Consider the following 45,907-nt stretch of genomic DNA (forward strand, 5'->3'; position numbering starts at 1 on the left):
GGTGGCACAGGGGAATGCCAATCTCTCCCAGCGCACCCAGGAACAGGCCTCGAATCTGGAGGAAGTGGCGTCGAGCATGGAGGAGATGACCGGAACGGTGGATCAGAATGCGGCCAATGCGCAGCAGGCCAATCAACTGGCCTCGGCCTCACGGGAACAGGCGGACAAGGGCGGTTCCGTGGTGGGCCGCGCAGTGACGGCGATGAACGAGATCACCGTTTCCAGCAGCAAGATCGCGGACATCATCGGCGTGATCGACGAAATCGCCTTCCAGACCAACCTGTTGGCCCTGAATGCGGCGGTGGAGGCCGCGCGGGCGGGCGAACAGGGGCGCGGCTTCGCCGTTGTGGCTTCGGAGGTGCGTAATCTGGCCGGACGCAGCGCCACGGCGGCGAAGGAGATCAAGGGTCTGATCCAGGACAGTGTGTCCAAGGTGAAGGATGGCGCGAAACTGGTCAACGACGCCGGCAAGGCACTGGAAGAGATCGTGACGTCGGTGAAAAAGGTGAGCGACATCGTGGCCGAGATCGCGGCGGCAAGCCAGGAGCAATCTTCGGGAATTGCGCAGGTCAACAAGGCGGTGCTGCAGATGGACGAAATGACGCAGCAGAACGCCGCGCTGGTGGAGGAGGCCGCAGGCGCCAGCGAATCCATCAGTGCGCAGGCGGAGGAACTCATGGCCATGGTGGGATTTTTCAAGGTGGAGGAGAAAGCGGTGCAACAGATGCATAAAGTCGAGGCGGCGCAACAGATGGCGTCACCCAAGACTTCTGGCGCGCTGGGCAAGGAATCGCGCACCTCCGCAGAGGAAGGGAGGAAGGCCCCCAAGCCGGCACTCATTCAAAAGGCGCAAAAACAGGATGATAGCGAGTGGCGGGAGTTTTAATCTAAAATCATCCCGCATTACCCCACCATTCCACCCGTTGAGGAGACATCGGCCATGAATACGGCGGCGCAGGCTGTCGACAAGCAGGCGACCGGAGAGGAAGCGGCCAGCCAGTATCTCACCTTCATGCTGGCGGGCGAGGAATATGGGGTGGACATCCACAAGGTGCAGGAAATCCGCTGCTGGGAGCAGCCCACCATGTTGCCGAACGCGATCAACTTCGTGCTTGGCGTCATCAATCTTCGCGGCACGGTGGTGCCCATCATCGATCTCAGACGCCGCTTTGGCCTTGAACACGGTGAGTTTGGGCCCACTACCGTGGTCGTGGTGGCCAAGGTCTCCTGCGCGGACAAGGATCGCGTCGTCGGCGTGGTGGTGGATGCCGTATCGGAGGTATACAACGTCAATGATGAACAGGTTCGCCCCGCCCCGGATCTGGGCGGCGCCATCAGCACGGATTTTGTCAAGGGATTGGTCACATTGGGCGAGAAGATGATCATTTTGCTGGACATCGATAAGCTGATTAATGCGGGTCTTTTCAAGGAGCTGGACAAGCAGGAATAGCAATGTCGGTGCACGCCCGAAGTATCCCGGGCGCGCCAGGCGCGGTATTGAGGATCATAAATTGAGAGCGACAGATATGGAATCAGAGGCCGCTGACAAGAAGAAGATCAAAATACTGCTGGTGGATGATTCCGCCTCCATGCGGGAAATGGTCAGTTTTACGCTGAAGTCCGGGGGATACGAGGTGTCGCAGGCCACCGATGGTTTGGAAGCCCTCGCCCTTGCCCGCGCCCATCAGGTCAACCTGGTCATCACCGACATTAACATGCCCAATATGGATGGCTTTACCCTCATCCGGGAATTGCGCAAGCTGCCCGGCTACAAATTCACTCCCATCCTCACCCTCACCACCGAGGACAGCGCCGACAAAAAACAGCAGGGGCAGCAGGCAGGCGCCACGGGCTGGATCGTGAAACCCTTTGATCCTGAGCACCTCTTGCAAACGGTGAAAAGAGTGCTTTGATCCTTCAATTGCTCTTCGGAGGCATTGTCAGTCACCTCCCGGATATGATGCCATGGCCGTAGACCTCGACCTGTCCCAATTCCACGGCCTGTTCTTCGAGGAAAGCGCCGAGGGGCTCACGGCCATGGAGTCCGGTTTGCTGAACCTGCGCACGGACGCCCCGGATCTCGAAATCATCAACATGGTCTTTCGCGCCGCGCATTCCATCAAGGGCGGCGCCGGCACCTTCGGGTTCAACGAGGTCGCGCACTTCACGCACATTCTTGAAACCTTGCTGGACGAGATGCGCGATCGCAAGCGCGGCGTGACCCAGGAATTGATCGACCTGCTGCTGGAGTCGGTGGATGGCCTGCGCTATATGCTGGATTCCAGCAAGAACGGCAGGGCCACGGACATGCAGCGGATGCGGGCGCTGGAACAGCGGCTCACCACGCTGCCCAGGGAGGCACACAACGAGGGCGAGGCACGCTGGCAGATTAAATTCACCCCCCGACGCCATCTGCTGAAGACCGGCAACGACCCTTATCGCATCTTTCGCGAACTACAATCCACCGGCGGACTGACGGTCAAGGTCAATGCCCAGCGGCTGCCAAATTTGGCTGAACTGGATCCGGAGGAAATTCACCTCGATTGGGAATTGTACAAAAAGGCGGGCGAGACGACGGAGGCAAGCATCCGGGAACTGTTTGCCTGGGTGGAGGGCGATTGTGATCTGCAGGTTGCCCTGCTCGGCGAGCGGCGGCATATGGTGGAGAGGCGCAAAGGCCGCGAGCCGGAGGGGGGAGAGGCGGAGGCGGAGACCGCTGGCAAGGGCCATGAGCAGGCCTCCATTCGCATCAATATCGAAAAGATCGACGGTCTCATCAATCTGGTGGGCGAACTCGTCATTACACAGTCCATATTGAACCGCATCGCGTCAGATCACGCGGTGGACAGCAGGGCGGAGAAACTGAAATGGGTCGTCGGGTTGCTGGAGCGCAATACCAGCGAGTTGCAGGATCATGCCATGCGCATACGCATGCTGCCCATCGATTTCACCTTCAACCGGTTACCCCGGCTGGTGCGCGACCTCAGTCGGTCGCTCGGCAAGCAGGTCGAGTTGAAGATCAGCGGCAACAGCACGGAGGTGGACAAGACCGTGCTTGAAAAGATTTCCGATCCGCTGGTTCACCTGATTCGCAACGCGGTTGATCACGGCATAGAAAAGCCCGAGGACCGGCTGGCGGCGGACAAACCGGCGCAGGGGCTGATTGAAATCAGCGCGCATCAGGAAGGCGGTAACATCATCATAAAAATCAGCGACGACGGCGCCGGCCTGAATCCGGAACGGATACTGGCAAAGGCACGGGAACGCGGGCTGGTGGCGGAGCACGAAGAGTTGACGCCCATGGAGGTCCAAAATCTTATTTTTCAGCCGGGATTTTCCACGGCCTCGGAGGTCAGCGACATCTCCGGGCGCGGGGTGGGGATGGATGTCGTCCGGCGCAATATCACCGATCTGGGCGGCCACATAGAACTGATGTCGGTGCCGGGGAAAGGCTCCATATTCAACATCAAACTGCCGCTGACGCTGGCCATCCTCGATGGCCAGCTTATTCGCATTGGCCGCGAGGTTTTCATCGTCCCCCTCCTGAACATCGTCGAATCCATCCAGCCGCGCAAGGCCCATGCGCTAGAGGTGACCGGACAAAACGAGGTGTATCGTTTCCGTGATCAATACATTCCCGTGATCCGGCTGTACCAGTGTTTCACCATCCCGACGGAAATCCGGGAACTGCCGCAGGGTCTGCTGGTGGTGGTGGAAGCCGGAGAACAGCGGGCGGCCCTGTTCGTGGATGAAGTGCTGGGGCAGCAGCAGGTGGTGATCAAGAGCCTGGAGGCGAACTATCAACAGGTCGCCGGCCTGTCCGGCGCCACCATACTGGGGGATGGGACGGTTGCCATGATCATTGATGTCCCCGGCCTCATTCATATGCTGCGCGCGAAAAAGGCTGTTCGCGCGGTGGTTTGAATCGTCAAGGTTCGATTACCGATCATGCCGTTGGATTTCATTCAGGAGGGGCGCGCATAGTGGCCAGAAAGAAGAAATCTCCCCGCACCACGCGGCCCGTGGAAGAACGGGATGTCAGCGCCGACCCTCGCGAACCCGCACGGAATTCCACCGTCCAGAATCATGCGCCCATCACCCTGGAGCCCGTCATTACGATCTCCGAGGCCGCCGCATTGAAAGATCAACTGCTTCCCCATATCGGCCGTAGCGGCGAAATCATCATCGATGGCTCGCGGGTGGAATCGGTGGATACCGCGGCCCTCCAGGTATTGCTGGCATTTGTGCGTTCCGCCCGCGCCCAAGGCGCCATCATACGCTGGAGCGGGATTTCAAGCGCGTTGCAGAACGCCGCCCAACTGCTGGGCATCGCCAGACTGATCAGCCTGCAGACGTGATCAGAAATCACGACGAGGCGCGGATGTGATGCAAGTGAATGCCAGTTTCAGCCGGCTCGAGTTGACAGACGATGATTTCGATTATCTCTGCACTTTGATCTACGATCAGGCGGCCATCCGGCTGACGTCCGCGAAGCGGGAGTTGGTGTACGCGAGACTCGCCAAGCGCGTGCGGGCGCTGGGGTTGCAATCCTTCAGGCAATACTGCGACTTGCTGCGCGGCGGCGACGAGGGGGAGCTGGTTCTTTGCGTCAACGCAATCACCACCAATGTCACTTCTTTTTTCCGCGAGGCCCATCATTTTGAGTTCTTGGAGCAGACGGTGTTGCCGGAACTGGTGGAGGCAAAAATCCGGACGGGGGTCAGGCGCCTGCGGCTCTGGTCCGCCGGTTGTTCCTCGGGTGAAGAGGCCTATTCCATCGAAATCGTCCTCCGGGAGCAGACGGTATTGCAGAATTGGGATGTCAGAATGCTGGCGACTGACCTCGATACGCATATACTGGAACGGGCGCAACGTGGAATTTATGATCTCAAGCAAATTGAAAGGGTGTCACCGGAGCGGCGCAGCCGCTGGTTCAGACTGGGCATCGGCAGGAATGAAGGGTTGGTGAGCGTGATACCGGGATTGAAGGAACGCATAAGTTTCCGCCAGATCAACCTCAAGGAGCCATGGCCCATGCATGGGCCCTTCGATGTGATCTTCTGCCGAAATGTGGTGATCTATTTCGACAAGGAGATGCAGAAGAAATTGTTCACGCGGTTCGCCGATATATTGTCCCCCGACGGCCATCTCTTTATCGGCCACTCGGAAAGCCTGTTTGGGGTGTCCGATCGCTTCAAGCTGGCGGGCCCCACCGTCTATCGGAAGGTTTCCTGATGCGGCAAAAAAACACACCGGCAATTTATGACTGTCTGCCGCAGGCATTGCCCGGCTTTGAGAACATCAACCGCTACTGGGACAACAAACACAACATCTATGCCGCCAAGATCGTGCAAGGCGAATACTATGTGACCACGCACAATGAAATCATCACCACGGTGCTGGGCTCCTGCGTGTCGGCCTGCATCCGCGATTGGAAGATCGGCATTGGCGGGATGAACCATTTCATGCTGCCGGCGGAGGGCAAATACAAAAGTGGCGCCTGGCGGGACAGTCCGGTGGACACCGCCGCCCGCTACGGGAACGTCGCCATGGAGCGTCTGATCAATGCCATACTCTCGCATGGCGGCAGGCGCGATCACCTCGAAGTGAAGGTGTTCGGCGGAGGAAGATTGCTCAACATCGCCATGGACATCGGTCGGGACAACATCGATTTCATCAAAAAATATCTTGATACGGAAAATCTGGAGATCAAGGCGGAAGATCTCGGCGGCGAATACCCCCGGAAGCTGGAGTATTTCCCCGCCAGCGGACGGGCGCGGGTGAAGAAACTGTTGAAGACGCACAACGACACCATCTTCCAGCGCGAGCAGAACTATATCGAGGCGCTGAAGCACGTCGCTGTTGAAGGCGGTGTCGAACTGTTCGGGAAATGATTTCGATAAATATCGTCCCTCTATGAAGTCGATACGCGTGCTCATCATCGATGATTCCGCATTGGTGCGGAAACTGTTGACCGAAATATTGAGTTCGGATCCGGACATCGAAGTGGTGGGTGCGGTTATGGATCCGCACATCGCCCGGCAGAAGATCAAGGAATTGAACCCCGATGTACTGACCCTCGATGTGGAAATGCCGAGGATGGACGGCCTGAGTTTTTTGCGCCAGTTGATGCGTCTGCGGCCCATGCCGGTGGTGATGATTTCCAGCCTGACCCAGGAAGGCGCGGAGACCACCCTCGACGCGCTGGCGATGGGCGCGGTGGATTTCATCAGCAAACCCAAGGTCGACGTCGCCAACCTGTTGCAAGATTATGCCGAGGAGATCGTCAGAAAGATCAAAAACGCGGCGGCGGTGAAGGTCCGGGCGCGGGTGAACAAACCGACCAGCACGGGGGTGGCAAGGCAGGAGGCGGGACCCGCTGGCGGCGCGCTGGATGTCGATTCGAAATATTCCGCGACGGCAATCCTGCAGCGTCCCGTCAATATCAAGGTCATAAAGACGACGGACAAGATCATCGCCATCGGCGCATCCACCGGCGGCACCGAGGCCATCAAGGAGGTCCTCGAGCAGATGCCAGCGGATACCCCGGCAATCCTGATTGCCCAGCACATTCCGTCCGTGTTCAGCAACGCCTTCGCGCAGCGGATGAACCGGTCTTCGTCCATGACGGTGGTGGAGGCGAGTGACGGGCAGCAGGTCATGCCCGGCCACGTCTACATCGCGCCAGGCGATCAGCATCTGCTGCTGAAGCGCGACGGCGCCCGTTATCGCTGCAGCTTGAGCGACGGCCCCCCCGTCAACAGGCACCGACCCTCCGTGGATGTATTGTTTCGCTCGGTGACGCAGGCGGCGGGAAAAAATGCGATTGGCATCATCCTGACCGGCATGGGCGCCGATGGGGCACGAGGATTGGGGGAAATGCGCGATGCCGGGGCCATCACCATCGCGCAGGATGAAAAGAGCAGCGTGGTCTGGGGTATGCCGGGGGAGGCGGTCAAACTGGGCGCGGCGCAGAAAATCGTGGCGCTGGACCAGATACCGGCCGCTATCATGACGGGATTGAGGGAGTTGCAGGCCTGAATGCCGTTGCCGCGGGACGATGCGAATATCGGCTCAAGGGTTGAGTGACCGCCCACGGGGGCAGAAACCTTGATTATGCCGCGGGTGTTCGTTTATGGTGCCTTATCCACCCTCAAATCATTGGGTCCCTGGGAATGTACAGCGTGTTTGCGCGACGGCCTGTGATGAACAACGAAAAACAACAACCCGCCTTCAATGCCTTTCATGATCTGGTTCTGAAGGTAAACGAATTCATTCTCGAGGAGCAGGGTCTGCTTGACGAGGAACTGGCACGCATGGGCAGGCTGGTGCAGGAGGCGGTCGCCAATCTGCACAAGAGCTTTAATGCCATGAGCGACAAGATTGTCAGGCAGTCCGAGGAACTGCAATCGCAGGGTGCGCGAGACCTGAATACCGAGGCCGGCAAGGAGATGAAATCGCTGCTGCAATCCACTCATCAGATCAGTTCCATCGTGGTCCAAGCCGTCATCTCATTGCAGTTTGAAGACATCGTCCAGCAGCTTATCCTTCACTCGCGCCAGCGCATCACCGAGATACAGAGGTTGATGCAGGCGTTACAGACGCACATGGACGAACTGGTTTCCTCGAACGCCAGCGATGGCCGGGAACTGCTGAGCATGGTGGAGGCATGTCAGGACGAGATCAACAAGACGCGGCAGGCGCTGACCTTGAGCCATCCCGCGAAACAGGAATCCTTGAATAAAGGGGATGTAACGCTATTTTAAATCACCGTTTCGTTTACCGGGCGATGTGCCCGCCATGAATGGAAAATCAAGCAGCCCATCCGCCGGCAGGATGCCGGGTGGGCGGGGGCGTCGTTTTCGCGGATGAGGTTTAATCGATAATGTGAAGCCGGCAATCATGTTGCAGCGAATATTGATCATCGACGACTCCGAGGATGTGGAGGTTCTGGTGCGTTTCTGCGCCCAGGCCTCCTGGCCCGAAGCAGTGCTGGAGATGTACGACCCCAGGTGCGGCCTGCCGGAGGCTTCTTTCAACTGGAGCCGGTATGATCTCCTGTTGCTGGATTTCGATCTCGGCCTTGTGGATCAAAACGGCCTGGATTGGCTGTTGCAGTTGAAAAGCGAACCCCGATTGCCGTGCGTGATCATGATGACGGGCTATGCCAGCGAAAAATTGGCCGCCAAGGCCGGCGCGACGGGCGTCGAGGGATTCATCGACAAAAATAAATTGACCCCAGAAACATTCGCCCACGCCGTCCGTCAGGCCATGGAGGCGAAGCGTGAGGCGATGAAACGCGCCGTTCCGGTGGGCGATAAAACGGAGTACATCAGTCCCGAGGACAGGCAGAAGCTCTGGCCTCCCGCCACTGGCCCGTCCGTCAAGGCGGGGCCCGCCGTTCAAAAGCCGGCGGCCGTGGAAGAGCGGCCCCGGGTACCGCCATCCACCGTGCCCCCCAAGCCGGCTGCGCCGAAAGAGGCGACCGCGACCACTCTGGCCCGAACAACCACCACCACGCAGGAACGCAAGGCCAGGCAGCCAGCCGACATTACCATCATGGTGCCGGGTTATACCGTCACCAAAAAAATAGGCGAGGGGGGGATGGCGTCGATCTACCTGGCCGAGCGCGATGAGGATAATCTCAAGGTGGTGCTGAAAATATTGTCCCTCAAGCAAAAGGAGGATTCAGTGCTGCTGCGCCGCTTCATGCGGGAATACAAGCTAATCGCCCAGATCGAGCATCCGAATATCGTCCAGATCTATGAACGCGCGTTTGCCAGCAGTTTTGCCTACATCGCCATGGAGTATTTCGAGCATGGCGATCTGGCCGAGCGTCTCCGCAACCGCATTGATGGCAAGACGGCGATCAAGTACCTGCACCAGATCGCCGAGGGACTTGGCGCCGCCCACGCCAAGGGTATCGTGCACCGGGATCTGAAGCCCGCGAATATCCTGTTCCGTTCCGAGCATGAGCTGGCCATTTCAGATTTCGGCATCGCCAAGGAGGTGGAATCCGATACGCTGCGCAAGCAACTGACCGTGGACGGCGCCCTGCTGGGCACGTTGTATTACGTCAGTCCGGAACAGATTCTGGGCGGGGATGCGGATCAGCGCAGCGACATCTACAGTCTTGGGGTCATCATGTACAAGATGCTCACCGGCAAGCATCCATACAGCGGCAATTCGCCGGCGCAGATTTTTGAGGGGCACATCAATGCCCCCATCCCCCTGCTGCCGCCGCCATACACTTCCCTGCAACCGCTGCTTGACGGCCTGCTCGCCAAGGATCCCAACGAGCGTTTTCAGAGCACGGAGGATTTGTTGATGGGCATCAATTGGAAGGAATGGAGTTGATCGAGACGAATCCTGAGAAATCCTTGTTGGCTTCGTCCAAAACCGGCCGGGTCAAAGATTGAGCAATTCGCCCACCACGTCCAACACGTGGGCGGGCTGCACCGGCTTGGTGAGCCAGGCGTCCTTGAGTGCGCCCAGTTCCTGCTCCGCCTTGCTTTGTTCAGATTCCGTCGTCAACACGCAGATGGGCGTTTTCATATAGCGCGGCAGTCTCTTCACCTGCTGTAGAAAGGCCAGGCCATCCATGTTCGGCATGTTGACGTCCGTGATGATGAGGTCAATCTGGCCGATGTCTTTCTGGCCCAGTTTTGTCAATGCGTCCCTGCCATCCTCCGCAGTGATGGTGTTATAGCCGCCCATCTTGAGCGTGGTGCCGATCACCGCACGCACGGACTTTGAATCGTCGACGATGAGTATGGTTTTTGGCATCATTACGCTCCCAAATCACGCGGGCGCGCCGGTCTGCGAGCCCGCCAGTTGTTGTTCCAGTTCAACATGAATCTCCTTCAGCCTGCCGCTGATGACGCTGACCAGCCCGGGCAGGCCGGCCAGATGCCTTCTTTCTTTGGCGTTGCGTTCGACGGCCAGCAAATCATCGCTGAGCGAATTGATCCCGAGATAGGACAGTATCGGACGCACCTTGTGCACCGCACGGGCGAGATGATCCCACTGCTGGCTGGCGATGGCGTTGTCGATATCGGTTAGGGCCGTCATGACCGATAACCGCCCCATCTTCAACATCTCTTTCATCATTTCCTGATCGCCGGCGCAGGTATTTTTCAGCGCTTCCAGATTGATCAGTCCCATGACCGGATTCCATGGCCGCCAGCGCGCGGCTTAAAAGGTCTTCCGCCTGCGGAGTGTTTCATGGATTTTTCTGTACAAATCCATGCGGGTAAACGGCTTCATCAGATAGTCATCAATGCCGGCTTCCCGCAGCTTTTCCTGGGGAGCCAGATCCGCGGTCAGCGCCACGATGATGACATCGCGTTTGGGCTTGTCAAAATCCTCGCGTATGTGTTTGGCGAGTTCGTAGCCGTCCATGATCGGCATGTTGATGTCAGTCAAAATAATATCATAGTTATTCCGGCGAAACTCGCCAAGCCCCTTTTTGCCGTTGTCGGCAGTGGTGACATGAATGTTGTCGAAGTCATCGAGGAATTTCAGGATCACGAAAATATTCATGGGCTCATCATCGAGGAGCAGAAGCGATATCGATTCGAATTCGCCCAGCGGCCGCTCATCCACCGCCGGCACGGCGATTTGAACGGGTTCGCGATGGATGTCGTATTCCAGTTTGAAGCTGAAGGTGGTTCCAACTCCTAGGGTGCTGCTCACTGCCACGCTTCCGCCCTGCGATTCCACCAGTTTTTTGAAGATCGCCAGGCCCAATCCGCTGCCCTTCAAGGCATCACGGCGGGCGTCGACTTGCTGATAGGCATCGAAGATATACGCCAGTTTGTCCTCCTGGATGCCGAGACCGGTGTCCTGAACCGTAAAATCCAGCAACGCCCTGGATGGAGTCACCTTCTCAGCCCCGACCCGGACCTCCACGTGTCCGGTCTCCGTGTATTTGATGGCATTGCTGATCAGGTTTTGAAGAATCTGGCTGAGCCGCGCCGCGTCGCCCATCAACGTCAAGGGAACGGATTCATCGAGCCGGCAGATCAATTGTATGCCCTTGGAGTTGGCCTGGTTCGAGAAGATGCTGATCTGCCGATCCAGAACGGCCTTCAGTGAGAATGGGGCGCGGACGAATTCGATCTTGCCGGCCTGTATGCGCTTGATGTCCAGCAGATCGTTGACGATCTGGAGCAGGAGATCGGAGGAATGCCCGAGCTTGTGCAAATACTCCCGCTGTGATTGATCCAGGGCCGTCCTGGACAGGATGTCGATGAATCCCACCACGGCGTTCATGGGCGTGCGGATGTCGTGGCTTACCGACGCGATGAACCGCTCCTCGGCCGACTTGCTTTCCTCGGCCTTTTCCTTGGCCTTCACCAGCGCGTCCTCCATCTGCACACGCTCGGTGATGTCACGAGTCACCGCCTGCCAGCCGCCTGGCTTCCCTCCCTCAAGCACCACCTGCGTATTCTGTTGCATCCAGCGGGTCTCGCCGCTGCGGGTGACGATGGGAAATTGCAGGGAGGTGGTGGCCACGCCTTTCAGCATTTGTTTGAGGTATGAACGCAGGATTTTGTGGCGGTAGGCTGGATGCACCAGATCCAGGGCGTTCATGCCCAGCAACTCCTCCTTGGAATATCCGGTAATCTGGCTGCCCACTGAATTGACGAAAGTGAAATAGCCGCGGGCATCGGTGGTGTAGATGATATCCATCGCGTTGTTGACGATGCTTTGGAATTTTTTCTGTTCGCCGAACAGCGTCGCCTCGGCCTCCTTGCGCTGGGTGATGTCGCGATAGATACCGCGGATCTGGTAGGGCTTGCCGTTGTTGAACAGGCAATTGACCGTGCCGTCCACATAGACATGCCTGCCATCCTTGGCGATCAGGACCGACTCTAGCGTGAGATTGGTGCCCGCCAGCAGTTTGCTCATGTTCTCCAGGCTTGCCTTTATCTCATCCGGGTGCAGCACTTTGCTGTAATTCAGTTTTTTCAGTTCGGTTTCCGTGTAGCCCAGAGTCTCAAGCCATTTGCGGTTCACGTAGGCGAAGGTGCCGTCGATATAGATGATGAAGATCAGGTCATTGGCGTTGTCGAACAGATCACTCAGTCGCCGTTCGCTCTCCTCCAGCTTCATGCTGAAGTGCAGTTCCTGAACCATGTCATCCCGCAGTTTCTTGACCAGTTTCTCGTTATGCAGGCGCAACAACACATTGCGCAGGAAGAAACCATACTGGCGGCTGGCCAGGGCGAACATCAGACCGACGTAGGTCAGCAGCAGTACCGCCAGCATCTGCTGGGTATAGGGACGGGTGGCGAGCAACCAGAAAATGACCGGTCCGGAACTGCTGAAGGCAAACACCGCAAAGCTGGAGGGCTGGGCACTGAGCGTGATCACCGCGCTGCCAATGAGGGCGAGCAGGATCATGACCGAGAAGCCGACCATGGTGAGAGAGTTGCCGGGCGGAAGGGCGAGCAGACCGAAGCTCCAGACCAGGCCGCCGGCCATCACCCACGCGTTAAACAGGCGCATGTCACGAGCAATCCGGTCAAGTTTCATCCCGGACTTGAGGAATTGCCCGGCCTGATGGATACGCACGACAGAGATGACTGCAAGGCCCGTGAGCCAGGAAAGCAACAAATGGTTGGAGACCTCGCCGTAATAAGCAATGACGCAGGTTACCGCCCCCAGCATCGATATGATCTGACCCTGGGCGGCGGACTGGCACAGGGTTTCCAGCAGGCTGATCCGCACCAAGGGGTGATGTTCGGTGAAGTGTTCAACCGAGTTGTCTTCCGACGGCATGGAGGCCGGGATACCCTCTTCCAGGCTCCGATCGCGGTATTCCGCTTTCGTATGCATGTGCGAATTCAACGCGATGCCGCTTTTAACGTTTGTGCAGCGGCGAGCGCATCCATCACTTCGTCCAGGTTCGCATAGCGCTGTTCCGGCGATTTGGCCAGCATCCGCTCGAGCACCGGCTGATAGCAGGTCAGCGCCGTGGGAAGTTTCGGCACGGGCTCGTGGTTGTGCTGATAAACCACGGCAAACAGCGAATTGCCGGGGTAGGGGACCGTGCCTGTCAATAATTCGTACAACATGACGCCCAGGCTGTAAATGTCGGTGCGTTGATCCACCGGTTTGTTGTTGATCTGTTCGGGACTGATGTAATAGGGAGTGCCCAGGATATCTCCCATGATGGTCAGTGTTTCCGGGGCTGATAAGTTTTTGGCGATGCCCAGATCGGCAATCACCAATGTCTCTCGATCCTTGAACAGGATGTTGCTCGGCTTGATGTCCCGGTGAACTATATTCCTCTCGTGCAGGGCCTTGAGGCCGTCGATAATCTGGAAGATGTAATCCAGCGCCTTGGCCGTGGTCACTTCGCCGCGTTCGATGCTTCGCGCCAGGTCGCCCAGGTGTATGTATTCGGTCGCGTAATAATAAATCTGGTTTGGGATGACGCCGTGATCCAGTATTTCGATGACGTGCGGATGATGCAGGTTGGAGAGAATTTCTATCTCTTGTGAGAAGCGTTTGATCGCCGTCCTGTTTCCGGGATTGTCCTGAATTTGGAGGACCTTGAGTATGACCGGTTTGTGATCGGATAAACGTTCCGCGCGCAGAGTGGTGGTGGTGAAGCCTTTGGATACGACGGCGAGGCAGCGGTAACCGGGGATATTCCAGTCACCCAGTTCGCGGCGGACATCTTCCATGTCGCCTTCCGTGTGATCGATGGCCTCGCGGGCACGCACCGCGTCGCTGATCATGTCGAACAGCCGATCGGTGGCCACGTCATTTTTCACCAGATAGTCGTCCGCGCCCTTGCGGATGGCCTTGACCGCAACGTTTTCGTTGCCCATGCCGGTGATCATGATGACGATGGGCGGGCGGGCGCTGTCCTTGATTCTCACGAGCAGGTCAATGCCCGTTTCCGCATCCAGACCGAGATCGTAATCCAGGAGCACGATGTCATGCCGGCTCCATGGATATTGAGGACCGGGCAGTCCGGAGAGGGCGGGATCGTATTCCTCTATTTCGGCGTCGGGCCACTTCTGCAACAGCCGCTTTTTCAGCAGCCAGCGCGTATGGGCACAATCGTCGACGATCAGGTATTTCATCGCGTCTTTATTCCCGGCCGGTGACCGCCACACTGCCATCGAATAAGCGCGCCAGATCCAGAACCGGCACCGGGCCGTGGCTGGGATCGGTAAAGCAGGAGATGGCGATATGTTCCCAGCCGTCGTAATTGGACGGGTAGTCGCAAATCTGATCGTCGGTGACTTTCCGGCTGAAGGGCAATCCCCCGAGCCTGAGCCCGCCAAAACGCACATCACCAGTCGCCGCCGCATAGGCCACGATCATGATGACCTGCCCGCCGGCAACGCTGACAGCGGATTCGTGCCGCACCAGGATGCCGAGATCGAACAATGGCACCACCTGCCTCTGCCAGAGAAATACGTCATGGCACCAGCGCGGGCTGCGCGGCACCGGGTGGAGACTCAGCCATCCGGAAAGGATGTGGGCGATTTCGCCTTCGCCCACGGCCACGTATGCCTCTGGTGCGATCGGCAACAGCCAGGCCCGGCAGTCGGTCGCATTCATCGTTTCAGCCTCGACGTGCTGCAGACTGGGGGTGGACGCGCGGAGGGTGGTTGAGTATCCGGATCAGGTCGGCGGTTTTGCAAACGCTGAAGAGACTGCCGTTATGCACAGCAACAATGGGGATGATCGACCCCTCGGTTCGCATGCACGCCGGCAGGACGTGGAACTGCAAACCACTGCCTCCGATTACACTCGCTTCATCACAGGTAACGCCCAGGGTCGCGCCATCTTCCCGGAGAACCGCGCATAGACGCCGGCGGATTTCATGAGCAGGTACGGGCTGTAAATCCTCATCCAGGGTCACCGCCGGCACGGTAGCGTCCTGTATGGCGATCATGGCCATTGAATTCCCGGCGGTGGGTGGGGGAATCACGCGCGCGATGGGCTCCACGGCCAGCAATTCCGCCGCCGGGAACAGGAGCCGGGTCCTGCCCATGACCACCTTGAGATATTCAGTGGTCATGCGGATTCCCTGGTGGCTGGAAGCGCCTGGAGACGCCGGATTTCCTCCAGGAGTTGATCCTCGGAATAGGGCTTGGTGAGATATAGATTTGCGCCGGCAGCCAGTGCCTCCTGCTGGTGTTTGGCCACGGCGCGGGAGGTGATCATGATGAAGGGAAGGTGCGCGGTGCTTACACTGGCGCGCAGGTGTCCCACCAGTTCCAATCCATTCATTCTCGGCATTTCCAAATCGGACAAAACGATGTCGGGCACATGGGCCGTGATGAGATCCATCGCTTCGATTCCATCCCTGGCCTGGCGCACTTCGAAACCGGCGTCCTGCATGAAATGGACGAGTGACCTTCGCGCGCTCAGCGAATCGTCCACCACCAGTGCGGTGGGAAGTTTCGCGGGATGAAAATCGGAGCGGGTGTGGCGCATTGTGGAGGCAGCGTGGGACAGGGGACGCCGCAGCAGTTCGCCGACATTCACGACCGGGGTGAGAGTCCCGTCGCTGAGCAGGGTGATGCCGGCGATACCGGGTATCTTGGGAATGTAGTCACCCAGACCTTTGACGACAAAATCGCTGCTGGACACGATCCGGTCCACCATCACGGCCTGGCGGCCCGTGTCGGTGTCGAAAAGGATCGCCGTGCGCGGATGCCGGTCCGCCGCGCGTCGTTCGTAACTCGTGTTCAGAAGATTTTCGACGGCTGTGGCCGGGTATTCCTGCTTACCGGTGCGGAACACCCAGCGTTCGTCGATATTGCGCAGTTTTCCGTTTTCATGATGCACGATCTGGGCGATGTCACGATTGGCGATGACCAGCATTCGTGGGCCCATCCTGACTTGGAGGCCGAAGATTGATACGGTGGTTTGCGGCAGCCGGATATGCACAGTGCATCCCTTGTGGTTCTCGCTCTCAATGCTGAGTGTTCCCGACATGTCCATGATGCTCACATAGACCGCATCCATCCCGATGCCGCGGCCCGAGAGCTGAGTCACTTTTTCCTTGGTGGAGAAATTCGGCCGCAGGATGAACTGCTTGAGTTCCCCCTCATCGATCATTTCGCCTTCCTTCAACAGTCCCTGATCGATTGCCTTGCGACGGATCGCGTCCAGATCCAGTCCACCGCCGTCATCCCGGCACTGCACCAGCACATGGTTGCCTTCTCGCGAGAATTTCAGATGGACATGGCCGGCGGGGGGCTTGCCCTGGGCCGCGCGTTCATCCGCGGATTCGATGCCGTGATCCACGGCATTGCGCAGCAGGTGCATGATGGGGTCGAGCAGGGCGTTCAGCGTTTCGCTGTCCATGAGGGTGTCGCCACCCTCAAGATGCAACTCCACCTGTTTGCCGGCGAGTTTCGCGGCCTGCCGCACGCAGCGCTGCAGGCGCTGGACATGGGTGTCCGCGGGCAGCATCTTGACCCGGATGACATTTTCCTCGGTTTCGTTGTTGAAACGCGCCTGCACGGCCAGCAATTCCCGCAGCTTGGCCAGCTTCGTGGAGATGGCCTGGCCGACCTCGATGGCATCCATGGCGATCTCCGTCAACCGCTTGCTGTGGGAGTACAGTTCGCTGTATTGCTCCATCTCCAGCGTGTCGTGGCGGCTGCCGCCGGCGAGGGGCTGGATCTGATTCAAATTCTTGATGTCGGTCAGTTCCTCAACCTTGCCGCCCACCTGCCGGAGCTGGTCAAAATAGTCCTGCATGTCCTTCAACTGGTGCAGGGCCTCCTGGATGGAATTGTGGATCCGGCCGGTCATGATTTTCGATTCGCCGACCTGCCGCAACAGGGCATCCACGAAATCCGACGGCACCCGCAGCACGGGCGCCGTCTCGCGCTCCTCCGGGATTTTTTCCAGTTGGACTTTGTCGTTCGCGGCGGGCACCGTGGTGGTTCCTGTGACAGGCGTGGGCGTGGCCTCCACGGAGGCCAGGGCGGCAATGCCCTCCCGTTCGATGAGGCTCACCATGTCGAAAATGGCCTGCAGGGTCTCTTGCGCATCCGCCGGCGGATCACCGTGGCCCAGCAGGGACTCGCTCATCGCGGACAGACAGTCGGCGGCATTCATCAGTATCCCGGCGATGCGCGGGGATGGCAGGGTCTCGTGCTTGTGGAGGGCGAGGAGAATGTCCTCCAGATGATGGGTCAGGGTGGCGATGCCGCGTATGCCCACGGTGTTGCCCGCGCCCTTGAGCGTGTGGGCGATGCGTTTGGCCGCGAGGATGTCCTCCTGCGTGCCGCCGTTGCTCAGCCGTTGCAGCGCGGCGGACAAGGCTTCGGTTTGCGCAGGAAGCTCCTGCAACATGGCGTCCAGAAGATCATGATCCACATCGCTCTGCAAGGCGATGGACACATCCGCCGCCGTGGCAAGTCGTGGTTGCTGAGATTTCTCTTCCCCGGCAGCACCCGGATTCTGGGCCTGATGGAGCGCGGTGATGGCGCGCGCCCGGACCTCATCCGCCGGCTGTGGCCAGCGCGGATCGCGAATGCATTGGATGAGCCGGTCGAACTGCACCGGATCGGCGGGATTCTGCAAATGTGCAAGGACCGCGTCCGTCCATTCGTACAACAGATTGATCAAGGCGCCGGCTGGCGCGGCATCGTGACTGTCGATGGACTGAAGGTTCGCCCGCGCCAATGCCACTATTTCGCCCAGGCCCTTCATGTCCACGCTGCCGACCGCATCGCCGTACAATTGCAGCGACGCGGCCAGGTCCTGCAGGGACTGGCTTATGGCCCCTGCGTCCACATCCTCGCCGCGCAGCTGGTTCATGACGGTTGCCGTGGAGTCACGGATGTTGAGCATCTCGGAGGCCATGACCTCGTAGAGTTCCCGGATTTGCGGCGGCAGACCGTCGTGGATATGGATTCGGGCTTTTTCTTGCGCAGGCGCGGCTTCCACCACCGGCGTGTCTTCCTGCGTCTGCTCCAGAACGGTGAGATCGAGCTCCGTGCTCGGTTGGTTGCGGCTTGAAGCGGGCTGTACGTCCAGCAATCCCTTCAACATCGCCACATCGTCTGATTTGAGGGAGGCGCCCCAGCCGGGATGGCTGACGATTTGAAGCAGGGCTTCCTTGCGCCCGCCGACGGTCGGCGCTTCGAGGTAATCACGCAAGACCTGCGGCCAACGAGCCATCGCCTCCCAATCCGCTTTCTTCAGCGCGGTGCCGGAGGATTGCCTGGCCTCCAGACAGTCTTTGAAGATCAGGCAGAGGTCGAGCAGACCCGCGAAACCCGCCATGGCCGCTTCGCTGCCCGCCATCTCCAGGCCCGTGCAGAACGATTGCAGGCGCTCGCGCCAGCCGGCTTTGCCCTGGAACACTGCCGCCAGCCGGTCGAGCTGCAGGATCAGTGATTCGGGCAGGTCGGTCATTTTCGTGTTCAATCGCGTGCGGTGACGTTCAGGCAGCCGGGGCAACGGCCATCGTACCGGCGGGTCGCGGCGGATCAGCCCGGAGCCGAATCAGGTAATTTGAACACCCCCACCGCCTTGACCAGATCGGAGGTGTATTGCACCAGTTTGTCGGCGTACAGGGACTGTTCCTGCAATTCTTCATTCGTTTTCTGGGTGCTGGCCTTGATGGCCTTGGCGCGATCGGTGATGAGGCTCGTGGTTTTGGCCTGCTCGTCGGATTGCGCCGCGATTTGCTGCACCATGTTGACCAGTTCATAGGTGCGGCGCAGGGTCTCCTCCATCCGCACGCCCGCCTGCTCGGCCAGTCGGGTGCCGGATACGACCTCGCTGATGACGTTGTTCATGATGGTGACTGTCTCGGAGGTTTCCGTCTGAATGTTGTTGACCAGCGAGGAGATCTGGCCCGTTGCCTCTCTCGCGTTTTCAGCCAGACGCTGAACTTCATCGGCGATCACCACGAAGCCGCGTCCCGCCTCGCCGGTCGAGGCGGCATGGATGCTGGCGTTCAGTGCCAGGATATGGGTGCGCTCGGCGATGCTGTTGATGAGGCTGACGACGCTTGTGATCTCCTGCGAACGTTCGCCCAGTCGTTTGATGCGTTTCTCGGTCTCACGGATGATTTCACGGATGCTGTTGATGCCCTCCACGGTGCTGACCACGGTTTCCTTGGCCTTGACGGTCGTATCCTTGGCAGCATCGGCGGCGGTGCCGCAGCTTTTGGCCAGATCGGCAATCTTGCCCATGACATCGGCCGCCTCGGTCAATTCGGCGTTGGCGCGATCCACCTCGTCCCGTTCCTGGTTGGCGAGGCCGATCACGATGTCCGAATGGGTCTTGACCAGATTGCAAAAATGGGAAATATCGTTGGAAACCTGACTCACCTCCAGCAACACCCTGGAAATCTCCTCGGCGAGCAGATTCAGGGAATCGGCTATGGGCGCCGTGGCGTCTTCGGTGATGTCCATGCGCACGGTGAGGTCCTTCTGGCTCAATTTCGCCACGCCGTGGAGCAGATTGACGACCGCATTGCTCAGGGCGGTGTTTTCCTGTTTGGAACGTTGCTCGGCCTGTGCGTGTTCCAGCATGGATTTGTGAAGTAATCGCAACAAGGGTAGCGACAGCAGGAAGGAGGTCAGGGCGATGAACAGGGCCACCGGCGCAGCCCACGGCGCGGTCGAATCTGACGCGGGAGTTGCCAGTGTCCCCGTTGAGGTCCAGTGAGCGTAAAACAGCAATGTCATGCTGCCAAGGATGGCCAGTTGCAGGATGAACAGTGCGCTCGTCAGTCGCAAGGATTTGTTGTTCGTCGAAAATGCCTTCATGCTTCCCCCTGCCTGTCTGATCCCCAATCCGCTCAGAATTTTGTGCGCAATTGCGCGAAAAAAGCTTCGAACGACACTTCGATCCAATGCGTCTCGCCTTCCCGGTAGGAGTGGGTTGTGCACGCGCGCAACAATTCCGGCACGGCGGGGGGGGGCGTGATCGGCTCCCCGGTGTGTACGGCCGTGGGGAGAGTGTCAATATGGATCCCGGCGGCGGCACTGCCCTGACCGAAAATCATGATCCATCTGGACGGTGTCGTGAGTTCCAAATCAAGCAGTAATTTGAGATCGAACACCGGCAGCAGATTGCCTCGCACATTGATCATTCCCGCAAACCACTGTGGGGTATTGGGAATGGGGCAGGCCGGGATGGCATCGATGACTTCAACTTTTTCTCCCGACTTGAGCAGGAAGGACAGCGTGGCGACCGCGAAACCATAGCGGATTGTTTCACTTTTGATCTCACGCTCGACCAGCCTGCGCCGGTCCAGCGTGAATCGGCTCAGTGCGGCGGTGGGCGGCATCATTTTCTGCGTGCTCTCTTCAAACGTTGCGGATTGGCTCTGCCGGTCAACGCCCGCCATCGATTCCGGTTTTGAACCTTAATCCAGTTCAAGGTATTCATGGATGACTTCCTTGAAGATGTCCTGATTCACCGGTTTGATGAGATAGGTATCGCAGCCGGCCATTTTTCCCTTGATGCGGTCCGCGGGAGAGGAATTGCTCGTCAGCATGATGACCGGGGTTTTGCTTTTTTGCGGGTCCTTTTTAATCATTTTGCAGATGTCGTAGCCGTCGACGCCGGGCAGGATCACATCCAGAAACACGATGTCGTAGGTATTGTCGCGGATCAGCTTTTCCGCCTCCTCGCCGGTTTCGGCGAAGTCCACCCGTCCGGCGATGTTGTGGAGGGCCTTTTTCATCTGTATGCGAACAGGCAGGCTGTCGTCCACCACTAGGGCGGCAATGTGGCTGGCGCCCTCCGCGGCGGGCACGACTGCCGCGCCTCCTGCCGTGGTGATCTCTCCGGCAATGGCGGAAGGCGCGACATAGCCATGTTCGGCGATCACCAGTTCCTCCAACACCGTCAGCAGTCGTGTGGCGGCCAGCGGTTTTTTGATATAACGGGTTTTCTCGGCGGGATTGGCGGGCGGGGGCTCGTTGCACACCATCACGCTGGAGATGATGTTTTTGTTTTCATTCAATTTAATATAGGTGTGCCAGCGTTGTACGGCTTCCGGTTTGTCGGCATTGACGATCAGCACATTCGGCGGCTTCTTGTTTTTGTCCGGGCTGGTATCGAAGAGGATAAATCTGGGTAGCCGGTTTTTGGCCAGCGTCACCAGTGACAGGAGAACATTTTGTTCCTGATCATCGAATCCAATGGAAGCGATGGTAAAAGTATCCTGCGCCATAAAATGTTTGAATGAAGGTAAAGTCTGCAGTTTTCTTGTAATATCATTGAATACTAGCACAAAATCAGACGGTTGCAGGACAAAATTTGAGATCACCTTACTTGATGGAATTTGCTGCAGGACCCACAAGCCACAAGCGCTTCAGGCGCGGTTACTGCGCCGCAACGCCAGATATAAAACAAACTGCTCAATTCTCAGAATGCAATATGAATCATGTAATTAACAGCGCTCCAGGGGTCTTGCAACGGGTGGAACGTGCTATTCTACCCCTTCTGCATTCTTGACGTGATTTGATGACGCAAGTTCACATGGCCGCTTCATACCTGTCCATCCTCAAGACCGCCTGTATCCTGGTATTGTTGCTGGGCTCGGTCATGCATGGATATTGCCTCGTCGTGGTTCGGAGGCTCGCCCAAGGGCTGCCCACGGGCCGGATCAGAAACAAGCTGATTCTGCTCGAGATATTAATCGCCGGCTTCGCCTTGCTGTATTTCGTTTTTGCGCTGTTTGGCACCAGCGTGGCTGATCTCGAATTGATTGTGACGGTCTCCATTCCCCTGGCATTGATGGCGGGCTTCGTGCTGCTGACCTGCGGAATCATTCAGCGCACCGTGGGGGCGTTGCTCCGGGTTGAGTTGGCCGAGTCGCAGAGAATCATTGATAATGAAATGGGGATTTACAATCGATACTACTTCAAGCTCCGCCTGCGGGAGGAATACAATCTGGCGCACAGGCACCGATTGATTTTCTCCGTCCTGCTGCTCGCCGTGGATTACCTGGAACGCGTCAACTATTCCTACGGCCGCGTCTATGGCGGTAAATTACTTTCCAGGCTTGGCGAACTGGTCAAAGAGTCGGTGTGGCAAACGGACATCGTGGCCCGCTACAGCGGAGAGGAAGTGGCCATCCTCCTGCCGCATACCGGCATTGCCGGGGCCAAGGTTGCCGCGGAGAAGCTGAGGAAGCGGGTTGAGGAAAAGACCTTCTATCTTGATGACGATCATAAAATCAACCGGGTCATGATCGCCTGCACCATCAGCATAGGCATCGCGGTATTTACTCAAGACATGAAGCACATGAATCAGATCATGGAGAATGCCGACGTGGCGTTGTTCAAGGCCAGGGACAAGGGTAGAAATCAGGTGGCCATCTATGGCGAGTGATTCATCCGCCCCGGTGGCAATGGACACAAATACGGCCGCCGCGACCGGCCCGGGGTCAGTGCTTGTCATCGATGATGATGAAACCTTTCATCTGTTGCTCAAGGCGTTTTTCATCAAACTTTTCCCGAAAACCCAGATCGATTTCTACAACTCGCTGGAGCATGGCGAGCCGCCGCCTGATTTCGCCTGGGGCAAATACGGTCTTTTGGTCATGGATTACGATTTGGGCAACGGCCAGAACGGACTCGACTGGCTGCGCAAGTATAAAAAGAGCGGCCAATTCCCCGCCACCATCATGCTGACCGCGCATGGCAATGAAGAACTGGCGGTGGACGCCATGCGCTTCGGCGCCCAGGACTACATCAACAAGTCCAAGTTGTCCCTCGAACGGCTGGCACAGGCGGTCAATACCGCGCTCGACAAGCGGGAAAAACAGACTCAATTGTCGAACACAATGAATCTGCAGAGCAAAATATTCAACAGGGTTCATTTCTACAAAAAGATAAAAGATGTCATCGAGCACCAGGCCAAGGACAGGCATGCCTTTTTATTGCAGATCCAGATCAACCAGTACAAGGAGATTTACGAGAAACATGGATTGTTGTTCACCGACGGCTACATCGCCGAGGTCACGGACGTCATCGCCGAATTGCTCACCAACAACAAACTGGCCTTCAATATCGTGCGCATGGGCGACGCCTTGATCGCCTGTCTCATCCACGATGCCGAGGACGATCAGGCGGGGACGAAAATTGCGCAGGGCATCTGCGAGCAATTCAAGCAGCCTTTGCGGGTGGATGAGAAATCCACGATAAAATCTTCGGTCAGCATCGGCATCAAGGCGGTGGATCAGACACAGGACGTCGATACCCTGCTAGTGGAGGTGGATCGGGCCTGTCAGTCCGCCGCGCAAGAGAAAGACGGCGCATTCCGCGTGTACGCAGCCGATCTGCCTGCTGCGCCGGCCGCTGTGGCGGCTCCACCGGCACGCAAAGCGCCCGGGGTGCAGTCCGCCGCGCCGAAAGCGGTTTCCACGCCGGCAACCGTGTCAAAGACACGGCAGGCATCGCCGACGCCGCCCGCCGCGCCTGCGGCCCCGATCAAACCCTCCGTGAATCTGGCGGAGATCATCAAGCTGAACAGCATCCAGCCCTACTATCAGCCATATATTGCCCTGTCTGAAACCGCCGGGACCTTCAAGGCGAGCTATTTCCAGATGCAGCTGAATCTGGTCAACAAGGACGGCCAGATGTTCAAGGCGCAGGCGCTGAAAGATATGGAAATCACCGGCGGCAGTCCGGGCACGCTGGATTTGTGGGTCACGCGCCACGCCCTGGCCCAGCTTCTGGAGATTGACAAGAATAAAAACGACCGAAAGTGCGGTCTGTTCATCCGTCTGTTTGAGGAATCACTCGCCGACGACAAACTCTACAACTGGATGCAGGATTTGATTAAAAAGGCCGGCAATCCAGCCATCGCCTCCACGCTGGTCTTCGAGCTTCATCCGCCGGAGTTCATGCTGCACAAGAAAACCGTGATGCGGTTCATTAATCAGATGCGCGATACCTGGGGAATCAGCTTTGCGCTGTTCGACGTCGTCAACACCACGGTGCTCGATACCTGCGTCAAGCAGGGTGGGTTTGAATTCGTCAAATTCATCATGGACGAAAAGAACACGGAGAACATCGCCAAGATCAGCGCCCACGCGCGCGAGGCCGGCGTACTCACGGTCATCGAAAACATCAGCAACGCCCAGGAGCTGAATACCGCCATACAGATGAATTTTGATTATGGGCAGGGGGATTTCATTCAACCACCGCTGGATCGACTGGCCTTCGCCAACGACGTCATCTCGATGTGACGTACACGCGCGTGGATCTTTACAGATATGTGAAAGTTTGTAACTTTGTGGTGCCGAGGAGAGGACTCGAACCTCCACGGGTCGCCCCGCTAGTACCTGAAACTAGTGCGTCTACCAATTCCGCCACCTCGGCGCGGAGGCGGGCAATTTAGCGACCCGGCTTTTTAATGTCAATGCACCGTTCCAAGCCGCCACGCCATCCCGCCGATCCGCATGCCGCCCGCGAGGCGGCACGCTACGACAAGCCCATTCCCAGCCGTGAGTTCATCCTCGAACTCCTGCGCGAAGCCGGCGTGCCGCGCAGCGCGGAGCAGATTGCGCGCGCGCTGAACGTGACCGACACGGATGGTCTGGAGGCCATGGAACGGCGACTGAACGCGATGGAGCGCGCCGGACAGGTCATGCGCAACCGTCGCGGCGGTTATGGATTGGTGAGCAAAATGGATTTGATCAAGGGCCGTGTCACCGCCCATCCCGATGGCTACGGTTTCCTGATACCGGAGGCGGGCGGAGAGGATCTCTTTCTGGCGGCGCCGCAGATGAAGAGTCTTCTGCATGGTGATCGCGCATTGGTGCGCATCACCGGCCGGGATCGCCGCGGCCGCAGCGAGGCGGCGCTGGTCGAGGTGTTGGAACGCGCCAATCAAAACGTGGTCGGGCGTTATCACAGCCCGCACGGCGGCGTCGGTTATGTGGTGCCCGACAACCGTCGCATCCACCAGGATATTTTGATCCCGGCTGGTCAGGACGGTGGCGCGTGCAACGGCCAGGTGGTGATTGCCGTCCTTACGGCGCAACCGACGTTGCACCATCAACCGATCGGCCGGGTGGCGGAGGTGCTGGGCGAACATGGCGCGCCAGGCATGGAGATCGACATCGCCGTGCGCAGCCACGGCCTGCCGCATGTGTGGCCGGAAGCCGTCGTTGAGGAAGCCGGCGCGCTGCCGACCGGAGTGCGCGCCGACGATCGCAGGGGACGACTGGATTTACGCGGCCTGCCGCTCGTCACCATTGATGGCGAGGACGCGCGCGATTTTGACGACGCGGTCTATTGCGAGCGGCAGGGGCAGGGATTCCGGTTGTTGGTGGCGATTGCCGACGTTGCGCACTACGTGCGGCCCGGTAACGCGCTGGATGATGAGGCGCGGCGGCGCGGCACCTCGGTGTATTTTCCGGATCACGTCATCCCCATGCTGCCCGAGGCGCTGTCCAACGGCCTGTGCTCGCTTAATCCCAAGGTCGATCGGCTGTGCCTGGTATGCGAGCTGCATTTCGACGCGCGCGGCGTGCGCCGCAGTTATCAATTCCACGCCGCCGTGATGCATTCGCACGCGCGGTTTACCTACACCGAGGTTGCGGCCGTGCTGCTGGCTCAGGACCCGGCGCTGCGCCGTCGCCACGCCGCGCTGGTGCCGCATCTGGAGAATCTGCACGCGCTCTACCGCAACCTGCGGCAGCAGCGAACCCGGCGCGGCGCGATCGATTTCGAGACCACGGAGACGAGGATTCTTTTCAACGCCGAGCGCAAGATCGATCGCATTGTGCCGGTGGCACGCAACGAGGCGCACACGTTGATCGAGGAATGCATGATTGCCGCCAACGTGGCGGCGGCGGAATATCTGCTGGAGCGCACGATGCCGGCGCTGTACCGCGTGCACGCGCCGCCGCTGGCGGAGAAGCTGGAGGATCTCAGGGAATTTCTTTCGGGCATGGGTCTCGCCCTGCGTCGGCGCGAACCGCCCGCCGCACACGACTATGCCGAACTGCTGGCCACGGTGCGCGATCGCCCGGATGCCGAGCTAATTCAGACCGTCCTGCTGCGCAGCCTCAAACTCGCCGTCTACAGCCCGGAGAACATCGGCCACTTCGGCCTGGCGCTGCCGGCCTATGCGCATTTCACTTCGCCGATACGCCGCTACCCCGATCTGCTGGTGCATCGTGCGATTCACCACTGCCTCAAGGGCGGCAAGGCCGCGCACTATCGTTATGACAATGCGGCGATGCGGACATTGGGCGAAGAGTGCTCGACGACCGAGCGACGCGCCGACGAGGCCACGCGCGACGCCGTGGCCTGGCTCAAGTGCGATTACATGCGCGACAAGGTCGGCGAGACGTATACCGGCATCATCTCTGGTGTCACCGGCTTCGGCCTGTTCGTCACCCTGCGCGATATTTACGTCGAGGGCCTGGTGCACATCACGGCGCTGCCGAATGATTACTACCATTGCGATACGCTCCATCACCGCCTGCGGGGTGAGCGCACGGGACGCCAGTACCGGCTCGGCGATGCGCTCACCGTGCGCGTGGTGCGGGTGGATATGGACGATCGCAAGATCGATTTCGAGGCGGTGGACACAGGCCCGGCGCCGGCGCACGCCGACAGGTCCGAACCCGGTGCGCGAAAACCATCGCGCCCGCACAAACACCGGAAAAATCATCGCGCCAGCCACAAGACCAGTCGCAAACCGCACCGCGGCCCGCGCGGGAAAAAGCGATGAGACAGGTTTATGGATTGCACGCCGTGCGCATGCTGTTGCGTAAATCGGCGCATGACGTGCACGTCATGCGCGTCCAGCGCGGCGAATTGCACAAGGGTTTGAAAGATCTGGTGGCACGGGCGGAGGAACAACATGTGGCCGTGGAGCAAGTGCCGCGAGCCGCGCTCGATGAACTGACCGGCGGCGCGTGCCATCAGGGCGTTGTGGCCCTGTGCCGCAAGGCGGCCGCGCCCGCGCTGAAGGACTGGCGCACGCTGTATGAGAAGGATGAGCGCAACGCCCTGTTTCTGGTGCTGGACGGCGTGGAAGACCCGCACAATCTCGGCGCCTGCCTGCGGGTGGCGGACGCTGCCGGCGCGCGTGCAGTGATCCGGCCCGTGCACCGCGGCGTCGGTTTGACGCCGGCGGCGGTGAAGGTCGCCAGCGGCGCCGCCGAGTCGGTGCCGCTCATTGAGGTTAACAATCTGGCCCGCACCTTGAGCGAGATGAAAGAAGCGGGAATCTGGCTGGTGGGCGCGGACGCGGCGGCCGCCAAGTCGATCTATGAAATGGACCTGACCGGCCCGCTGGCGCTGGTTTTGGGCGGGGAGGGCGAGGGCATGCGCCGTCTGACCCGTGAATCGTGCGATCACCTGGCGCACCTCCCCATGCGCGGCAGCGTGGAGAGCCTGAACGTCGCCGTCTCTGCCGGGATTTGCCTCTACGAGGCGTTGCGCCAGCGGGGAGTCTCCGGAAAACCGCAGTTCGCCTGAATAAGCCGTTGCGCCATCCCCCCCGCTGGCTTACACTACGCGCCCTTTTTGCAAGATGGTTTTCGTTCCTTGCCTCACCGCCGCGCAAGCGGGAGGCTGCCAAACCGAGAGGATAGACAATGCGCCATTATGAGATCGTGATCCTGGTCCATCCGGATCAGAGCGAGCAGGTGCCCGCCATGCTCGAACGTTACCGCAATATCGTCACCGGCGGCGGCGGCGCCGTTCACCGCCTGGAAGACTGGGGCCGGCGGCTGCTGGCCTATCCCATCGCCAAGGTGCACAAGGCCCATTACGTGCTGATGAACATCGAGTGCACGCAGCAGGCGCTCACCGAGCTGGCCAATGCCTTCCGCTTCAACGATGCCGTGATCCGTAATCTCATCATTGGCCGTGACGAGGCCGTCACCGACCCCTCTCCGCTGGTCAAGCCGAAGGAAGAAGAAGAGGGCGGTTTTACTGCCCGGCGCCAGTCCGAGACGACGGCCGAGGATGAGGAAGAGGCCGGCGATGAAGGGCCGGCGGAAGACGAATAGACTTTCAAACGGAGCGCAAAACCCATGGCACGTTTTTTCCGTCGCAAGCGATTCTGCAAATTCACCGCCGAGGGGGTGAAGGAGATTGATTACAAAGATATCAATACCCTCAAGCAGTACATCGGTGAGAACGGCAAGATCATTCCGGCGCGCCTGTCGGGTACCAAGGCCCGTTACCAGCGCCAACTGGCGACGGCGGTCAAGCGCGCGCGGTTCCTGGCGTTGTTGCCGTACTGCGAATCACATTAGCATCACACCTGCCGGCGAATCATCGAAATGAAGGCGCTGGGCAGATTTGTCCTGCGCAGCCGTGCGCATGCCGCCGGCGGCATGGCAGCGTGCCTGCTCTTTGGTTGGGGGCTGCCGTTTTTGCTTCCGCTGTTCAGTTATTTGAGCGGCGCGATGATGGCGCTTGCCACGTTGCGTGCCGGGACGCGGGAGGGTTTGATAGTTGTCGTCGTGGCGGCGGTGATTACCGCGCTCGGCAGCGAGGTGATTTTCGGTTCCCCGTTGCCGGGGTTGGTGATGGTGCCGTCCTTGTGGCTGCCGGTCTGGCTTTGCGCGGCGGTACTGCGTTACAACCGGCAGCAGGGCGCCATGCTGCTGGCAGCGGCTTTGCTGGCCGCCCTGTTCGCCGCGGCTGTGCACCTCATGACCGGCGATGCCGCCGGTTTCTGGCAGGAGGTCATGCAGCAGGCGCAAACCAGCGCACAGACGCAGGGTGTGCCCCTCCCGATGCCGGTCGAGGAACTCGCGCCGCTGGCACAATGGATGAACAGTGTCATGGCCTTGTCGGTACTGGTAAGTCTGTCGTTGATCGTATCTGCCGGCCGCTGGTGGCAGGCGGCGCTGGTGTATCCCGGCGGCTTTGCGCGGGAGTTCCGCGACTTGCAGTTGCCGCGCGGGCCCGCGCTGGCCTGGGGTACGGCGGCGTTGCTGCTGGCCTGGCAGCAAGGCACGTTGGGCGTGGTGACAGCGGATCATGTGGGCTGGGGCGCTGATTTGCTGGTGTTGTGGCTGGCGCTGCTGGCCCATCAGGGTCTGGCGTTGATGCATCGACAGGCCGCTCGTGTACAGGGCGGCCAGATATTGCTGGTATTGCTGTATCTTGCATTGCTGGCGGCCGCCCTATGGACCGGGCTGGCCCTGGCCGGCGCCGGCCTGGTGGAGGTGTTATCCCGCTGGCGGCGGACGGCTGGTCAAAAACGACTTGGACAGGCGCCATAAAAAGTTTTATTTTGAATTGAATATTATTGAGGAGCGGCTGATGGACGTCATACTGCTGGAGAAGGTCCATAATCTGGGCAAACTGGGCGACCGGGTCAAGGTCAAGGCGGGCTATGGCCGCAATTACCTGATTCCCAACCGCAAGGCGGTGCCGGCCAACGAGGCCAATGTCGCCAAGCTCGAGGCCATGCGCGCAGAATTGGAAAAAACGCAGGCCGATGCCCTGGCGCAGGCGGAGGCCCGCGCCACCGCGCTCAAGGGCAAAGTGATCACCTTGACCGCGCGGGTGGGCGAAGAGGGTAAGCTATTCGGCTCGATCAGTACGGCCGATATCGCCGAGGCGTTGACGCGCGACGGCGTGGAGGTCGCCAAACGCGAAGTGCGGTTGCCAAACGGGCCGCTGCGTGTGACCGGCGATCATCCGGTCGATTTGCACCTGCACGCGGACATCAATGTCACCGTGACCGTGCGCGTGCTGGCGGAGAATGAACCCGCGGCGCCGGCCGCGAGTTAAGGTACGATATAGTCCTCAGACGGGCGGCCGACTGCGGCACCGTCCGGTGGCGTTGCGGTTGCGGCCGGCGCGCCAGTGCAGAGCTTCCATCAGGGGGCACGGGGTAAAGGTAGATGCCATCACCGGCAAGAACTGACGAGTCTGCGGAAGTCATCACCGGCGCGCTCAAGATCCCGCCGCACTCCATCGAGGCGGAACAGGCGGTCCTGGGCGGCCTCATGCTGGATAACGAATCCTGGGCGCCGGTGGCCGAGCGCGTCAGCGAGGCGGACTTCTATCGCCACGATCACCGCCTCATCTTCCGCGCCATCGGCGCGCTGGCCGAGGCCGCCAAGCCCTGCGACGTCGTTACCGTCGCCGAGTGGCTGGAGAACGCCGGTGAACTGGACAAGGCCGGGGGGCTCCCCTTCATTGCCGCCCTGGCCGAGCAGACCCCCACTGCCGCCAATGTCGCCGCCTACGCCGACATCGTCCGCGCCCGCTCGGTGCTGCGCCAGCTCATCCGCGCCGGCGGCAGCATCACCGACATGGCCTTCCGGCCGGAGGGCCGCGCCAACGATGAATTGCTCGATGAGGCCGAGCGGCTGGTGTTCGAGATCGCCGAGCAGCACGCCCGCGGCCGCGCCGGTTATCTCCCCATCAAGCAACTGCTGACCGGCGCACTCGATCGCATCGACGAGCTCTATACCAAGCAGAGTCCGATCACCGGTGTGGCGACGGGTTTCAACCGCTTCGACAGCATGACCTCCGGCCTGCAACGCGCGGACCTGGTCATCATCGCCGGCCGCCCGTCCATGGGCAAGACGGCGCTGGCGCTCAACATCGCCGAGCACGCCGCCATAAAGGACGGACTGCCGGTCGCGATCTTCAGCATGGAGATGCCGGGCGAGCAACTGGCCATGCGCATGATGTCCTCGCTCGGGCGCATCGACCAGTTGCGGGTGCGCACCGGCAAGCTGCACGATGAGGACTGGCCGCGCCTGACCTCGTCGGTGCAGATGCTCTCCGAGACCAGGATGTTCGTGGATGACACGCCGGCGTTGACACCGGGCGAGCTGCGCGCCCGTTGCCGGCGCCTGGCGCGCGAGCACGGGCTGGGGCTGGTGGTGGTGGATTACCTGCAATTGATGCAGGTGCCGGGCACCAAGGAGAACCGGGCCACGGAAATTTCCGAGATTTCTCGCGCCTTGAAGGCGCTGGCCAAGGAACTCAGCGTGCCCATCATCGCGCTGTCGCAGTTGAACCGCAGCCTCGAGAGCCGTACCGACAAGCGTCCCGTGATGTCGGACCTGCGCGAGTCCGGTGCCATCGAGCAGGACGCCGATCTGATCGTCTTCATCTACCGCGATGAAGTCTACAACGAGAACAGCGAGCAGAAGGGCATCGCCGAGATTATCATCGGTAAGCAGCGCAACGGTCCCATCGGCAAGATCGAACTCGCCTTTCTCGGCCAGTTCACGCGCTTCGAGAACCTCGCCCACGATGACTATACGGCATGAGACCCGCACGGGTCGTCATTGATCTCGACGCCGCGCGCTCGAACCTAAGGCGCGTGCGGGTATTGGCGCCAAAATCCAAAGTCATGGCCGTCATGAAGGCCGATGCCTATGGGCATGGCCTGACGCGCATGGCGCGCGCCTGCTCCGCCGCCGATGCCTTCGGCGTCGCCTGTCTGGAGGAGGCGGTGCAATTGCGCGAGGCCGGCATCCACCACCGCATCGTGCTGCTGGAAGGCGTCTTCGATGCCGCCGAACTCGCCGGCGTGCGCACGCACAAGCTGGACATCGTCGTGCATTCGCCCGCGCAACTGGAGATGCTGGAGCGGGCCGCGCCGGGAGCGCCGATCCCCGTCTGGCTCAAGATCGACACGGGTATGCACCGGCTGGGCTTGCCGCTGGAACAGGTGCCAGGCGCATGGCAGCGTTTGCAAACCTGCAAAGCGGTGGCGCAGCCGGTGGTATTAATGACGCATCTGGCCAGCGCCCAGGATCGCGGCGCATCCTCGGTGATGAGGCAACTGCGCAACTTCGAATCGGCCACGGCCGCCATGAGCGGCGAGCGCTGCATCGCCAACTCAGCGGCGGTGCTCTCACTTCCGGCGGCACATGCCGATTGGGTACGGCCCGGTCTGATGCTTTACGGTGTCTCACCGTTTGAAGATGGCGCGGCGGCGGGCGTGGAATTAAAACCGGTGATGACACTGCGCTCGGCGCTCATCGCCGTCAACCACGTGCGCGCGGGCGAGACCATCGGTTACGGCGGCACCTGGACCTGCCCGGAGGACATGCCGGTGGGCGTGGTGGCGATGGGTTACGGCGACGGTTATCCGCGCCACGCCGAGTCCGGCACGCCGATCCTGGTCAACGGCAAACGCGCGTCGCTGATCGGGCGCCCGTCCATGGACATGCTGAGCGTGGACTTGCGGAATGTGCCGGGGGCGAAGATCGGCGATCCGGTGGTGTTGTGGGGGCTCGGCGATGGCGGTGCCTTGCCGGTGGAGGAGGTGGCCCGCCATGCCGATACCATTCCTTATCAATTGCTGTGCAGCGTCAAGATGCGGGCGCGCTTCGAGGTGGAAGGCGCGGCCGACGATGCCCGTGCGGTCGGCACGCTCGCCGTCGAGGAACTCGATCTCGAGGCCACGCCCGTCGATGACGGTATCGCCTGACGCCAGTCGATCAGGTGCCGCTGTATAACGCCGCGTCTGAAAAAGTCTCGTATAAAACCAGAGTTAGCAGCGTCAGTTGAAGTAACACCAGCCCCCACATCCACTTCCGGCGCCTGGCCGAGATGACCAGGCCAAGCAGGGTTGTGGCGCCAATGATGAACATGGCATAGGCCCAGTAGCCTTCATGATTCATGCCCGGGGAAAAAAATGCCAGTGCCAGCAGGGGGATAGCCCCCAGCACGAATGCCGCCATGCTCGAGATCGCCAGGCCGTCCATAATCTCCTCTACCCCGGCAGGAAAACCCGTTCCCAAGCGTAACACCGACCGGGTAATTAGCGGTTGTCACCCCGAGAGGAAGGAGCCATACTTTCACATGAGCGATATGCCGTCGCGTTTGATATCTCCGCCTGATTTCCAGCGGAGGTTAATGAGCGCCGCTGCATACTGCGATGACGCGACTATCCGTACCTATAAACTGAGGGCACATCCATGAAGCGATTTTTCAAACAGCTCGGTCAGGGCATGACCGAATACATCATCATCGTGGCGTTGATCGCCATTGCCGCCATTGCCGCCTATTCATTCTTCGGCAAGACCGTGCGTAATCAGGTCGGCGGCATGGCGGCGGAACTCTCGGGCCAAAGTGCCTCTACTCAAATCGGTAATGCCAAGTCGGCGGCCACATCGGCAGGCACGGAAGCTGACAAGTCGAAGGGACTGGACACCTACCAAAACAAGTAAGACTAAGCAGTATCAAGTAGTATTGGGACCCGGGTGGGCGCGGGATAAAACGCCTGTTTTGGGGGGAGTACGATGGCGTGGCAGCAGGGGAAGAACCGCACGCGCGAAGGGGGTCAGGCGATGGTCTTCGTCGTCCTGACCATGGCAGTCGTGTTGCTTATCACCATCTTTCTGTATCGCGCGGGCAAGCTTACCAGCGAGAAGATGCAGATTGAAAATGCCGCGGATGCCTCCGCCTTCAGCGTCTCGGTGGTGGAGGCCCGCGACCTTAATTTCATGTCCTACACCAACCGGGCGATCTGCGCGAATGAGGTCGCCATCGGCCAGCTGGTGGGCCTGGCCTCCTGGGCCGCGCACATCCGTTCCATCTCCGATTTCCTGAATTTCTTCAACACCACTTTTCTCGCCGCACCGACGCTCGGCATCTCGACCGCCATCATCGAGCCCATCGCGGCGGTGTTTGAGACGGTCGGCGGTGTACTCCAGAGCGCCGTGAAACCCATCGCCAAGTACGGTGTCAAGGTGCTGTATAACATTGACAAGGTCTATGGACTGGCCGAACAGGGATTCCACGGTGTCAGTGTGATATTCATGCTGACGACGCTCGATGACACCATCCGCCAGAACGATCCGGGCGCAAGCATCTCCGATTTCGGGCTGGTATCGCTGATCGGTCATATCCTGACTTATGGCGCCCTGCCGCTGCCCGGGCACCGCTTTACCACGAATTACAGCCCCACCAAGGCCGATGCGGAAAACCAGACCGGTATGGAGCGGCTGGCGGCGACGATCCGCGCCTCACGTGATCCCTTCAGCAGGGAACGCGGCTGGTCGATACCGCTGTTTCCACCCATCCACCAGTGCGCCGAGATCGATATCGTGGTCGCTTCCGCCAAGGGCTGTCTTGACATCGAGATCAATCTGGAAAAACTGGGCGGCAGCGAACTGCGCTACGTGGATGATTCCACGGGCACCCACTTCAGCTGGTCCGGCACCGACGTGGTCGCGCTGGAGGCCTGGTTGGGAGTGTTCTTCCAGCTCAAGGCGCTGGGCGTCGATGTCGGCAGCATCAGCGTGACGCTCAAGGACGGCACCTTCGATGCCGACGTAGAAATCCTGGGGGGACTCATCAGCCTCGACTTCGGTCCGTTCCCGGGTGTGCCGACCGGTATTCCGTTTTCAGCGGGCGCGGCGCAAGCCGCGGCGGGTGCCGCCACGCTCTTGCAACCCCAGATGCTGGCGGACCCCCTCGGCGATGTGCCGCTCGATTCCTACGGCGGGTCGCCGAAGAGCATCATTGCCTGGAACGCAGTGCCACCCATGCCGCCGGGCATCGTGATGCAAATGCCGCTGAATGATGTCGCGCCAGACTACAAGGGCCTGCCGCGCTATACCGACACCCAGCCGGATGCATCCAAATACGGTTTCGGAGCACCCTATCTGCTGATCGGGCTGGTGAAGGAATCCAGTGATATCAACGCCACAGGGCCACAGCAAACCGGGCAGTTGCAACTGGATGACAAGAGCGCCGACGGCGAGGTGGCGGCGATCGCGAAATCGGAGGTTTACTTCAACCGCGCCAAGGACTTGAGTTACTTTGCACGCGCCGACGGGGATACTGAATACGGCAGTGCCTTCAACCCCTACTGGCAGGCGCGACTGGTCGACAGCTCTTATGCGGATCGGCTGATCGCCATGTTGATCCAGCAGAAGACGGTGTTCCTGACCCTCTCCGGTTCATTCCCGTTGTCACTGCCTCACGACCTGTTGTCTTTTCTGCCATGAGTATCGGCCGGCACGTCACCTCTCGGCGGCACCTGCGCGGCCAGGCCATGACCGAGCTGGCGATCACCGCATCATTTGTATTGGTGCCGATCTTTCTCATGATCCCGCTGCTCGGCAAGTACATCGACATACGCCACAGCACCATACAGGCTGCGCGTTACGAGGCCTGGGAATACACGGTCTGGTACGCCAGCAAGAGCGATCTGCCGGACGGCTTCGGCCTGCCACAGCCGGTCAAGGACGTCTACGAAACCCAGCGGGAGGCCCGTCGGCGGTTTTTCTCCGATACGAAAATACCCATCAGTGACAATGATCGCACGGGCTGGAAATCCGCGGATCGCAATCTGACATGGACGGATCACCGCGGCGGCGTGCTCTACAGCGGCACCCCGCCCGGCACCCCGGACGTGCCGGGACCGGATTTGACCCCCGACCCCACGCATATCTTCAGTGGCGTGCTCAAGGTCGTGAGTCTGGCCTTCCAGGCCCTGCAATCAGTGCTGAATTTCTTCGGCGTCAGCGCCGGCTTTACCGCCATCAACGCAGACGGCTACTTCAAGTCCAGCGTCGCCTCGCCGGTGGCCAATGTCGCAGGCCTTGCGCCCTTCGACACCATCAACCTGTCGTTCAACGCCAAGGCCAGCGTGCTGGCCGACGGCTGGAATTCCGGCGGCACCGCGCAAACCGCCTATCAGGCCGCCGGCATCGTGCCCACCAAGCTCCTGGACAACCCGGTCATGAACGGTCTGCAATCGATTGTCGGTATCCTCGCCCCGGAACTGCGCCCCTGCGATCCGTGGGTGCCCTTCCCGCCGTGGAACAGCGATGACAAGGGCAGCCTGTGGTTTGGCTACATCGCCAATGACGCCGTGCACCCGGATCGCCTGGCGAGCGGTGGCTCGCACAGCTGCAACGACGCCGGCATGTGTGATTTCGATCCGGCCCCGCCGATGCCGACGGATTGCCATCCATGACCGGCAGGTTGGGGGGACTGGTCATTGCGGCGTGGCTCGCCACTGTGTCCCCCGTTGTTGGCGCGGCCGAGCCCGAGTTCCCGCCACCGCCGCAGGCCAAGGTGGAGTGGGTGGCCGAGGATATGGTGATGAACGGGATCGCCATGCGCGTGCGCCGTTTCGAAAGCCCGGCCAGCGTTGAACAAGTACTTGGTTTTTACAAGCAGCGCTGGCAAGATGGTGAAAAGGGGGAACTAGGGTACGCCGAGACCGACGCGCTGGAACCTTGGCAGTTGCTGAGCCGGGTCGAGCGGGGGCGTTTGCTGACGGTGCAGGTGCAGCCGACCGCCAGCGGTTCGTGGGGGTATCTGGGATTAAGCGATCTGCCGCAGTTCAAGGGGGCGCCGAGGCTGGGCGAGGGCTTCCCCAAATTGAGCGGCAGCCGCGTCCTGAATGACATCGTCAGCAACGACCCCGGCAAGCGCGGCCGTTCGCTGCTGATTGCCAATTCGCTGTCGATCGGGATCAACGCGGCCTATTACCGCGACCATTACGAAAACGAGGGCTGGCACAAGGTCATGGATGAGATCGGCGGGCGTGGTGCCCTGCGGACGCTGGTCTACGCCAGCGGCAGGGAAAAGGTCAGCATGGTGATTCTGAAATTCGAGGGCGAGACGCACATCATCGCCCACGACGTGACCGAGGGGGGGCTCTGAATCGATTTGGCACGAATCGTCATCCCGGCGCCTACCGGCAGCGCGGTCAGGGGATGGTGGAATACGTCATTGTGCTGGTGTTCGGAGTGCTGGTGCTCACCACCGGCCCCGGCGGCAATGTGATGGAGCAGCTGGCGGACACCATCCGCAGCAATTTCAAGGGGTATTCATACGCCATATCGCTGTCGGATTATCCCGACGCCGATACGCCGGCCGAAGTAGCGGCGCTGTATTTGCAATATGGCTACGATCCTTCACAGGTTGCGCAATGGATCGATGATTCAGGCGCGCTGGGTTATTTCACCCAGTTCATCAGGAATTTTCCGACCCTGGAGAATTTTCCCGACATCAGTCTTTCGGATTTCTTGTAAGCAGGTTCTTAAGGAGTCGCACCGGCACGGGGATTTGTGAGGAAACCGGGAAATTGATAAATGAAAAATAGTGAAAAAACAGTAAAACAACCCAAAAGTTCAATAACCGATGGCTGAACAAAGTGCCCAAAAAACGTGGTTGATACTCGCGGGCGCCGTGTTTTTCGGTCTATTCGCGGCGCTGCTGTCCGTGATTTATCTCAAGAGCCGCGAGGCCGCCATCCGCGAAAGCCTGGCCCACCCGGAAAGCGCACCGGTCGCGGTGGTGGTCGCCAAAACGGATCTCCCCAAGGGCATGGCGATCAGCAAAAACAATGTGGCGGTCCGTGAAATACCGCAGGACTACGTCCACCCAGACGCGGTCGCTCCCGGGGATTTCGGGCAGGTCGCCGGCAAATTGCTCACCCAGCCACTGGCCGCCGGCAAGCCGCTGCTCAAGAGCTTCATTTCCACGGAAATTGCCCGTGATTTTTCCGATACGCTCATCGAGGGCCGGCGCGCGGTCACCATACAGGTCGATGAAGTCAATTCCATCGGCGGGTTGATGCGTCCCGGCAATCACGTCGATATCTTCGCCAAACTGCCGATGCGCTACGCCGGGTTCGAGACCGAAGCCGCCGTGGTGCAGACCACGGCGCTGTCCGCAGTCGATGCGGCCGGAAAGTTGCAGCAGGCGGCGCAGAAATCCGCGTCGGGCCCCACCGACGTCATCGTACCCATCCTGCAGGATGCCCTGGTGCTGGCCACGGGCAAGGAGCCTTACAAGGAATTCGAGGATCAACTCGCGAATGAACGGCCGCGCGACCGCGAACGCAATTTTTCGACGCTCACATTGGATGTCACGCCGCGGCAGGCCGGGCTGTTGAAGAGCGCCGCCGACAAGGGTGATCTCATCGCCGTGCTCCGCCGCCGCGACGATCGCAGCGGCATCGATTTCACAGGCATCCTGCCCACGGACATTTTCCGCAACGCCACGGAACTGGCGCGCAGCGCGGCGGCGCGTTCCACGGCGCGTTCCGCGGACGGTGTCACGGTCGACGCCGACGGCAAGATTGTCACGCGCGACGGCATCGCAGTGAGCGATCCCGATGTCGTCATGAAGGATGGCAAGCTCGTGACCAAGGACGGGGTCGATCTGTCCGGTTTGGGGCTCACCGTCAATGACAAGGGCCAGTTGGTCACCAGGGATGGCCGCGTCGTCAACGCCAAGGACATCATTGTCAGCAAGGATGGCACCATCATGACCAAGGACGGACGTATTCTGAATCCGGGCACCGAGGGCGTCAGGGTCACCGCCGATGGCTTCGTCATCACCAAGGACGGCAAGGTCATGACCAAGGACGGGGTCGTCCTTTCGGGAGTGACCGTGACGGCGGACGGCAAGGTGGTCACCGCCGACGGTCGCGTTCTCAAAGCCGACGAGATTTCGCTACAGGCCGACGGCAGCATCAAGACCAAGGACGGCAAGATACTGGCAGGGGTCACCGGCGCGCTCGATCCGTACCGGGCGGAGTCGCTACGCCAGGCGGTGGTGACCAAGGAGGGCGGCGTCGTGCTTCCCGATGGCACCGTGATCACGGCCGGCGCGCTGGCACAGGCCGGACTCACCGTCAACGACAAGGGCCAGTTGGTGACTGCGGACGGCCGGGTGGTGGACCCCAAGGATCTGGTCGTGACCGAAGACGGCACCGTGAAGACCCGCGAGGGGGCGGTGCTCGCCTCCGCCGGCGGCGCGCGCGTGACCGCCGACGGTTTCATCATCACCAAGGACGGCAAGATCATGACCAAGGACGGCATTGTCATATCGGGCAACGGCGTTCACGTCACCGAGGACGGCCGGGTCGTCACCGCCGATGGCCGCGTACTGAAGGCGGATGAAATCAAGCTGTCGTCCACCGGCGTGGTGATGACCAAGGACGGCAAGGTGATTGCCGGTGTCACCGGCAACCGCGACACAGCGGCGTTGCAGGCGGCGCTGCAATCCGCCACCGCGGCCGGAACCGGCATCGATTTGATCGTGGGCGGCAACAGCCAGGATGGTGTCGCCAAAGTGGGCAGTCTGCCGCTGCTGAAGTAGGGGGAGTATTCATGGTCATGACAACAATGAAGTGGTTGCGGGTGGTGGCGGCATGCCTGACGGCGGGCTGCACGCAATTGCTGCTCGCCCAGGAACCGAACCAGCCACCCGAACAAATGCCGTCATCCACCATTACCGTGGTGGATGGGAACACCGAAGGTCTCAATATGTTCGTCGGCGAGGTCAAGGTATTGCAGGTGGGCGCGGTGGAGCACGTGGCCGTCGGCAACGGCAAGCTGCTTTCAACGTCGGCGCTGAAGAACGGTCAGCTGGTGCTGCTCGGTGAAGGCGAAGGCACGACCACGCTGCACATCTGGCAGAAGAACGGCCAGGAGCGGAATATCACGGTCGTTATCGGCAAAGTGGACACCAAACGGGGTACGGCCGATCTGCAGGCGCTGTTGCGCGACATTCCCGGCGTCACCGCGCGTGATGCCGGCGGCCGGATGGTTCTTTCCGGCAACGTCGACCCCGCCGACCAACCGTTGCTGGATACGGTGTTGAAAATGTTTCCAGACCTGATCGACATGACCCGCAAAAAGCCGCCGATTCTGGCCGGTGACAAGATGGTATACATGGACGTCAAGATTACGGAGTTCAACACCAATGCGCTGGAAACCCTCGGCATCGACTGGGACAACCCAATCAACGGACCGTCGGCGGGTTTCGCCGCGGACGTGGCGAGTAACAACAATTTCCGCATCACGCCCGACTCACCTTCATTCAAAAACGGTCTGCCTCTGAAACTCAGCGGCGCGAGCGGCTATTTCGGACTGGTCACGGAGATCAGTTCGCGGCTAAACTTTCTGGTGAATTCCGGTGACGCGGTGCTTCTGGCCCAGCCGCGGCTGTCGGCCCGCAGCGGCGGCACGGCGGACTTTCTGGCCGGCGGCGAGATCCCGCTGAAAACCACCAGCAGCCTCGGCCAGAGCAACGTGCAGTTCAAGGAGTTCGGCATCAAGCTCGGCATCACCCCGCTGGTGGACGACCTCGGCAACATCGTCGCCAAGGTTTACACCGAGGTCAGCGCCATCGACCCGGCCACCACGGTCGACGGCATTCCCGGCTTTCTCACCCGCAAGACCAGCACCGATATCCGGTTGAAGGACCGTGAAACCCTGGTCATCTCGGGCCTGATGAGCCAGCAGGCGTCCAAGGATCTGCACGAATTGAAATGGCTGGGCGAGCTGCCGGTGCTGGGGGCGCTGTTCCGCTCCACAAATTTCCGCGACAACAAGAGCGAGCTGGTTATTTTTGTCACGCCGACCGTCTATGACGCCACCTCTGATCTGAACAAGGAGCGGGTGGAACGCCGCAAGCAGCTGATCGATAAATTCCGCAAGGCGGTCGATCAAGACGATCTGCAGCTTCTGGAATAAGAAGGCCGCCATGTTCGACGTCATCGTCAAAACCGACAAGGGCGAGAAGGTCAAGGGCATCCGCTGCCCGGTGGAGATCTGCGGCATCGGCAAGGCCCGCGATAATCTCATCCAGTTGAGCGGCTGGCGCATAGCCGGTCATCATGCCGAATTGCAGCAGAGCGGGAAGGGGCTCTACATCGAGGACAAGAGCCGCGGCGGCACCCTTGTCAATGGCCAGCGCATCGAACGTTATGGGCCGCTCAAATCCTCCGACGAGATCCGCATCAGCTCCTACATCATCAGCGTCGGGCTGGACGAAACACGCAAGGAGGAGGAATTCACCGACGATATCGACGACGTCAAGACCATGATCGGGGTGCGGCCGCACGCCGAGATAAAGCCGGATGACTCCGTGTTCAAGCAGGAGCGCTTCATGTGGCGCAACCGCGTTCACAAGGAACTGCTGAACCTGATGGACCTGCGCCGCACCGATGTGGGGGCCATGGACGAGGGGCAACTGCGCAAGAACGTCCAGACGCTTGTCGACGAGATCATCACCAGCATGGCGGGCAAGCTGCCTTCCGAAATCGACAAGGCGCAACTGGCCGCCGACGTGCTGAACGAGGCGGTGGGGCTGGGTCCTCTCGAGGTTCTGCTGGCCGATGAATCGATCACGGAAATCATGGTGAACAAGTATGACGACATCTACATCGAGCAGCGCGGCCGCCTGCAAAAATCGAAGGTCACATTCAGCAGCGACGATGCGGTGATGTCGGCGATCGAACGCATCGTGGCACCGCTCGGCCGGCGCATCGACGAAAGCTCGCCCATGGTGGACGGCCGTCTGAAGGACGGCTCGCGCGTCAACGCCATCATCCCGCCGCTGGCGCTGCGCGGGCCCTGCATCACCATCCGCAAGTTCTCAAAAAAGAAATTGACCGCCGACGACCTTGTGGGCTTCGGCGCGATCAACAAAAACATGGTGAAGTTCCTGCAGGTGGCGGTGGAGCAGAAACGTAACATTGTCATCTCCGGCGGCACCGGCAGCGGCAAGACTACATTGCTCAACATGCTGTCCAATTTCATTCCCAGCAGCGAACGCATCGTTACCGTGGAGGACGCCGCCGAATTGAAGCTCAACCAGCCCCACATCGTGTCACTGGAGGCGCGGCCGCCCAATCTCGAAGGCAAGGGCCAGGTCACCATCCGTGATTTGGTCAAGAACTGCCTGCGCATGCGGCCCGACCGCATCGTGGTCGGCGAGTGCCGCGGCGGGGAGGCGCTTGACATGCTGCAGGCCATGAATACAGGCCACGACGGTTCGCTAACCACCGCCCATGCCAACACGCCGCGCGATCTCATCTCGCGCCTGGAGGTCATGGTGATGATGGCGGGCATGGACCTGCCGATCATGGCCATCCGCGAACAGATCGCCTCGGCCGTCAATATCGTCGTGCAACAGACGCGTTTCTCCGACGGCAGCCGCAAGGTCATCAACATCAGTGAAATCACCGGCGTGGAGAGCGGCACGATCCAGATGCAGGACATCTTTCGCTATCAACAGGAAGGATTCGACGGCGATGGCAAGGTGCGCGGACACTTCCTGGCGACGGGGCGGGTGCCGGAGTTCTACGAGGACCTCAAACGCCGCGGCATCACCGTCGATCTCTCGATCTTCCAGACGGATAAATAATGCTGTTGCTCATCGTCGCCGGGCTGTCTTTTTTGTCGGCAACCCTGGCCGGCGTCGTGTTCCTGCAAAGGGGCGAAGAATTTCTCGGCCGCTACCGGGCGACGTTCACCGAAAGCGCCACTGCGAACATGTCCGATATGTTCATGTTCATCGATGCGCAGCGTCTTTTTTACATCAACATGATCGCCATCGTCGTATTGCCGCTGTTCACCTGGATGTTGACGGGCGATGCGCTTTCCAGCGGCGTGGTGATGCTGGTCCTGGTGATTATTCCCGGTTTCATCTACCGCCGGATGCGCAAACGGCGGCTGAAGCTCTTCGAAAAGCAGCTGCCGGACGGACTGGCGGTGATCTCCGGCGCCATGCGCGCCGGTGCCAGTCTCAATATCGCCATGGAAAATCTGGTCAAGGAAGCACCAGCGCCCATGTCGCAGGAGTTCGAACTGTTCCTGCGCGAGCAGCGCGTTGGCGCCGATTTCGACACCTCGTTGAAACACATGGAGAAACGGCTGCCGTTGCCGGACTTTCTCATGCTGACCGCCGCGTTGCGCATCTCCCGCGAGGTCGGCGGCAATCTCGCCGAAATCCTGGAAAACCTCGCCAACACGCTGCGGCGCAAGGCCACGATGGAAGGGAAGATCGACAGTCTCACCGCGCAGGGCAAGCTCCAGGGCATTGTCATGACCGGCCTGCCCATCCTGCTGGCCGTGCTGCTGATGCAGCTCGAACCGGAGGCGATGGGCAAACTGTTCAGCACTCACATCGGCTGGGCGGTGTGCGCCGTGATCGTGGTGATGGAGTCGATGGGTTACATGATGATCAGCAAGATCACCAGCATCGATGTTTGAACTCGACCCACAACTGCTGCGCGGCGCCGCCCTGTGCACGGGGCTTTCCGTGTTCTTCAGCTACACGCTGGTATACCGTCTGTATGGCATGGTCGCCGAGGAGGATCGCACCTACAAGGACCCCCTGCCGCGGCTGCTGCGTCTGCTATGGCCGTTCATTCAGATCATCGCCTATTTCGTCTGCTCCCATCTGCCCTGGGAACTCATCGAGCGGATCGAACGCCGCTTGCAGACCACCGGCGTCGGTTATCTGCTCAACGCCGAGCAATATTTCGCGCTGCGCCTGATCAGCACGGTGATCTTTTTCGTCATCGTTTACTGCGGGATGTTGGCATTCGACTACTGGGAGCCCACCTGGCTCGCCGTCGCGCCGATCCTGGGCTTCATGTTTCCGGAAATCTGGCTGAACGACACGCGCAAGCGCCGTGAAACCGCGGTGATCCGGGCGCTGCCGGTGTATCTGGACTTCATCACCATGGCCGTGGAGGCCGGTTTGAACCTTCCCGGCGCCCTGGCCCAGGCCATGGAGAAGGCACCGCCGGGTCCCATGCGGAACGAATTCGGCATCGTCCTGCGCGACCTGCGCTCCGGGTTGTCCCGTGCCGAGGCGCTGCGGCGCATGGGTACACGGCTGGATATCAGCGAGATCACGAGTTTCGTCTCGGCGATGATCCAGGCCGAGAAAATGGGTGCGAGCCTCGCCACCGTGCTGCGCGTGCAGGCCGAACAGCGCCGTAACGAGCGTTTCCAGCGCGCGGAAAAAATGGCGATGGAAGCACCCATAAAACTCGTCGGTCCGCTCATCATCTTCATCTTCCCGGTTACCTTCATCGTGCTCGGCTTCCCCATCGTCATGAAATTCCTCTCCGAGGGCATCATGTGATCCCGGGTGCGTTGTGCCGCGAACCCGATAGAATCCGCCTGCTGCCTGCGGTCATGCTGACTTCCAACCCTTGGGAGCGCATGCGCGGCTTGCTGGGCCGCCCTGCGCTGGGCGCCGACGAGGGGTTGTTGATCGACCATTGCCGCTCCGTGCACACGGCGGGGATGCGTTATGCGATCGACCTGGTCTTTCTGGGTCGCGACTGGGTGGTGAAAAAAATCGTGAGCGGTCTGGCGCCCTGGCGCATGGCCCTGTGCCTCGGCGCGGTGATGGTGCTGGAACTGGCCGCGGGCGGCGCCGCGCGGCTGGGTATTGCCGAGGGCATGCGACTTCGCTTCGTTCCACGATGAATGTCCCCACCAAGTCGATGAAGTTCATTTGGGTGCTGGCGGTGTTGCCCTGGCTGGGCGCCTGCGAAATGCAGCAGCTCGTCCATCCCGATACTGACGCCGTCAAGCTGCACGAGGAGGCTGAACGCGCCTATGGGGCGAACGACATGCAACTCGCCGAGAAGGATTTCAAGCTGCTGGCCGAGAGCATGCCCAGGGACGCTGAACCCTGGTTCAGGCTCGGCAACATCTACGCGCGGAGCAACCGCGTCGAGGACGCCATCCACGCCTATCGCGAGGCGGTGACGCGCAACCCCAACCTGACCAAGGCGTGGTACAACATGGCCTTGGTGCAGATGCATCAGGCCAGGAAAGACCTGCTGGAGATGCAGCAATACCTCGGGGCAGATGATCCCATCAATCCGCAGGTGCAGCACATACAGGAAACGTTGGATACCCTGCTGAAGCCGACTGCGCCGGATCAGGAAGTCGGTCAGGACAATGGTCAGAAAAACCCGCCGCATTAAAGTTTACCGGGCCGTTCCGTGAAGCGTCTCCATCTCCAAACCGGCCAGAGCATGACGGAATTCGTCATCGTCGCGCCGGTCATGTTCCTGCTGGTGTTCGGCGCCATGCAATTCGGGCTCATCTACCACGCCAAGACTACGCTCAACTACGCCACCTTCGAGGCGGCGCGCAGCGCTGCGGTCAATCACGCCGTCAAGGCCGCCGCCGAGAGCGGGCTGGCCCGCGGCCTGGCGCCACTCTATACCCACGAAGACTCGGTTTCGGCCGTGCAGGCGGGCCGCAGGCAGGTCCGCGACGACATCGCCGCCGGCTACGCGGAGATCGAGCGGCTGAGCCCGCCCGCTTCAGCATTCGACGACTACGGCCAGGGTTCGGCGGGAGACAGGAACATCCCCAATGACAACCTGATGTACCGGGACCCGGCGCCGGGAAAGAATTCGGGCCTGAGCATACAGGACGCCAACCTGCTCAAACTCCGGGTGACCTACTGTTACCCGCTGTACGTGCCGTTCGCCAACAAGGTCATCGTCACGCTGATGAGCTTTGCGCCCTCATCGAGCTGCGAGGAATGCGTGGGCCCGCCGGCTCCCGGCTCCCTCGCGAAAAAATGCCTCGATGACGACAGGCTGCCGATTGTTTCCCAGGCCATCGTGCGCATGCAGTCGGAAGCCTCGGAAGCATGGTGAAGACGCAGCTGTTCCCGGTGGCGGAATCAGCGCCAGGATTTGGGCACGACGGGATGGAGTTTGTCGATGTCCGCCTGCACCTGCTCGCGGCTGCGTTCATACACGATCTCTCTCCCCAGTGCTTTCCCGGAATAGGCCTGGCCGTTTCGGGTCGGCGTCAAATCGCACTTGACGTTGTGGACGCCTTCACCGAGCACCACCTGTATCCGGCTGGCTTGCTTGTTAAAGACCACAACGTCTATGGTCTGCCCGCTTTCCGTGATGCGCACCTTGATTTTCTCCGCGTCCATCAGATCATCAACTCCGTCTTGGCCTCGAACGACATGTTAGGGGTAATTCCGGCTATTTGCGATTCCGCCGTACTTGAGCCATGCCGATGCCGAGACATATGACCGCCGGCCAGAACGTGAGACCGGCCAGCATGCCGGGAAAGATTGGATTGGGATCCGGGTCGGATGTCAGGCCCAACTTTGCGAACAGGATAATGCCAAAGAGCGGACCTGAGCCGAGTACCAGAAGCGTAAGT

Annotated in this window: 46 protein-coding genes and 1 tRNA gene (1 of these 47 running past the window's edge); 33 read left to right on the forward strand and 14 right to left on the reverse strand. The window is 60.1% G+C overall.

Going from position 1 to position 45,907, the window contains the following annotated elements:
- The 10 genes from VMH34_03825 to VMH34_03870 form a co-directional block, all read left to right on the forward strand.
- Positions 1–886, forward strand: the end of a protein-coding gene (locus VMH34_03825; protein ID HTT07899.1) for a methyl-accepting chemotaxis protein. It extends 1,232 nt beyond the left edge of the window; only the last 886 of its 2,118 coding nucleotides appear in the window; the start codon falls outside the window, past its left edge; its stop codon occupies positions 884–886.
- A 54-nt stretch (positions 887–940) separates the two neighbouring features.
- Positions 941–1,450: a chemotaxis protein CheW gene (locus tag VMH34_03830; protein ID HTT07900.1), complete on the forward strand. Its 510-nt coding sequence runs from the start codon at positions 941–943 to the stop codon at positions 1,448–1,450.
- Between the two features lie 76 nt (positions 1,451–1,526).
- Positions 1,527–1,913: a response regulator gene (locus tag VMH34_03835; GenBank protein ID HTT07901.1), complete on the forward strand. Its 387-nt coding sequence runs from the start codon at positions 1,527–1,529 to the stop codon at positions 1,911–1,913.
- A gap of 52 nt (positions 1,914–1,965) precedes the next feature.
- Entirely contained in the window at positions 1,966–3,924 is a 1,959-nt protein-coding gene (locus tag VMH34_03840; protein HTT07902.1) for a chemotaxis protein CheA, read from the forward strand.
- Between the two features lie 59 nt (positions 3,925–3,983).
- The gene (locus tag VMH34_03845) at positions 3,984–4,358 is read left to right on the forward strand and encodes an STAS domain-containing protein (protein HTT07903.1); all 375 of its coding nucleotides are present in this window, start codon (positions 3,984–3,986) and stop codon (positions 4,356–4,358) included.
- Positions 4,359–4,392: 34 nt separating this feature from the next.
- On the forward strand, positions 4,393–5,235 hold the full coding sequence (locus tag VMH34_03850) for a protein-glutamate O-methyltransferase CheR (GenBank protein HTT07904.1): 843 nt from the start codon (positions 4,393–4,395) through the stop codon (positions 5,233–5,235).
- A complete protein-coding gene (gene cheD, locus VMH34_03855; protein ID HTT07905.1) occupies positions 5,235–5,894 on the forward strand; it encodes a chemoreceptor glutamine deamidase CheD in 660 nt (219 codons plus the stop codon). The genes VMH34_03850 and cheD overlap by 1 nt, the downstream gene beginning before the upstream one ends.
- A 22-nt stretch (positions 5,895–5,916) precedes the next feature.
- Positions 5,917–7,041 carry a chemotaxis response regulator protein-glutamate methylesterase gene (locus VMH34_03860; GenBank protein HTT07906.1) on the forward strand — a complete coding sequence of 375 codons (1,125 nt, stop codon included), beginning with the start codon at positions 5,917–5,919 and terminating at the stop codon, positions 7,039–7,041.
- 164 nt (positions 7,042–7,205) lie between these two features.
- Positions 7,206–7,766 carry a hypothetical protein gene (locus VMH34_03865; protein HTT07907.1) on the forward strand — a complete coding sequence of 187 codons (561 nt, stop codon included), beginning with the start codon at positions 7,206–7,208 and terminating at the stop codon, positions 7,764–7,766.
- A gap of 136 nt (positions 7,767–7,902) precedes the next feature.
- A complete protein-coding gene (locus VMH34_03870; GenBank protein HTT07908.1) occupies positions 7,903–9,357 on the forward strand; it encodes a protein kinase in 1,455 nt (484 codons plus the stop codon).
- Positions 9,358–9,408: 51 nt separating this feature from the next.
- Here VMH34_03870 and VMH34_03875 read toward each other — a convergent pair whose 3' ends face one another.
- The 10 genes from VMH34_03875 to VMH34_03920 form a co-directional block, all read right to left on the reverse strand.
- The gene (locus VMH34_03875; protein ID HTT07909.1) at positions 9,409–9,786 is read right to left on the reverse strand and encodes a response regulator; all 378 of its coding nucleotides are present in this window, start codon (positions 9,784–9,786) and stop codon (positions 9,409–9,411) included.
- Positions 9,787–9,801: 15 nt separating this feature from the next.
- Positions 9,802–10,164, reverse strand: a complete 363-nt coding sequence (locus VMH34_03880) for a hypothetical protein (GenBank protein HTT07910.1) — start codon at positions 10,162–10,164, stop codon at positions 9,802–9,804.
- A gap of 30 nt (positions 10,165–10,194) precedes the next feature.
- Positions 10,195–12,843 (reverse strand): PAS domain S-box protein, encoded by a 2,649-nt coding sequence (locus VMH34_03885; GenBank protein HTT07911.1) that lies wholly within the window; start codon positions 12,841–12,843, stop codon positions 10,195–10,197.
- A gap of 8 nt (positions 12,844–12,851) precedes the next feature.
- Positions 12,852–14,102, reverse strand: a complete 1,251-nt coding sequence (locus VMH34_03890; GenBank protein ID HTT07912.1) for a protein kinase — start codon at positions 14,100–14,102, stop codon at positions 12,852–12,854.
- Positions 14,103–14,109: 7 nt separating this feature from the next.
- A complete protein-coding gene (locus VMH34_03895) occupies positions 14,110–14,586 on the reverse strand; it encodes a chemotaxis protein CheW (protein ID HTT07913.1) in 477 nt (158 codons plus the stop codon).
- A 4-nt stretch (positions 14,587–14,590) separates the two neighbouring features.
- Positions 14,591–15,049 (reverse strand): hypothetical protein, encoded by a 459-nt coding sequence (locus tag VMH34_03900; GenBank protein HTT07914.1) that lies wholly within the window; start codon positions 15,047–15,049, stop codon positions 14,591–14,593.
- Complete coding sequence (locus VMH34_03905; protein HTT07915.1) at positions 15,046–18,411, reverse strand: response regulator; 3,366 nt, start codon at positions 18,409–18,411, stop codon at positions 15,046–15,048. Before VMH34_03905 ends, VMH34_03900 begins: the two co-directional genes overlap by 4 nt.
- 74 nt (positions 18,412–18,485) lie before the next feature.
- Positions 18,486–19,775, reverse strand: a complete 1,290-nt coding sequence (locus tag VMH34_03910; protein HTT07916.1) for a methyl-accepting chemotaxis protein — start codon at positions 19,773–19,775, stop codon at positions 18,486–18,488.
- Positions 19,776–19,807: 32 nt separating this feature from the next.
- Positions 19,808–20,302, reverse strand: a complete 495-nt coding sequence (locus VMH34_03915) for a chemotaxis protein CheW (protein HTT07917.1) — start codon at positions 20,300–20,302, stop codon at positions 19,808–19,810.
- 75 nt (positions 20,303–20,377) lie between these two features.
- Positions 20,378–21,190 (reverse strand): response regulator, encoded by an 813-nt coding sequence (locus VMH34_03920; GenBank protein ID HTT07918.1) that lies wholly within the window; start codon positions 21,188–21,190, stop codon positions 20,378–20,380.
- 308 nt (positions 21,191–21,498) lie between these two features.
- Between VMH34_03920 and VMH34_03925 the strand changes: the two genes are divergently transcribed.
- On the forward strand, positions 21,499–22,353 hold the full coding sequence (locus VMH34_03925; protein HTT07919.1) for a GGDEF domain-containing protein: 855 nt from the start codon (positions 21,499–21,501) through the stop codon (positions 22,351–22,353).
- A 19-nt stretch (positions 22,354–22,372) separates the two neighbouring features.
- Positions 22,373–24,214 carry an EAL domain-containing protein gene (locus VMH34_03930; GenBank protein HTT07920.1) on the forward strand — a complete coding sequence of 614 codons (1,842 nt, stop codon included), beginning with the start codon at positions 22,373–22,375 and terminating at the stop codon, positions 24,212–24,214.
- A 48-nt stretch (positions 24,215–24,262) separates the two neighbouring features.
- Here the strand turns inward: VMH34_03930 and VMH34_03935 are convergent.
- Positions 24,263–24,347, reverse strand: a tRNA-Leu gene (locus VMH34_03935).
- A gap of 40 nt (positions 24,348–24,387) precedes the next feature.
- On the opposite strand from VMH34_03935, the gene rnr reads away from it, so the two are divergent.
- The 8 genes from rnr (at position 24,388) to alr (ending at position 32,409) form a co-directional block, all read left to right on the forward strand.
- Positions 24,388–26,712 (forward strand): ribonuclease R, encoded by a 2,325-nt coding sequence (gene rnr / locus VMH34_03940; GenBank protein ID HTT07921.1) that lies wholly within the window; start codon positions 24,388–24,390, stop codon positions 26,710–26,712.
- Positions 26,709–27,464, forward strand: a complete 756-nt coding sequence (rlmB, locus tag VMH34_03945; protein ID HTT07922.1) for a 23S rRNA (guanosine(2251)-2'-O)-methyltransferase RlmB — start codon at positions 26,709–26,711, stop codon at positions 27,462–27,464. Before rnr ends, rlmB begins: the two co-directional genes overlap by 4 nt.
- 119 nt (positions 27,465–27,583) lie before the next feature.
- Entirely contained in the window at positions 27,584–28,000 is a 417-nt protein-coding gene (gene rpsF, locus VMH34_03950) for a 30S ribosomal protein S6 (GenBank protein HTT07923.1), read from the forward strand.
- A gap of 24 nt (positions 28,001–28,024) precedes the next feature.
- A complete protein-coding gene (rpsR, locus tag VMH34_03955; protein HTT07924.1) occupies positions 28,025–28,249 on the forward strand; it encodes a 30S ribosomal protein S18 in 225 nt (74 codons plus the stop codon).
- 27 nt (positions 28,250–28,276) lie between these two features.
- Positions 28,277–29,227 (forward strand): hypothetical protein, encoded by a 951-nt coding sequence (locus VMH34_03960; GenBank protein HTT07925.1) that lies wholly within the window; start codon positions 28,277–28,279, stop codon positions 29,225–29,227.
- 40 nt (positions 29,228–29,267) lie between these two features.
- Positions 29,268–29,741 carry a 50S ribosomal protein L9 gene (rplI, locus tag VMH34_03965; GenBank protein ID HTT07926.1) on the forward strand — a complete coding sequence of 158 codons (474 nt, stop codon included), beginning with the start codon at positions 29,268–29,270 and terminating at the stop codon, positions 29,739–29,741.
- Between the two features lie 113 nt (positions 29,742–29,854).
- Positions 29,855–31,240: a replicative DNA helicase gene (gene dnaB, locus VMH34_03970; GenBank protein HTT07927.1), complete on the forward strand. Its 1,386-nt coding sequence runs from the start codon at positions 29,855–29,857 to the stop codon at positions 31,238–31,240.
- Complete coding sequence (gene alr, locus VMH34_03975; protein ID HTT07928.1) at positions 31,237–32,409, forward strand: alanine racemase; 1,173 nt, start codon at positions 31,237–31,239, stop codon at positions 32,407–32,409. Before dnaB ends, alr begins: the two co-directional genes overlap by 4 nt.
- Before the next feature lie 10 nt (positions 32,410–32,419).
- On the opposite strand, the gene VMH34_03980 is transcribed toward alr, so the two are convergent.
- Positions 32,420–32,686, reverse strand: coding sequence for a hypothetical protein (locus VMH34_03980; GenBank protein ID HTT07929.1), 267 nt, complete (start codon positions 32,684–32,686; stop codon positions 32,420–32,422).
- A gap of 213 nt (positions 32,687–32,899) precedes the next feature.
- Between VMH34_03980 and VMH34_03985 the strand changes: the two genes are divergently transcribed.
- From VMH34_03985 to VMH34_04045, 13 genes are all read left to right on the forward strand, one after another.
- Entirely contained in the window at positions 32,900–33,151 is a 252-nt protein-coding gene (locus VMH34_03985; GenBank protein HTT07930.1) for a pilus assembly protein, read from the forward strand.
- Between the two features lie 72 nt (positions 33,152–33,223).
- Positions 33,224–34,936, forward strand: a complete 1,713-nt coding sequence (locus tag VMH34_03990; protein ID HTT07931.1) for a hypothetical protein — start codon at positions 33,224–33,226, stop codon at positions 34,934–34,936.
- Complete coding sequence (locus VMH34_03995) at positions 34,933–35,910, forward strand: hypothetical protein (GenBank protein ID HTT07932.1); 978 nt, start codon at positions 34,933–34,935, stop codon at positions 35,908–35,910. The genes VMH34_03990 and VMH34_03995 overlap by 4 nt, the downstream gene beginning before the upstream one ends.
- The gene (locus tag VMH34_04000; GenBank protein ID HTT07933.1) at positions 35,907–36,605 is read left to right on the forward strand and encodes a hypothetical protein; all 699 of its coding nucleotides are present in this window, start codon (positions 35,907–35,909) and stop codon (positions 36,603–36,605) included. The genes VMH34_03995 and VMH34_04000 overlap by 4 nt, the downstream gene beginning before the upstream one ends.
- A 56-nt stretch (positions 36,606–36,661) precedes the next feature.
- Positions 36,662–36,976: a hypothetical protein gene (locus tag VMH34_04005; protein HTT07934.1), complete on the forward strand. Its 315-nt coding sequence runs from the start codon at positions 36,662–36,664 to the stop codon at positions 36,974–36,976.
- Positions 36,977–37,085: 109 nt separating this feature from the next.
- Positions 37,086–39,053: a Flp pilus assembly protein CpaB gene (gene cpaB / locus VMH34_04010; GenBank protein ID HTT07935.1), complete on the forward strand. Its 1,968-nt coding sequence runs from the start codon at positions 37,086–37,088 to the stop codon at positions 39,051–39,053.
- An 11-nt stretch (positions 39,054–39,064) separates the two neighbouring features.
- Positions 39,065–40,432, forward strand: coding sequence for a pilus assembly protein N-terminal domain-containing protein (locus VMH34_04015; protein ID HTT07936.1), 1,368 nt, complete (start codon positions 39,065–39,067; stop codon positions 40,430–40,432).
- A 10-nt stretch (positions 40,433–40,442) separates the two neighbouring features.
- The gene (locus VMH34_04020) at positions 40,443–42,107 is read left to right on the forward strand and encodes an ATPase, T2SS/T4P/T4SS family (protein HTT07937.1); all 1,665 of its coding nucleotides are present in this window, start codon (positions 40,443–40,445) and stop codon (positions 42,105–42,107) included.
- Positions 42,107–42,955, forward strand: coding sequence for a type II secretion system F family protein (locus VMH34_04025; GenBank protein ID HTT07938.1), 849 nt, complete (start codon positions 42,107–42,109; stop codon positions 42,953–42,955). Before VMH34_04020 ends, VMH34_04025 begins: the two co-directional genes overlap by 1 nt.
- Positions 42,948–43,838, forward strand: a complete 891-nt coding sequence (locus VMH34_04030) for a type II secretion system F family protein (protein HTT07939.1) — start codon at positions 42,948–42,950, stop codon at positions 43,836–43,838. The genes VMH34_04025 and VMH34_04030 overlap by 8 nt, the downstream gene beginning before the upstream one ends.
- Positions 43,835–44,188 (forward strand): DUF192 domain-containing protein, encoded by a 354-nt coding sequence (locus tag VMH34_04035; protein HTT07940.1) that lies wholly within the window; start codon positions 43,835–43,837, stop codon positions 44,186–44,188. Before VMH34_04030 ends, VMH34_04035 begins: the two co-directional genes overlap by 4 nt.
- Before the next feature lie 17 nt (positions 44,189–44,205).
- Entirely contained in the window at positions 44,206–44,694 is a 489-nt protein-coding gene (locus tag VMH34_04040) for a tetratricopeptide repeat protein (protein ID HTT07941.1), read from the forward strand.
- Positions 44,695–44,712: 18 nt separating this feature from the next.
- Complete coding sequence (locus VMH34_04045) at positions 44,713–45,381, forward strand: TadE family protein (protein HTT07942.1); 669 nt, start codon at positions 44,713–44,715, stop codon at positions 45,379–45,381.
- Positions 45,382–45,407: 26 nt separating this feature from the next.
- Here VMH34_04045 and VMH34_04050 read toward each other — a convergent pair whose 3' ends face one another.
- Both VMH34_04050 and VMH34_04055 read right to left on the reverse strand, forming a co-directional pair.
- Positions 45,408–45,671, reverse strand: coding sequence for a hypothetical protein (locus VMH34_04050; GenBank protein ID HTT07943.1), 264 nt, complete (start codon positions 45,669–45,671; stop codon positions 45,408–45,410).
- Between the two features lie 52 nt (positions 45,672–45,723).
- Positions 45,724–45,907, reverse strand: a 184-nt coding sequence (locus VMH34_04055; GenBank protein HTT07944.1) for a hypothetical protein, incomplete at its 5' end; no start/stop codon positions are given.

The sequence above is a fragment of the Gammaproteobacteria bacterium genome (assembly GCA_035501935.1).
In the GTDB taxonomy this organism is placed as follows: Bacteria; Pseudomonadota; Gammaproteobacteria; order JAJPIJ01; family JAJPIJ01; genus JAJPIJ01.

Bases quoted from the DNA above. Each gene is read 5' to 3' on its own strand.
- VMH34_03830 (HTT07900.1), top strand. From the start codon at position 941: ATGAATACGGCGGCGCAGGCTGTCGACAAGCAGGCGACCGGAGAGGAA.
- VMH34_03835 (HTT07901.1), top strand. From the start codon at position 1,527: ATGGAATCAGAGGCCGCTGACAAGAAGAAGATCAAAATACTGCTGGTG.
- VMH34_03840 (HTT07902.1), top strand. From the start codon at position 1,966: ATGGCCGTAGACCTCGACCTGTCCCAATTCCACGGCCTGTTCTTCGAG.
- cheD (HTT07905.1), top strand. From the start codon at position 5,235: ATGCGGCAAAAAAACACACCGGCAATTTATGACTGTCTGCCGCAGGCA.
- VMH34_03860 (HTT07906.1), top strand. From the start codon at position 5,917: ATGAAGTCGATACGCGTGCTCATCATCGATGATTCCGCATTGGTGCGG.
- VMH34_03865 (HTT07907.1), top strand. From the start codon at position 7,206: ATGAACAACGAAAAACAACAACCCGCCTTCAATGCCTTTCATGATCTG.
- VMH34_03870 (HTT07908.1), top strand. From the start codon at position 7,903: ATGTTGCAGCGAATATTGATCATCGACGACTCCGAGGATGTGGAGGTT.
- VMH34_03875 (HTT07909.1), bottom strand. From the start codon at position 9,786: ATGCCAAAAACCATACTCATCGTCGACGATTCAAAGTCCGTGCGTGCG.
- VMH34_03880 (HTT07910.1), bottom strand. From the start codon at position 10,164: ATGGGACTGATCAATCTGGAAGCGCTGAAAAATACCTGCGCCGGCGAT.
- VMH34_03885 (HTT07911.1), bottom strand. From the start codon at position 12,843: ATGCATACGAAAGCGGAATACCGCGATCGGAGCCTGGAAGAGGGTATC.
- VMH34_03890 (HTT07912.1), bottom strand. From the start codon at position 14,102: ATGAAATACCTGATCGTCGACGATTGTGCCCATACGCGCTGGCTGCTG.
- VMH34_03895 (HTT07913.1), bottom strand. From the start codon at position 14,586: ATGAATGCGACCGACTGCCGGGCCTGGCTGTTGCCGATCGCACCAGAG.
- VMH34_03900 (HTT07914.1), bottom strand. From the start codon at position 15,049: ATGACCACTGAATATCTCAAGGTGGTCATGGGCAGGACCCGGCTCCTG.
- VMH34_03905 (HTT07915.1), bottom strand. From the start codon at position 18,411: ATGACCGACCTGCCCGAATCACTGATCCTGCAGCTCGACCGGCTGGCG.
- VMH34_03910 (HTT07916.1), bottom strand. From the start codon at position 19,775: ATGAAGGCATTTTCGACGAACAACAAATCCTTGCGACTGACGAGCGCA.
- VMH34_03915 (HTT07917.1), bottom strand. From the start codon at position 20,302: ATGATGCCGCCCACCGCCGCACTGAGCCGATTCACGCTGGACCGGCGC.
- VMH34_03920 (HTT07918.1), bottom strand. From the start codon at position 21,190: ATGGCGCAGGATACTTTTACCATCGCTTCCATTGGATTCGATGATCAG.
- VMH34_03925 (HTT07919.1), top strand. From the start codon at position 21,499: ATGGCCGCTTCATACCTGTCCATCCTCAAGACCGCCTGTATCCTGGTA.
- VMH34_03930 (HTT07920.1), top strand. From the start codon at position 22,373: ATGGACACAAATACGGCCGCCGCGACCGGCCCGGGGTCAGTGCTTGTC.
- rnr (HTT07921.1), top strand. From the start codon at position 24,388: ATGCACCGTTCCAAGCCGCCACGCCATCCCGCCGATCCGCATGCCGCC.
- rlmB (HTT07922.1), top strand. From the start codon at position 26,709: ATGAGACAGGTTTATGGATTGCACGCCGTGCGCATGCTGTTGCGTAAA.
- rpsF (HTT07923.1), top strand. From the start codon at position 27,584: ATGCGCCATTATGAGATCGTGATCCTGGTCCATCCGGATCAGAGCGAG.
- rpsR (HTT07924.1), top strand. From the start codon at position 28,025: ATGGCACGTTTTTTCCGTCGCAAGCGATTCTGCAAATTCACCGCCGAG.
- VMH34_03960 (HTT07925.1), top strand. From the start codon at position 28,277: ATGAAGGCGCTGGGCAGATTTGTCCTGCGCAGCCGTGCGCATGCCGCC.
- rplI (HTT07926.1), top strand. From the start codon at position 29,268: ATGGACGTCATACTGCTGGAGAAGGTCCATAATCTGGGCAAACTGGGC.
- dnaB (HTT07927.1), top strand. From the start codon at position 29,855: ATGCCATCACCGGCAAGAACTGACGAGTCTGCGGAAGTCATCACCGGC.
- alr (HTT07928.1), top strand. From the start codon at position 31,237: ATGAGACCCGCACGGGTCGTCATTGATCTCGACGCCGCGCGCTCGAAC.
- VMH34_03980 (HTT07929.1), bottom strand. From the start codon at position 32,686: ATGGACGGCCTGGCGATCTCGAGCATGGCGGCATTCGTGCTGGGGGCT.
- VMH34_03985 (HTT07930.1), top strand. From the start codon at position 32,900: ATGAAGCGATTTTTCAAACAGCTCGGTCAGGGCATGACCGAATACATC.
- VMH34_03990 (HTT07931.1), top strand. From the start codon at position 33,224: ATGGCGTGGCAGCAGGGGAAGAACCGCACGCGCGAAGGGGGTCAGGCG.
- VMH34_03995 (HTT07932.1), top strand. From the start codon at position 34,933: ATGAGTATCGGCCGGCACGTCACCTCTCGGCGGCACCTGCGCGGCCAG.
- VMH34_04000 (HTT07933.1), top strand. From the start codon at position 35,907: ATGACCGGCAGGTTGGGGGGACTGGTCATTGCGGCGTGGCTCGCCACT.
- cpaB (HTT07935.1), top strand. From the start codon at position 37,086: ATGGCTGAACAAAGTGCCCAAAAAACGTGGTTGATACTCGCGGGCGCC.
- VMH34_04015 (HTT07936.1), top strand. From the start codon at position 39,065: ATGGTCATGACAACAATGAAGTGGTTGCGGGTGGTGGCGGCATGCCTG.
- VMH34_04020 (HTT07937.1), top strand. From the start codon at position 40,443: ATGTTCGACGTCATCGTCAAAACCGACAAGGGCGAGAAGGTCAAGGGC.
- VMH34_04025 (HTT07938.1), top strand. From the start codon at position 42,107: ATGCTGTTGCTCATCGTCGCCGGGCTGTCTTTTTTGTCGGCAACCCTG.
- VMH34_04030 (HTT07939.1), top strand. From the start codon at position 42,948: ATGTTTGAACTCGACCCACAACTGCTGCGCGGCGCCGCCCTGTGCACG.
- VMH34_04040 (HTT07941.1), top strand. From the start codon at position 44,206: ATGAAGTTCATTTGGGTGCTGGCGGTGTTGCCCTGGCTGGGCGCCTGC.
- VMH34_04050 (HTT07943.1), bottom strand. From the start codon at position 45,671: ATGGACGCGGAGAAAATCAAGGTGCGCATCACGGAAAGCGGGCAGACC.